Below are 57,671 nucleotides of genomic sequence, written 5' to 3'. Positions count from 1 at the left end.
TGGCGCAACTATGGCTAAAGCGAGCCGAATTATTGCTATAGATATTAACGAAAGTAAGTTTGAATTAGCAAAAAAACTAGGCGCTACCGACTTTATTAACCCTAAAGACTACGACAAACCAATTCAAGATGTAATTGTAGAGTTGACCGATGGCGGTGTTGATTACTCGTTTGAGTGTATTGGTAATGTTAACCTAATGCGCTCTGCGCTAGAGTGCTGCCATAAAGGCTGGGGTGAGTCTGTGGTTATTGGTGTTGCTGGTGCGGGGCAAGAAATTTCAACCCGTCCGTTCCAATTGGTAACGGGTAGAGTATGGAGAGGCTCAGCATTTGGTGGGGTTAAAGGTCGCAGCGAATTACCTGATTATGTAGAACGTTATTTAGCGGGTGAATTTAAGTTAAGTGACTTTATTACCCATACAATGGGACTTGAAGATATTAACGAATCGTTCGATTTAATGCGCAGAGGCGAAAGTATTCGCACTGTTATTCATTTCGATAAATAACGATAAACAGCAGCACTATGGTTTAATTAAACCATAGTGCTTTTTTTGTTTAATTTATAGTTACTAATCAACAATCCATCAGTTTTAAAAAAAGTAGATCCAGCCAAAAACACTTCAAAATATATAAGCATTGTTTTTAAATTTCTTTACCGCCGTGTGTTTCGGCTAAATCGTCAAGCTCTGCAACTGTGTAGTCAAAACCACTCTCGTCATAGTCATAATTAACCTTTACGCAATTGCCGCCATTAAATAATTTTGTTTTTACATCATTAATGGGCCAATTTTTAAGTAGATGTATAAATCGGTTGGCAACTTGAGAAGATTCAAAACGATAGCTAATTTCTGTTTTCATAAATAATAAGGCTCTGGCTAGTTTAACCCCCGTAGTTTGTGCATTTTTGCTAATTAGTCAAGTTTCGGTTACAAAAAATAAAGAGTAAGTATGTAATTTTTATGTTTCAATTGATGTGTTAATTGCAGTAAGCACTGTTGTGCTTTAATTAAAGGTGAGAACAAATTTACATGTACTATAGAACTTTTTTACTAGCAAGCTCTGCTTTGTTTGTCAGTGCTTGCGGTGGCTCTGGCTCAGATGAGACACCAGTTATAAGCACAAATAAAATCCCCTCCCTATCAATAACCAATATCAAAAACGATATAGTTAAAGGTCAAACTATTGATTTAAATGCAACAGTTGGCGATGCCGATGGCGTTATCAGTAGTGTTGTGTGGGAACAAACTGCGGGGCTTAAAGTACTTAATGCACCTGTAAATGCCAGTAGTATCACTATTACTTTACCAGATGCGCAAAGCCATGCAGCAATGGAGTACGCTTTTAGCGTAACGGCAACCGATAATGAAGGGGCTACCAACGTTAAAACTGTGAGTTTTGTTGCGCGTAATAGTATGGATGAAACTGCTGCCGCACGTATATTACAGCAAGGCAGTATGGGCCCCACATTAAGTGAAATACGCCAAGCTCAAGGGTTAAGCGAACAGCAGTGGCTTGAGCAACAAATGGCGTTACCAATTAACTACCATCGTGGTTATTTAGTGAAAAGCCCTGATGAAAACAAATTTCAGTATATTAATAGGATTGATGCGTGGTGGAAGGGGGTGTTGCATAGCGACGATCAACTACGCCAACGTGTTGCCTTTGCATTGAGTCAAATATTGGTTGTATCGGATGCAAGTAGTAATGTAGGTAATCAGCCCGAGGGCATGATCACTTACTACGATATTTTGCTTAAACATGCTTTTGGTAACTATAGAGAGCTACTAGAAGACGTAACGCTGTCGCCAATTATGGGTACTTTTTTAAGCCATTTAGGGAATGAAAAGGCAAATGATGAGCTTAATATTCGCCCAGATGAAAACTACGCCCGCGAAGTAATGCAGTTATTTACAATAGGCCTTGAAGAGTTAAATTTAGACGCTACTCCAAAGCTTGATGCGCAAGGTAATACAATTGCCACCTACGGTCAGGCTCAAATAGAAGGATTTGCGCGCGTTTTTACTGGGTGGACATTTGCAGCTAGTGAAACTTTTAAGAAAAAAAAACGTGATTATGTAAATCCAATGAAAGCGTTTAGCGAGTATCACTCTAGTAAACAAAAAACATTGTTAAATGGCGAAATTATCCCCGAGGGCTACGGACCAGAAGAAACACTGCAAATAGCGCTCGATAACCTATTTAATCACAATAATGTAGCGCCATTTATTAGTAAACAACTCATACAGCGTTTAATTACCTCAAACCCAACACCGCAATATGTTACCCGTGTTGCTCGTGTTTTTAATGATAACGGCGCTGGAGTACGAGGAGATTTAGCCGCGGTAATAAAGGCTATTTATTTAGATGATGAGGCACGCCATTTTGGCAGTGTTTTAAATTATCAAGGGAAACTAAAAGAGCCACTGATAACCACAATACAGTTTTGGCGAAATCTAGATGCTAAAACCGGTAACGGTTATTACAACACGTGGGGTTTATACAATACCTATGGACAGGGGCCAATGAAGTCGCCCTCAGTATTTAACTTTTACAGGCCCGATTACCAACCTGTTTATTTACGTAGTGATGGCTTAGTTGCTCCAGAGTTACAAATAGCAAATGACTCTACAATAATTGGCATAATGAATAAGCACTTTGCAGATTTAGTGTGGAATGCGGCTGAAGGAAAAACATCTTTAAGTCCAAAATTACTATACGTCTATATTAAAAACGATATGAACCATCTAAAAAATTATGGCATAGAGTCGTTACTTGATCAGTACAATGTGTTGTATTTTGCCGGTTCAATGAGCCACGAAACACGCCAGGCGTTACTCGATTTAAGTGCCTATTTTATTGATAATCAAGATCGTCAGCGGGTATCGTATTTACTTTATATGATTGCTATTTCACCTGAATTTAATTTGCAGTATTAGGAGAGGCATAATGAGCATAAATAGAAGGCAATTTTTGTCATTATGTTTAAAAGGCGGGGTGTCGGCAGCGGCGCTAACCAGCTTACAACTTCAAGCATTAACGGGTTCAACAAATGCTATTGAATTGGGTGATTATAAAGCCCTAGTATGTATATTTTTATATGGCGGTAACGACTCACTAAATATGCTAATGCCGTTAGAGGGCGAGCAACGAAATTTGTATGAAAAAAGCAGGCAAAACTTGGCGGTTGCTTCGCCTATTGCGCTTAATACTAATTCGTCGTTTGCTGGTGGTGTAGGGCTGCACCCAGCGCTTGCACCCATGCAAAGTGTGTTTGATTCGGCTAACTTGGCATTTGTTGGCGGAGTAGGTACTTTGCTTGCACCAACCACGCTTGACGATTATAAAAATAAAGCAGTACCGCTGCCTCAACACTTGTTTTCACATAACAATCAACAAGCAGCGTGGATGTATGGTCGTGAAAAGGAATCGCTAAATAATGGTTGGGGAGCGCGTTTGCTAGAGCGCTTAAATCAGCAAGATCAGTTTGCTGCAAACATATCGCTCGATGGCACCAATCTTTGGCAAACAGGCGCGCAAACTAAGGCATTTTCGCTTAATAAAAGCGGTATCAGTAAAGTAAACGCTTTTGGCGGTTATCAGCCAAGAACTGAGCATGTAACCAATATTATGAACCGTATAATGGGTAATACGAATCATCCATTAACGGGTGCTTACGCTAATAGTTTTAATTCAGCGATTAGAAATACCCAAACAATGAATAGTGCGCTTGAAGCCGCCCCTGAACTTATTACCTCATTTAGCGATACAGGGTTGTCGAAGCAACTAGCTGCGGTAGCTAAGGCGATTAGTGTGCAAGCAAAGTTAAGTACGCAGCGCCAAGTGTTTTTTGTTTCTATGGGAGGGTTTGATACACACGATAATCAATTGAATACTCACCCTGCATTGCTTAGCACACTAGCACAAGGACTTAACGAGTTTAATAGTGCGATGAATGAGCTGAATATGGCTGACAAAGTAACGTCGTTTACTATGTCGGACTTTGGCCGTACGCTAACATCTAATGGCGATGGCACGGATCATGGTTGGGCAGGAAACCAAATCGTTATGGGAGGCGCAGTTAAAGGCGCCAATATATATGGGGAGTTATTAACTCAACATTTAGGCGGACCACAAGATACCGGCCGAGGGCGATTAATACCAAGTGTTGCAAATGAGCAATATTTTGCCACACTAGCTAAGTGGTTTGGTGTTCCTGCATCAGAATTAGGTGATATATTTCCAAACTTAAGATACTTTAATCAGTCGACATTAGATTTTATGGTTTAATTCGTTATTAATGTAACCCAAATTCCATCGCAAACAGTATAAAACTGTTTGCGAATAAAAAATTCATGTAATGGAGTAAATTAATGAAAGTTTTAGTAAGTTTGGTGAGTTTAATCGCCTTTTTAATGGTTGTATTGCCCGGGCCATTATATAAATTTGGCGTTGTTGAATTAGGCACTGCATTTGCTGGATTTAGGTTTGGTGTTTACGTGGGGGGAGCTGCGCTTGTATTACTTTTAGTGCAGATCATATTTATGCGTAAAACAGCCACTGTAAGTAGTACTATAGTGGCTGTTATATTTGCGGGTATTGCTATTTTTATGCCACTTAATATGATGGATAAAGCGAAAAGTGTGCCGCCAATTCATGATATTTCGACAGATGTAGTTAATCCACCAAAGTTTGTAGCTATTGCACCACTGCGTGCCGATGCGCCAAACCCAGTGGCTTATGCCGGGGCAGAAACGGCTGCGCAACAGCTTAAAGCTTACCCAGAACTGACTACCCTTAATTATGCTTACCCAAAAAATGAGCTAGTAGTGGCTACAGTGCAAGCGATTAAAAATTTGGGTTGGGAGTTAGTTAATAGCGATGCCAGCCAAGGGATTGTTGAAGCAACCGAGACCACCACCTGGTTTGGTTTTAAAGACGATATAGTGGTGCGTATTAAAGATGAAGGCTCTCAGCGTTTTGTTGATATTCGTAGTAAGTCGCGTATTGGTCGCAGTGATTTAGGTAAAAATGCAGAGCGTATTCATACATTTGTAGATGAATTAAACGCGGTACTGGCAAAATAATTAGGGCAAACCTAAATGTTAAGTTACTAACAATTAAGTTACTAACAATCAAATGGAACCCAAGCGTACGGCTTGGGTTTTTTATCATCAGTTAGTGTTCACAGCTAAGCAAGTATACTTATTTGGTATTTATATTTTTAACATACTATGGAGTTATTATGAAAACAGTAGGATATGCAGCAAAAAGCCAAGGTTCAGAACTCACCGAGTTTTCTTTTGAGCGCCGCGATTTACGAGATAACGATGTAGAAATTGAAATATTATACTGTGGAGTTTGTCATTCAGACTTGCACGCGGTACGTAATGATTGGGGTGGTAGTCGCTACCCGTTAGTACCCGGACACGAAATTGTTGGTAAGGTTATGTCGGTAGGTAGCGACGTTACAAAATATAAGCAAGGCGATACGGTTGCTGTTGGCTGTATGGTCGACTCATGTAAAAGTTGCGATCAGTGCGATAATAACGAAGAGCAGTTTTGCCGTGAAGGCATGGTAGGCACATATGCAGGAACAGATCGTGTTAACGGCGATATGACCCAAGGTGGGTATGCTAAACATGTTGTAGTGCGTGAAGAGTTCGTACTCTCAGTACCTAAAAACTTAGAGCTGTCGCGTGTTGCACCGCTGTTGTGTGCAGGCATTACTACCTACTCGCCATTACATAAGTGGGGCGTTAAAAAAGACAGTCGTGTTGCTGTAGTTGGTTTAGGTGGTCTTGGCCATATGGCGGTTAAAAACGCTGTCGCTATGGGCGCAAGCGTTACGGTAGTTGGCCGTAGTGAGTCTAAAAAAGACGATGCGGTTAAACTAGGTGCCCAGCATTATTTAGTGTCGTCAAACGATGATGCAATGAAAAGTGCGCAGTCAGCCTTCGACGTTATTATTGATACTGTACCGGTAAAGCATGACCTATCTATTTACACACCACTGCTAGATATTGATGGTACGCTGGTTATTGTTGGTCAGGTTGGCCCGGTTGATGAGCTAAGCACAGTGCCATTATTAATGGGGCGTCGCCGTATTGCAGGCTCACTTATTGGTGGTATTGCACAAACGCAGCAAATGCTTGATTTTTGTGGCGAGCATAATGTCTTACCCGAATGTGAAATGATCAATATTGATGAAATAAATACAGCTTATGAGCGAATGGAAAAGTCTGACGTTCGTTATCGTTTTGTTATTGATATGGCATCGTTAAGTGTTTAATTACACTTAGTAATTAAAAATAAAAAGAGCCGCAAATTAGCGGCTCTTTTTAGTTAACTATTAAGCCTCTTTTGCTACAAACGATTTATTGCTCATTTGTAAGTAGCTAAGTAACCACATAATAAACCCACCAACAAAAAGAGCAGCGGCAACATAGCCTGTTTGATTTGGCGCGGCACCTTGCGCAATTGCAATGCCTCCAACCCAAGGGCCAATTGCATTAGCAACATTAAAAGCACACTGTACTAACGCGCCTATCATGGCATGCCCATTGGGAGACACATCCATTAGTAAGGTTTGTACTAGCGTTGCTAAACCTAAACTGCAGCCAATAAAAAATATAACCCCATAAAGCAGCCAAATGTTATAGCTTGCGGTTACATAAGCAAAGGCAAATACAATAGTGCAAACCAGTACTAAGCCAGTTGTTTTAATTGCAGATTTATCTGCCGCTTTACCTAATACATAATTACCTAATGTTGAGCCAATACCAAACATCACCATAGCAATCGAAATGGTGTAGGGCGCTGTTTCGGTTACTTCTAAAATAGTATCGGCAACATAGGTATAAATACAAAATACCCCACCAAAACCAATAATTACAATCCCCAAAATAGACCAAACCAGCTTGTTTTTTAATACTCCAAACTCATTAAGTAAATTAGATGGTTTAGTGTTTTCAATATTTGGCACAACTTTATATACAAAAATAAAAGCAATAAAAGCTAAAACACCTGCACCGGCTAAGCAGTAACGCCAGCTTAAGTTTTGCCCTACTAAAGTTACCACAGGTACGCCAACAATGGTGGCAATGGTCAAACCCATAAAAACTTTCGACATAAAGCTTGCACGCTTACCTGCAGGGGCAATTTCAGAGGCTAATAAAATAGCTGCACCAAAATAAGCACCATGGGGCAAGCCACTTAAAAAGCGAAACAATACCAATTGCTCAAGTGACGTTGCAAAAGCGCTTAAGCTATTAGAAATACACATTAAGCTTAAAAATATAAGCAACGCTTTGCGTTTTCTCATGTTTGCAGTAGTTAACATTAAAATGGGCGCACCAACAACAACACCTAAAGCATAAGCGCTTATAGCGTAGCCACTTTGCGAAGGCGTTGAGCCAAAAGTTTCACTGATCAGTGGCAGCATAGGCATCATCGAAAATTCAGATAACCCTAAAATAAAAGTACCGAGCGCAAGCACGATTAATATAGCTGTTCGGTTAAGTTGATTAGATGGCGGCGCTACATTAGCGGTCATAAAAATCCTTTGAGATTAATGTTTAATTCATAAAAACTAGGGCAACAAGCAAACTGTAAAGTGTTGTTGCTGCGAAAAAAGCAAAAGAAGTGTTGTTGTAAATGCTGGGAATAAATAGGCGGCCATTTTAAGCCAAATAACATAGGGCGTCATCTATTAGCTGGCCGTTAAAGGTAAATTAATTACTTTAATAAAATCTTAATGTCGTGTGGTTAATTTAGAGAGGCAAATAACCTAATATAAAAAGATAAGCTTGGCTAAAAATACTGATTATAGTTAATAAAGTGCGACATTATGTCGCGCATGCAAGTAAGGTGAATCCAGTATAATTACGTCATTAATAATAGCAGTCCAAAGAATAAAATAATGGCGCATAAAATAATATACCGTACACCTTACTTACTCTCACCTTTAGTGTTTTTAACAAGTGGGCTTTTATCACCTTTAGTATTTGCCGACGATACATCTTTAGAAGTGATTGAAGTACATGGGGATGCTCAAAATAAACATTTAGCACTTGGCTCTACAGAGTCGCTATTAAGTGATTTAGGTGTCGATTTTTCAGCTGCTGGTGGCGTATCTAATTTACCTATTTTAAATGGTTTAATGGGCGACAGAGTAAAAGTATTAGTTGATGGCGCAGAAATAACGGCGGCATGCGCTAATCAAATGAATCCGCCGTTGTCTTACATTTCGGCGAACCAAGTTACGTCTTATCATGTGGTTGCCGGTGTATCACCGGTAAGTGCAGGTGGCGATAATATAGCAGGTGTAATAAGTGTTAACTCTATTGCACCGCAATACACTCAAAATAGCGATTTAGCATGGCATTCTGGTTATGTATCGGCAAAGTACAGCACTGCTGACAATGGTCGTAATTTTGGAGTAGGTGCACGTTTAGCAAGTAATACACTTAGCGTTAATTATCAGGGCTCGTTTAGTGATGCAAACAGCTATGAAGACGGGAACGGCGATGTAGTGCTTGATACGTTGTATCGCGCCCAAAATCACAGTTTAACCGCAGCTATACGCGACGATAAACAGCAGGTTGTAGTTAAGCTTAGTCATCAAAAAATTCCGTATCAAGGCTTTGCTAATCAGTATATGGATATGACAGATAACACCAGTTACGGGGTTACAGCGCAATACAAACGAGCATTTGCGAGCAGCGAGTTTGCAGGACAAGTAAATTGGCATAGCGTAAAACACGATATGGGATTTTTTAGCGCAGAAAAAATCGGCATGATGCCAATGAAAACCGACGCAGAAGATATAAGCAGCCAGTTAAAATGGCGTATAAATTTAGATAACGATAGCAGCATATTGCTAGCTCAAGAATATTACCATTATAGTATTGATGATTGGTGGCCAAGTATTACAGGCTCGGCCATGATGGGGCCAAACGACTATAAAAATATTAATAATGGAAAGCGTGAACGCATTGCACTTGTTGCAGAATATGAAAGCCAAAATAGTAAAAAACTATGGTTAAACACGGGTGTGCGTATTGAAAATATAAATACCCAAGTAAGTGAAGTACAGGCATATAACACAGGTATGCACATGGGCGGTATGCATATAGGGCCAAGTGACGCTATAGCAGCAAATACGTTTAATGCAGGGAGTAGAAATAAAACCGATACTGTAGTTGATGCAAACGTATTAATTAATTACCAAATAACTAACGTTGATGAACTGCAACTTGGTATTGCTCGTAAAAATCGCGCGCCAAACTTATACGAGCGATACAGTTGGGGGGTTAGCAATATGGCAACCACCATGATTGGCTGGTACGGCGATGGTAATGGTTATATTGGCACCCCAGATCTTGGCGTTGAAACCGCACATACAATGAGTGCTACTTATACTAAATTGGCAAAAGACGACAGCTGGCGTGTAAGTACTAATATTTGGTATACCGATGTGAATGATTATATTGATGCTGACATAGTAAGAAACTTTAATAGTTCAGGTATTGACGGTAATAGTCGCAATATTTTGCAGTTTACTAATGTAGACGCCATTTTATATGGCGCTAAAGTAGATTTAAGTGCCAGTATTTATCAATCTGAACAGTTAGGTCAGTGGCAGTTAAAAGCAAATATAACTAACACCCGTGGCAAACGCGACGGTAACTCTAGCACTCAGCCGCTTTATCAAATTAAACCATTGCAAACCCAGCTTGGTATTAGCCAGCAAGTTGGTAATGTTGAAAACTCACTTTTATGGCAATGGGTCGATACTAAAACGAGAGTAGATAACAACCGCTTTGAAAACCAAACCGATAGCTATCATTTAGTTAATTTAAGTTCTAAAACAGTGTGGGATGCATTTACGCTAAGTGTTGAGGTAACAAATTTATTTGATCAGTATTACCAACTACCATTAGGTGGGGTTAGCATTGCGGGGTTTAAACAAGATAACGCAACCGGCTTTACACAATTAGCAGGACAAGGAAGATCATTAAATTTAGCATTAAGCTACGCGTTTTAAGGTTGAAACAGTAAATAGAAGGGCTATATAAATTTACTATGGCTTTTAAATTAATAGTTACCACTGTGGTAGTAGGTTATTGAGCGATACGCTACTTTTACCACAATAGATCCGTAAAAACTTAAAGCAATAAGCGCCTAAAAGCGCTTATTGTTGCTCAGCTTCAGGTTCAGCGGTTTGCTCAGTTGTTTGTTCTACTTTTTCGTCAGTAAGTTTTTCAAGTTTTTCGCGCTCAGCTTTTGATACATAACCTGGTTTTTTGCTTTTATGTAATTTGGCATTGGTGCGCTTATCTTTCTTTTGAAATTTAGTAACGATTTTTTTGCGACGGTTCATATTTAATACTCATAATTTTAAGGCGCGCATTATATAGCACCAAGTATAAAAGCAACTATATAAATATTTAACTAATTGCACTGGTTGTTATGTGACTTTACCGCAAAGCGCTGTTTGTGTGAGATGCACAAGGTTATAATTATGTTTCTTAGTGATTAATTAAATGGGAATTGTTTTGAAAAAGTTAGCGTTAGCCAGTGTTGCATTATTTGCGTTTAGTGCCCAAGCACAGTTAAATAAAAATATTGATAGTGTTGCCAATTATGCCGTAAATACCTACCAAAGCGCCCAGGTACATACACTAACCAATTTAGTATCATTTCCTACTGTGAATAAAAGCGATATTAGCGCACCACAAAATCCCGACTTTATTGGTTTTAAAGCCTTACTCAAAATGAAAGCGGCCGAGCTGGGTTTAGATTATCAGGATTTAGGCTACACAGTATTAATTGGACTTGGGGAACAAAGCGATAAAGTAACCGTAGTAACACACGGCGACGTGCAACCAGCTAATGCGAGTAAGTGGCAGCAAAGCCCATTTATTATTGATACAACATCAGAGCCTGGGCGCTTAATTGGCCGCGGTACCGAAGACGATAAAGGCGCAATAGCGACAGCGCTTTACGCCATGAAAGCCATTAAAGATAAAGGCATAACGCTTAATAACCGTATTGAGTTAATGATTTACCTTGCTGAGGAGTCTGATTGGGGCCCGCTTACTGAGTTTATGAAAACCTATGAGCAGCCAAAGTACGCAGTAACAATTGATGCGTCATACCCGGTAGTGGTGGCTGAAAAAGGGTGGAGTTTAATTGCGCCAACGTTCAATGCTACCTCGGCAAAAACAGGCGTTTATGTTAGTGATGTTGCAGGTGGTGCATTTGTAAGCCAAATACCAGAAGACGCCAGCCTAGTACTGCATAATGCCGATGCTAAGTTACTTACTCAATTAAAAGCCAAAGCCAGTACGCTTAAGCAAGTAGAGTTTAACTTTGCTCAGCAAAGCGATACTGCTGTCGCAATTAGTGTAAAAGGCGTATCGGCGCATTCATCAGAGCCAGAGTCGGGTGTTAACGCAATTGCTTATTTAGCCGAAATATTTAAAGGTCTAGTGCTTGAAAATAATAGCGATGGGCAGTTAATTAACTTTGTAAATCAGCTAATTGGTTTAGATATTCATGGCAAACAGTTTGGCGATATTGCCTATAAACATGATTTTATGGGGCCAATGACAGTGGCACCTACTGTGATTGAACGAGAGGGAAATGCCCTAACGCTTAGTGTAAATGCGCGCCGTCCTATGGGCAAAGAAGAGTTGGTGTTAAAGCAGCAAATAGACAGTGCCCTAGCAAAATGGCAAGCCACTAACAATGTAACACTAAATGATGTTAAAACTATTATTGGTACGCCTATGCTACTTGATGGCGCGCCGCATGCGCAAAAATTACTTGATATTTTTAAGCACTTTACGGGTGATCAACAAGCCGGCTTTGTCTCTATTGGCGGCGGTACTAACGCTAAGTTATTTGATAATGCGGTATCGTTTGGCCCATCAATGCCAGGTAAGCGTTACACCGGACACTCTGAGCATGAGTTTATTACCCTTGAGCAGCTAAAGCTTAACTTGCGCATGTACACCGCGATGATGATAGAGCTAGGTAATATGTAACTAAACGCATGTAATATAGCGCCGCAAATAAATGCGGCGTTTTAATAATGTATTTACAATAGTTAGTTCAGCTCAGCCTTGAGTGATATTTCAGCATTCATTAGTTTAGAAATAGGGCAGCCTTTTTTGGTTTGATCGCATAAAGCTTGAAACTGCTCGTTTGCAATATCAGCAATTTTAGCATTAACTTCAAGCGCAATGTGGGTAACAGCAAAACCATCGTCTACTTCATCTAAGCTAACTACCGCTTTGGTATCAATGTTGTCGGCGGTAAACCCTGCTTCACCTAATGCTAGCGATAATGCCATACTAAAGCATGCACTGTGCGCCGCAGCTACTAATTCTTCAGGGTTTGAGCCGGGTTTATCTTCAAAGCGGGTATTAAATCCGTAGGGTTGATTATTAAGCGCGCCACTTTGCGTAGAAATACTCCCTTTACCTGTTTTAATATCACCAGACCATTTTGAGTTTGCAGATTTTTTAATTGTCATCATCTTCTCCTTATTGCATTGGCGGTAAGCTTTTCATACTAGGTGAGTGTTATTTGCAAAAATAATCACAAAATAGCTAAAAAGCGTTGTATTTATAAGGTTAGTGCAAGATGAGCGCCAGCTATTATTGCTTATTGCACTTACAGCGCTTTGAGCAGTAAATAACATTGTCCCAGTCGCGTTGCCATTTTTTACGCCACGTAAAATGTTTATTGCAAATGGGGCATGTTTTTTGAGGTAAGCTTTGCTTTTTATGAGCCATCGTTAGTGGTTTTATTTTTTACTTGGCTTGTTTTTGCTGTAATTGCTACGTGCCTTCTAAGAATACTTCCTATGGCGCGTTTAACATCTGCTCGCTCGCGGTATTGCCATAAACGTTCGCGCGCTGCTTTTGAGGCTGCTGTTAAATCAAGCATGGGCTCGGGGTAATCTTCCCCTAGCTTAAAATCGTTAAATAGCGCTTCCATAGGAGTTTGTTGCCAAGGCTGGTGTAAATATTCAATAGGGAGTTTTTCAAGTTCGGGGCACCACTTTTTAATAAACGCGCCTGTTGGGTCTTGATCTTCCGACTGCTTTATTGGGTTGTAATGCCTAATGGTATTAATGCCAGTTACTGAGGCTTGCATTTGAATTTGCAGGTAGTGAATTCCTGGTTCAAAATCTAAAAAGTAATTAGCAAGAGGAAAGCTTGCTTGCTGCCAGCTTATATTTAAATGATGTGTTACAAAGCTTACAAGCATGGCGCGCATTCTAAAGTTTATATAACCTGTGGCTTTTAAACAGCGCATGCAAGCGTCAATAATTGGAATACCTGTTTGACCTTGCGCCCAGCGTTCAATATCGCTTTTTACATGTTCGTCATCACGATACGGAAATACGTGATAACCCGGATTAAGTGCTAAAAACTCCATAGAGCATTCGCTTTCAAACTTTTGCATAAAGTGGCAGTGCCAATGCAAGCGCGATACAAACGCAGCAAGTGGGCGCTTCCAGCCTTTTTTATCAGGATGTTTTGAATGATATTTGTCAAAGGCCATTTGGTACACTTGCCTAAGGCTAATGTTCCCCCAGGCTAAATACGGCGAGAGCCGAGAGCAATGTACTTGGCTCAAACTTGGGCTTGATATTCCTTTTTGATAACCTTTACCGCGCTCGGCAAAAAAGCTCTGTAATACAGTGCGTGCTTGCAGCGGGCCGCCTTGTTGAAAACTGTCGTGATTTTGGGTGTAAGCGCTTGGCAGCTCAGGTGCTTGGTAATTATTGAGGGTAATTGTTTTTATACTTTTCCAATTAGGAACCGCGATAGGTGCTTGCATTGTTTGCTGCCAGCGCTCGTTCCAATTATTACGATTTTTTTTGCCGCGAATTACTGCGCCTGTTTGCGACTCCTGCCAATTAATGCGGTTATGTTGGCACCACACTTTAATGGCTTTATCGCGCTCAAAGGTATTGTTTAAACCTATTTCTTGATGGCTAAAAATATTAACTATTTCAAACTGCGTCTTTAACGATTCAAGTAAGTCACCCATGTTTAAATTAAATATATAAACGCAGGCATTAAAGCGTGTTAGTTGATTATTTAACTCAACTATTGATTGATATACAAAGCGCCAATGCCGCTCATTGTAGTGTGCATCTTCAAGCATTAATGGCTCAAAGTTATAAAGTAGTAGGGTAGGTAAGCCGTTACTAAATGCATTTTTTAATGGTTGATGATCGCTAAGACGTAAATCGCGTTTAAACCACACTATGTTTATTTTCATATAATTTGTTTATTGCTTTAAATGGAGATAAAAATTAGTTTGTTATTTAGCTAAGTCAGCCAAGCCTATACGTAACTACTTTGAATTAAGATTTAGTTTTAATGTATTAAAGGGAAAAGTATGTTTTTAGATCTAACCGAAAACACCAGTCAAAATGTTTACTCCTACTTAGTAGGCGCAATAAGCCCTAGACCAATTGCATGGATAAGCACATTAAATAGTGAAGGTATTGCGAATATTGCGCCTTATTCATTTTTTACTGTGGCTAGCTGCAAACCACCTGTTTTAAGCGTTACGCAAGTAAACCCAAGTGATAAAACGGATAAAGATACGCTCAGTAATTTAATGGCAACTAAAGAATGTGTGGTTAATATAGTTAGCCAAGAGCTAGTTGAAAAAATGAATCAAAGTTGTGCAAATTATCCTAGTGATATAAGTGAATTTGATGCAGCTAACATCGCCCAAGCTCCAAGTCTGTTAGTTAACGCGCCAAGTGTTGCCGGTTCAAAAGTACGGTTTGAATGTAAGTTACGCGAGGTTATTAGCATTTCCAATGAGCCTGGCGTCGGAAAAATGATGTTATTGGATGTAGTGGGTATTTGTATAAACGATAGCGTGATGAGTAATGGCTATATTGATCCCAAATTATTAAATGCAGTGGGCAAAATGGGCGGCGATTACTTTAGTACAACCAAAGATAAATTTGTGCTCAAAAGGCCACAATTGTAATTTTAATGTAGATTCTTCCTTAGTTTGTGCACATTGTTTGCACTTTTACTTGTTAACTTTGTTTTATTAAACGTTAATGTAAAGGTTCAAACATTGAAAACGCACTCTAAAACAAAAACCTCGAATGTAGCTAAGTTATTCGCATTAAGTGCACTTTGCATCGCTTTAAGCGCATGTAATAGCGATTCAACAAGTGCAACTATTGAAGGCGAAATAGTCAGTAATGCAGCTCCAACAGTTAATGCGGGTATTGATCAAATAGTTAATGCGGGTGATACCGTTTATTTAAACGCTACGGTTGAAGATGATGGTGAAGTATCGGTTAGCTGGTCGCAAACATCGGGCACAACCGTTAGTTTATCTTTAAGTACTGCAACGTCAACAGAGTTTGTAGCACCTGAGGTATTAACCGACGAAGCACTGATATTTGAACTCAGTGCAGATGATGGCACTAATGATGTTGTTATAGATAGTGTAACAATTACTGTGCGTGCATCATCAGATTATACTAGCAATACCAGTGCAAAGCTTGCTAGTTGGCTAATTAACAAGGATACAACTTCTACTTATATACAAAATAATGGTGCAGTGGTTGAAGATGTGCAATCAGTTGAAGTTGTTAGCGTTGCACAAGATGATGCTGACGTTGAATACATGTACGTGCAAACCACAGATATTCCAAAATATGACGTAACGCTTACACAAGAGCAAGTAGACGCGCTAAATAACCGCCCACGTGCAGCCACCGATTTTTATAACGGTGTAACCTCAGCAGCAGTAGGGCAAACAATCTCTTTTGGTGAAGACATAGGTTATAACAGCAGCACTGAAAATTGTAATGATACAGGCGGTGCAGGCTATTGGCCTCCAGGACCTGGTTGTCCGACTGAACAAGCTGTAGAAGCGTACTTTCCAATAACACCCACCGATTTACCTGACACCGAAACCTGTGAAACTGGCCTAGGTACAGTTGGTTTAATGGTTAATGGCACCAGCATATTTAATTGGGGCGATGGTATGAGCTACGGTAATAATGTTTGGTATACGTTAGCGCCAATTGCCGAACAATACGATGTGGATGTATGTGGCGGACACGCTGCTAATGGAGAATATCATCATCATTTTTACACGAGCTGCTTAGCTGATTTACTTGAAGATGATGGCGATGCGCATTCACCAATTTATGGTTTTGCAGCTGATGGCTACCCACTTTATGGCCCTTATGAAAGTAACGGGCAACTTGCATTAAGCGGTTGGGAAATGCGCGATTATGGTGCATCAACAAGCGAGGGCGGTTGTGGTACGCAAGGTGAGCGAAGCTGTACTTTAGTCAATCAATACGATATTAGCCAAGGTACACAAATAAGCGATACAGGCCCAGCTATTGGCGCAGAAGTAACAACACTTTCAGGTAATACATTAAATGCCGACGACGGTTATTATTTTGAAGATTATTACTACGCCCAAAAAACAGTAGCAGGTGCACAACTTGATGAGCATAACGGCCACGATACCAACGATGGTAAAGGTTATCACTACCACATAACACTTTCGTTAGACAGCGATGGTAAATTACAGCCTTCGTTCCCTTATCAAATAGGGCCACGTTTTAAAGGTCAATTAGCTGATAATTCAATTGGTCGCTGTGATACGGGCGAAACAATGGGTCCACCACCAAGAAGGTAAGGAGTAACTATGCGTTATTTTAAATACGCATTGATCCTAACTACTGCTGTGCTATTGAGCTTTAAGCTCTTTGCGCAGCAGGAAATGATGGATCATAGCCATATGCCTATTGCAGTACCAAACGCTGCACCCACACCGGCACTGAGCCTTAAGTTATTAAAAGATAGTATGTCGGGTTATAACTTAATTCTAGATACACAGCGTTATGATTTATCAGTGCCTCCTGAGGGCGCCATGAACATGCAACAAATGATGAGCGCGACAACAAACGAAAATACCGGTTTTTTACAAGGCCACGCTCATTTATATATTAATGGCGTTAAAATACAGCGAATTTACGGACATGCATTGCATTTACCTGCTAACTTATTTAAAAGTGGTATAAATACCGTATCGGTTACTTTAAATAATCATGGTCACATGTATTGGACCGCTCAGGGCAAAAAAATAGTTGCTACGTTGTATGTTAATGATCAAACCAAAGAGTTTATAACATACCGATTTGAAAGCTTTCCTAGCAAGGTTAAAAATACGCATTAATGAAAATTCATAATAAACTTTTTTTAATACTATTTAGTTTTACCTTTAGTGTTATTGCAGGGATGGTAATACTTATACAGTGGAGTATAGGGCAAGGCGTTATTGATTTTGTTAATGCAAAAGAGATAAAAGCATTAGAACCACTTACGCTACAACTTGCAAAGCAGTATCAAAAAACGCCCTCGTGGGAGTTAGTTATTGGCGGCGACAAAAACTTTAGAATGCTTATAGAATCGCAACTAGAAAACAGCCAGTTTTTATCTAAGTTACCAAAAAGCCCTGATCCAAGAGGGCGAATGATGCGCCGGCCACCACCATCCGAGCATATTGTTTTAGGCGCGCGCCGACCACCTCCTGAAAATATTGCTCATTATGCTTTGCTTGACGAAAATAAACAGCGAATAGTGGGCAGGTATTTAAGTAATTTAAACTATATGACTACAGCCATTACAGTGAATAATAAAGCGGTTGGTTATTTAGCTGTATCCAAAAGAGATAGCTTAGTTGATGGCTACGAACTTGATTTTTTACAGCAGCAAACAAACTACTTATGGTTTATTGCTTTAGCGGCGGTACTGCTTACATTACTGGTTACCTTTTTATTATCTCGGCATTTAGTTAGCCCAGTAAAACAAATAGCTAACGGTATGCACCGCTTAACGCAAGGCAATTACGAGACTAAGCTGACCCTAGATCGAAAAGACGAACTAGGGCAGTTAAGCGAGGATTTTAATACGCTTGCATTTACGCTCGCCAAAGACGAGCAAGTACGTAAACGCTGGCTTGCCAATATTTCTCATGAGCTTAGAACGCCAATGAGCATTTTGCTTGGTGAGCTTGAAGCTATGCTACTTGGCATACGCGAGCCAAATGCAAAAAATATAAACTCGGCCAACGACGAAGCCCTGCATTTAAAGCGCTTAATAGACGATTTGCATATGCTCAATAGCGCAGAGTTAGGGGGCATGCATTACACTATGCAAGCTACTGATATGGCATTGTTATTAAATACTATTGAGCAAAAATATCAGGTTATACTTGAGCAACATAATATAAAGCTCTACCTGTTAAATGCTGCAAAAAATATAACCGTTCAAGCAGATAAAACACGCCTTTTACAGTTATTCGATAATATTTTAATGAACGCAGTGCATTACGCACAATGCTCTACTATTTCATTAACGGCGAGTAATATAAGTATTAAAGGGCAAATGTATTTACAGCTTATTATTGAAGATAATGGCGTGGGGGTTGAGCCGTCGCATTTATCGCACTTATTTGAGTATTTATACCGAGTAGATAGTTCGCGAAATCGCCAAGAGGGCGGTTCGGGTTTGGGGTTATCTATTTGTCAGCACATAGTTAAAGGTCATAAAGGCGAGATTAAAGCTGAAAAATCTAGTTTAGGCGGTCTTGCTATCATTATTAAATTACCCTTATTTAAAGCTTAGAGGACACTATGCAAGAGCAAATACTGATTGTAGAAGATGAGGTTAAGCTGGCTAACTTAATAAGCGATTTTTTAACAAGCCATCATTACATAACGCATCAAATACATCATGGTAATGAAGTACTACCTTGGCTTGAAATTAACAAGCCTAGTGTGATTTTGCTCGACATAATGCTACCTGGTCAAAGCGGAATTGAATTGTGTAAAGCAATTAGGCAGTTCTCTAATGTGCCTATCATTATGGTGTCGGCAAAGGTAGAGGAGATTGACCGATTACTTGGGCTTGAATTAGGAGCCGATGATTATATTTGTAAGCCTTTTAGTTATGCGGAGCTGGTGGCGCGTGTTAAAGCTATTTTAAGGCGCTTGAATAACGTTGAGCCAAAAACCAATGTTATGCAACTTGATGAAAGCACCTACAGTGTAAAATACAAAGCAGCAAGTATTGAGCTTACCAATGTTGAGTTTCAGTTATTTAAGCCCTTGTTTAACAACCCTAACCGTATTTATTCGCGCGATAGCTTAATGGATACTATGTACGCCGATCAACGTATTGTGAGCCAGCGTACTATTGATAGTCATATAAAAAAATTGCGTAAAAAGCTGGACGAATTAACCAAAACCGACAGCGTTATTCAATCGGTTTATGGTGTTGGTTATCGCTTTGTAAATCCACAGCAGTGTAATTAACAACAAAATGTTTGATTAATTAGCATAATACGATGCGTTAACGTAAGTAATTAATAACCACTTTAGCTTTTTACTCGCATTAGCATTTTGCTATCATTTTAAATTTATGCATTAGCGATATACATTATTTTGACTTCCTCATTATTTGCACATTATTTGCATTTTTACAGCGTAATCTTTTGTTATTAATTAAACAAAAGGTTACGAGCATGAAACACTTATCATCACTTACAATTATTACACTATTGTCGGTTGCTTTTTCAGTAAATGTTGCAGCAAGAGGCAGCGATAGCAAACCACCTAAACCTGATTTTTCAAGCATGGATACCAATGGCGATGGCGTAATTAGCTATGCAGAGTTTAGCGCTAAAAAACCACCACACGGCGAAGACGCACAAACAATTTTTGACGAAATAGATTCAGATGGTAATGGCGAAATTAGTGAGCAAGAAGTAAATGATCATAAACCACCTCGTCGTAAGCGTTGAAAGGATACTGTAATGATTAATAATATTAGCAGTAATTCTGCAAGCCTGGTGCTGCAACAAAGTAGCCAAACCGCAAAGTTAACAACAGCACAAAGTGACTTTGTAAAACAAACACTCGTTGAATTCGATGCCGAAAATTTAACGGCAGAAAACGCGCTAAGTATTCAAGCTGCACTTAAAGAGCAAGGTATAGCGCCAACAAAAGAGTTGGCTGAGCTAATGGACGAGTTGGAGTTTGACGCTAAAAGCATAGGTGATGATGCTCGACCTGAAGGTCAGCGCCCGCCACCACCGCCTAAAAATTCAATTGAGCAAGTAAATACTAAAGATGTAGTTAGTTATTTAGATGAGTTGTTAGCGCAGTATTCAAGCCAGTTAAATGACGAAGATAAAAGTTCTATTTTATCGGCGGTTCAAGAAAAGTTTGCTTTATCACAAGGTGATTCGATACTGAGTGTTAAAGCGTAATTATAAATAAGGCAACACCTAAACTAAAAAATCAGCTATTACAGCTGATTTTTTAGTTTACCAATAACAGCAAGGTTAAAAGTCACTACTACTGTGGCGCTCTGCTAGTTGCTCTTCTTCAGGTCCCCATGTGCGGTTAACGCGACGACCACGTTTTACGCCAGGGCGCTTTGAAACCTGTTTAGCCCAACGTACAACATGAGTGTATGAGGCAACATCTAAAAATTCAGCTGCATCATAAATGTCGCCAAGCACTAAAGAGCCATACCAAGGCCAAATTGCGATATCGGCAATTGAGTACTCATCTCCTGCCATGTATTCGTTTGCACTTAAATGGCGGTTTAGCACGTCAAGCTGGCGCTTGGTTTCCATGGTGAAACGATCAATAGGATATTGCATTTTAGTGGGTGCATAACTATAAAAGTGGCCAAAGCCACCACCTAAGTACGGCGCTGAGCCCATTTGCCAAAATAGCCAGTTACGACATTCAGTTTTAGCTTTTAAATCTTTAGGTATAAGCACATCAAACTTTTCTGCTAGGTATTGCAGTATAGAGCCCGATTCAAAAATACGCGTTGGCGGCGTGGTTGAATGATCCATTAACGCTGGAATTTTTGAATTTGGATTAATATCAACAAAGTCAGAACCAAACTGATCACCATCACCTATGCTGATTAAATATGCGTCGTATTCTGCATCGGTTAAGCCCAGCTCTAACAGCTCTTCAAACATAATAGCGGCTTTTTGACCATTTGGTGTAGCAAGCGAATAAAGCTGAAATGCGTGCTCGCCAATAGGTAAGGTTTTGTCATGAGTTGCGCCGGCAATGGGGCGATTAATGCTGGCAAATTTACCGCCACTCTCACTGTCCCATGTCCAAACTTTGGGTGGGGTGTATTGATTTTGATCACTCATAAAAATAACCTCTGTTTAAATGAAATACATATAAAAAATATATGTATTAATAAATGTGGCCATTAAAATAAATTAAAGGCGAGTTTTTTGACTTTTAAGTTTGTCGGATTTTGCTAATTTATAGCCTAAAAACAATCCGCTCAATGCTCCAAATAAGTGGCTTTCAAACGAAATATGCAAGTGCTGTGGTAGTACACCCCAAACAAATCCGCTGTAAAGTAGGGCAACGACAACAGCAATAACAATGGATTTAAATGAACGTCTAATTACGCCATAGCAAAGTATAAAACCCCACAACCCATATATAACGCCACTTAAACCAACATGAATATTACTACGACCAAGTGCCCATACTAAAAAACCACCTACTAATGCGGTAAAAATAAATACGTTATAAAAACGCTTAACGCTGTATTGGCAAATCAACCAACTTAAAACCATAAAAGGCAGCATGTTACTGGCAAAGTGCCACCAACTGCCATGTAAAAATGGCGCGCTCAGTATGCCAATTAAGCCATTAATGCTGCGCGGATAAATGCCAAAACCATTAAGATTAATGCCAGGTAAGCTATTAATTAGCTGTAAAACAAAGCAAATTGTAACAATACTAAAAATAGCGAAGCGTTTGCTTGTTAGTAATGACCGTGTGGTTGCCATATAATCGTCCTAGTTGAGCTTAATAGTTGCCAGTATAGGAATTGTATTTGCTAATGCAAAGCAATTAAAAAAGCACAGCATTAAATGCTGTGCTTTTTACTTATAAATCGTTATTAACCTAGTTTGGTTAGTAGCTTTTTAGCAGCAAGTTCTGAGCTTGCTGGGTTTTGACCGGTAATTACTAGGCCATCTTCGAGTACAAGTACACCCCAGTCATCCGTTTTTTGATAGTCGCCGCCTTTTTTAATCAGTTCGTCTTCTACTAAAAACGGCACTATGTCGGTAAGTTGTACTGCCGCTTCTTCACTGTTAGTAAAACCAGTTACTTTTTTACCAGCAACAAGTGCATTACCATCGGCATCTTTAGTATTCAAAAATACGGCACTGGCATGACAAACAGCCGCTACTGGCTTTTGCTCTTTAATAAAGCTTTCAATAAGTGCAATAGAGTCGGTGTTTTCTACTAAGTCCCATAGTGGGCCGTGGCCGCCTGGGTAAAATACCGCGTCAAAATCTGTCGAATTTACATCACTAAGCACTTTGGTATTGGCCATTAATGCTTGTGCGGCGCTGTCTGCGTCGTAGCGTTTAGTTGCATCAGTTTGAAAATCAGCAAGAGTACTTGTAGGGTCTATCGGGGGCTGGCCGCCATTTGGCGATGCAAGAGTGACTTCAACGGCTGCATCTCTAAATGCGTAATAAGGGGCTGCGAATTCTTCTACCCAAAAACCTGTTTTTTCACCTGTGTTGCCCAATTCTGCATGTGAGGTTAAAACCATAAGTATTTTTTTAGCCATTAGAATATTCCTTTTGATGATTTAAATTAGTTAACTTTGCTACCAACTACTATATGCACTAATAATGCTTTAAACAACGATGATAAATTTAACTTTATTGGTTCAATAATTGATACAATAATGCAGTGGATTTAGGAGATGTTATGAAAGTGTCGTTTGAGCAGTTAAAAAGTATGGTGGTGTTTGCACAAATTGTAGAGCAGGGTAGTTTAACCGCTGCGGCTAAGCATTTAGGTTTAACGCGTGCGGTGGCAAGTTACCATTTAAAAAAATTAGAAACCCAACTTGAAATTACCCTACTAAATCGCTCAACACGCACTATGGCATTAACAGAGGCGGGAGTGGCGTATTACGAGCGCTGCAGAATAATTACTGAGCAAGCCAATGCGGCAAATCAACAAATAGAAAATATAAAAAGTGAGCCTCAGGGGCTGCTCAAAATTAGTTGTCCGGTAAATGTAGGGATGCAATTAATAGTGCCTGCTATTAATAGCTTTAAACGCCAATACCCCAAAATTAACATAGACCTACAACTTAGCGATGATGTAGTTGATATTATAAAGCATGGTTTTGATTTTGCCATTCGTGGGGTGGCGCTAAGCGACTCTAATTTACAAGCAACGAAACTCACAACAATGAGTACCTGTATTTGTGGCTCGCCAGATTACTTTGCTCATTTTGGCAAACCTAAAAACCCTGTTGAGTTAGCTCAGCATCAATGGGTGGTGTATCAATTGGGCAGTAAAACGTTAACCCTTTCAAAAGAAGGTAAAAAACACGACATTACAATGCAAGGCGGTTTAAGTACCAATAACGCTGCTGCCCGTACTGCTTTTGTTGAAGCCGGGCATGGCATAGGCCGTATTCCACTGTACGATGCGTGGCCTAAAGTGCAAGCAGGGTTGCTAGAAATTATATTAGACGATTACAAAAGCAAAGATATTGAGCTTTATGGGGTGTTTCCGCCAGGCGCAGCAGGCTCTAAAAAATTGCGGCTATTTATAGATTATTTAAAAGCCTACTTTGTAAAACAACATACTGCTTTAGGCATGCTAAAAAATATTTAACATGAACGCTGGTTAAAAGATTTATTATCCAGCGTTTGGATTAATTTAAACATCTAATTTATAAAGTGCGGTTAAATAATGCCACAGCTTGTTGATACATACTTATTGCAAGCGCTGCATCGTATCGCTCACCTTCGTCGCGCATAAAGGCATGTTGTGCGTTTACTTCTTGCCATTGGTAATTTATACCCGTATTAACGCATTGCTGATAAATTTTAGTGCGGCCTTCTTGCGGCACATGTGGATCTTGTTTACCCCATACAAAGTGAATTTCGCCTTGTACATCAGCCATACGTTCAAATGAGTTATTACCTGGTTTTGCCGGTAATGTATTACTGTGAATATCGGTTGCGTATAAACAAAATGCAGCTTTAATTTCAGGGTTTAATGCGGCTCTATATGCTAAATGCCCACCAATACATACACCCATTACACCAAGCGTACCTGTGCAATAGTTTTGTTGTTTTACAAAGTCGATCATGGCTTGGGTGTCGCTATCGTGATGCTCTAAAGGTTTAGCCCATTTGTCGGCATTACCTTTGTCTTTACCTGCGTCGTCGTAAGCGAGCACAGTGCCAATAGGATTTAACTCATGAAATACTTCAGGTACTAATACTACAAAGCCATGGCTTGCTAAAATAGCGGCGCTGCGGGCAATAGGGGCGGTTTGCTGAAAAATTTCAGAGTAAAAAATAAGTGCAGGAAACAACCCTTGCGCCTGAGGGCGGTATATAGTGGTTCGCATCAACCCTGTAGGGGTAGGCAAGTCGGCGTTATGTTGTTCGATGATCATAATTGCGCTCAGTTATATAAATTTATATGGTAACTGAGCGCGATAAAATATACGACTAGTTAAAGACTAGCAGGCATTTTATTGCAACTTGCGTAGTAGCTTACGGTTGCTGGCCAGTCGGAAAATATAGCCATTACGCCAACATCTTGCGCAAGTACATCAACTACTTTTATCATATCGCCATCGTTATTTATTACATCAGCAATTGATTGATAATAATAGCCACCACCTTGGTTAAGTGGACCTGATCGCTCAAGGCTCCATGCAATAAGCTCTAAGCCTGCAGCTTTAGCGGCAATTGCGTATTGTGATGGCACAATATTGCTTTCTTTATCTATTTTTAACATCATCCAAATAGGTGGGGCTAAAATTTTCACCCCATTAGTAACCAGTTCATCCATGCTAGGTTGCCATGTTTGTGGATTACTTGGATCGAACCCAGCATCGCTATCGCGCCCGTCAAGATAGACACTTTGATCAGCAAAATCAGGATTGTTGTTTATCCAATATTTTACGTCATCAAGATTAAATGATTGCGGGTATACTCGCGATGCCGGTATACCCATTTGCATGTATTCATCTAACATTTTTTGCGCGTATTGCTCTTGTGTCATGCCTTTAAAAGGCATGCTAACTTCTGGTGATTTAAGCTCAGGAGTCATTTTTACCCCGAGTGCTTTAAATAACGCAATACTTTGTTTATGCGTCATTAATGTACCATTAGTTGCGTATAAGTCGGTGCGCCAATTGGGAGTGCCCTGCATATACTGCTTAGCAGTAGTTGCTTGCATGTTTGCACCATCCATTTTGCCTTTAAGCGTTAAAAACTCGCTCAAGCTAATGTCGCTAGTACAGCACTTTGCAGAGGCGGTTACTGCATTTTTAGCGTCGGCGGGGATAAATGGTTCGCTGCATTTAGCCGCTAATTTAGGAATGGCTAAAATATTGGTTGTGGTGTGTAAATCGCATTGTGAATGGCGACATACAAGCTCATTATCGTTTGTAAATGTAACATCGCACTCTACAACACCTGCGCCCATTCTTGCAGCAGCAGTGTAGGCTTCTTTGGTATGCTCAGGGTACTGCATAGACGCACCGCGATGCCCAATTGAAAAGTCGGTGCGATAAAAAGGGCCTTCACTACACGATTCTAATTGTGCCTTTAAATCACCAGCGTCCATATCGTTAATTAAATAATAAGGACGCGTACCCAGTTGAGCATTTTGTTTGTTAATTAGTGTATTGCTACAGCCAGTAATTATAAAAATAAAACAGGCGACTAAAATTATTTTATCGAGCATTTAAAACAACTTTAAATTATTAAGATAATGTAAGTGTAGCGCTATTTTATGGCACTTTTATTAAAGTATTGATTCACCAATAATGCAGCTAAAATAATTCCAGCACCAATAGCTAGCCTGAATAAATCGGCATCTCTGTTCCAAATAAGCACATTAACAATAATACCAGCAGGGATCAGTAAGTTATTCATTACCGCCAGCGCCCCCACATTTACTAAGGTAGCCCCTTTGTTCCAAACAAAATAACCAAACCCAGACGCTACGATTCCTAAATAAATAAGCACGCTCCATTGAGTTGTGGTTGTCGGTAGTTTATCGGTATTGCCAAACAGCAGGTAGCACACTAAAGCAACGCACAAAGCGCCGATAAAAAACCAACCGAACACCGATTTGTGCTCAAGGGTACTGTTACTCATTAAGCGTTTATAGGCCACTTGGCCAATGGCAAAGCACAGGTTAGCCGCTTGGACTAATAATAAGCCAAGCAAAAAGTCGCTACTTATGCCTTCATACCTAATGGCTACCGCGCCACCAATGGCAATAATAGCAACAATAAAAAAGCGAGGGTTAAAGTGTTTTTCTAAAGCATCGTTTAGTAGGGTGATATAAAGCGGGGTCATTACTGTAAATAGTAGTACTTCAGGCACGCTTAAATATAAAAAGGAGTGATAGTAAAAGCTGTACATAGCGCCAAGTTGTACTGCGCCAATAAGCATTAATTTTAACGCCAATGGTTTAGGAGTCTGTTTAACCTTTAAAAACGGTAAAAAGATTAATGCAGCCAGTGCAATGCGGATTAGCACACTAAACCATGCATCAACTTGGCCTGCTAAATACACACCAATTAAGCTAAACGAGAACGCCCATAATAGGGTGACGGCAAACAAGTAAGCCATGGTTTTTATAACTCCAAATAAAACAACGAGTTTAACCTAGATAATAAAAAAGGGTAATAGTCCACTTGATAAAACAAGTGGACTAAAAAGTAACTATTGTGAACTTACAAATTGCTTTGCTTGTAGTTTTAAATGCTCTAGCGCTTTTTTATTGTAGTAGCGGTTATGGCTAATAACGCCTTGTAATGATTGCGTGTTACTAATATCAACTAACGGATTGCGCGCTAAAATAATAATATCTGCCACTTTACCTACCTCTAAACTGGTAAATTGCTGCGTTTTACCTAAAAATTTAGGCCCAGCTATTGTGGCACTTTGTAGTGTTTGTAACGGGGTAAGCCCGTAATCACTAAAAATAGCGAGTTCTTGATGCAACGACAATCCCGGATAAATATAAGAATTTAAAAAACCGGCGTCGGTACCTGCAATAATTGATACGCCAGCTTGCTGCACCCAAGGGAGTAATTTTGCCGTTTTTATAAAGCGCTCTTTGCGTTGTGTTATTTGCTCAGGGGTATCTTTATTTGCGCGATCAACTCGCCATTGGTAGGTGGCTTTTAATCCTTTGCCTAAATAATTTAGGTACTCGTCTTGCTGATGGTCGTTTTCATCAATGTAGGCCGTAATTTGGCCGCCAATTAAGGTAGGCACAACAGCGGTATTATTTTTTGCGAGTACGCGATATTTTTTCATTGCTGTGGCTTTGTCAACATGCTCAGTAATAATTGGCAGCGCACTGGAGTAGCTCAGTATACCTGATTTTACCTTAGCAGAAATTTCTTGTTCGTTATCGGCGGCGGCTTTTAACATGTAGGTCATATGCTCAATCGCATCAAGCCCTGCGTTTGACACATCGGTTACCGAAAGCGAAAAAGGAATATGCCCCGAAATTTGATAACCGCGCTTTTTAACTTCTTTTACTGCTTGTAAGTATAACTGTGGCGTTAAAGCGCTGTCGGTAATTTTAATAAAATCGACATTCATGGCCTCAAGTTTATCAATGGCGGCGTGCATTTCTGCGCTGGTTTCTACTTCTAAGTCGCCAGGCCAAATTGAGTCTTTACCTTCTAGCTTTGGCCCTGAGGTATAAATAGTAGGGCCTATTAATGTGCCTTGATTAATTTGCTCGCGCCATTGTAATACCGATTCACTTAAATCAGCGGCTGCATCGCGCACTGTGGTTATGCCATAGGCTAAATATAACGGCAGTAACTGTTTGTTTTCTGTTATTAGTTGCTCACCGCCGCCAAAGTGTACATGCATATCCCAAAGCCCAGGCATTACATATTGACCACTGGCATCAATTTGACTCGTAGCGCTGTAACGTAAATTTAGCTCATTGCCGCCGCGGGCTACAATAGTAGAGTTTTTGATAACAATGGATTGATTAGCCGTAATTTGCCCTGTCATCATATTAATTACATTGGCGTGGTTAATAATAATGTCGGCTTGTTGTTTTTGAGTCACTTGGTTACAAGCAGCTAAAATAAGCGTGATGGGGAGTATTAATATGAGTTTCATAGCGGCACCTGAATTTTTATTCAGATTAACATAGTTGTTTAAAGTGGTATTTTCTTTGAGTTAAAAGGTTATAAAAGTGGGTTAAGTTAATGGCAATAAAAAAGCCCGCAAGCGGGCTTTTTAAAAGGTGTAAATTAGTTAACTAATTAGTCTACTAAACCACGGCGCTTAAGAAGTGCGTCGGTAGTTGGTTTTTGACCTCTAAATTCAATGTAGCTTTGCATTAAGTCGCGGCTATTGCCTTTAGATAGGATTTCTTTACGGAACTTATCGCCATTTTTGCGTGTTAAGCCACCGTTTTTTTCCATATGGGCAAAGGCGTCGGCTGCAAATACTTCAGTCCAAAGGTACGCGTAGTAACCTGCAGAGTAACCACCGGCAAAAGTGTGGCTAAAGTAGTTTGATTTATAACGCGGTGGTACAGGGTAGTAAGCAATACCATGTTTTTCTAGCGCGCTTTGCTCAAACTCTTCTACATCAGCTATTTTTTTATCAGAACCAAATGAATGCCATTCCATATCAAGCAATGCCGCAGCTAAGTACTCAGTAGTACCAAAGCCTTGGTTGAATTTTTGTGATTCTAACATTTTGTTAAGCAAGTCTTGTGGAATTGGCTCACCAGTTTTGTAGTGCTTAGCGTAGTTAGCTAATACAGTCGGTTCAATCATCCAGTCTTCATTTGCTTGAGAAGGAAACTCAACAAAGTCACGCGCTGTTGCTGTGCCCGCTAGGCTTGGGTACTTAACATCTGAGAATAAACCATGCGCCGCATGACCAAACTCATGGAACAAAGTAGATACTTCATCAAACGTTAATAATGTAGGCTGACCTGCTGCTGGTTTTGGAATGTTTTGCGCGTTGTAGATAACAGGTTTAGTGTTTTTTAAACCACTTTGTCCTACGTATGCACTCATCCAAGCACCGCCACGCTTACCTTCACGTGCGTATGGGTCCATGTAAAATAAACCAATTGCACTGCCATCAGCATTAAATACTTCAAAGGTAGTTACATCTTCGTGGTAAACCGGCAGATCTTTACGTTCTTTAAAGGTAATACCGTATAGTTTTTCCATAGCGAAGAATAAACCATTATGAATTACCGATTGTAATTCAAAGTAAGGTTTAACTAGGGCTGGGTCTAGGTTGTACTTTTCAGCACGTACTTTTTCAGCGTAAAAAGCCCAATCCCACGGTTTAAGTTCAAAACTTTCGCCAGAATCGTTAATTACTTTTTGAATTGCTGCAGCTTCAATTTTTGCTTTTTCAACTGCTTTAGGTGCAAGGTCATCTAAAATGCCGTAAACATTTTCAGTGGTTTGCGCCATACGCGAAGTCATTACATAAGAAGCCCAATCTTTATAGCCTAAAAGCTCTGCTTTTTGAGCGCGTAGGTTGGTTTCTTTAATAATAATAGGGCCGTTAGTTTTAGCCGCACGCTTAGTTGAAGCTGTAAACACTTGCTCGCGTAAGTCGCGGTTTTCTAGGCTACTTAAAATTGGCTGCTGCGTGGTGTTTACTAAAGTGATCATGTAACCGGTTTTGCCTGCTTTTTTAGCTGCATCGGCTAGACTTGCAATTTCGCCTTCAGAAAGACCGGCTAATTTACTTCTATCGGTAACAACAATTACGTCTTCTTTAAACGATTTTAAAACGTTTTGTGAAAATGCCGTTGAAAGCTTAGCAAGCTCAGAGTTAATTTCACGCATTTTTGCTTTTTCAGCGTCGTTTAATTTGGCACCCGCTTTAACAAACTGTTTGTAGTAAAAATCAACAAGACGCTGATCTTCTGCATTTAGTTTGCTTTTATTGTCGTAAATAGTTTGTACGCGTTTAAATAATGCGCCATTTAAGTAAATGTCGTCTGAGTGCGCTGAAAGTACAGGCGCCATTTTCTCATCGATACGTTGATATTCACTGTCAGAAATTAATCCTGATAAGTTATAAAACGCAGTAGATACGCGATTTAATAACTCACCCGAAAGCTCCATTTCAACTAACGTATTTTTAAATGTAGCTGGGGCAGGGTTGTTAGCAATTGCTAATACTTGTGCTTTATGCTGAGCAATACCGGCATCGAAAGCAGCTTCGTAATCTTTAGTAGAGAACTTATTAAATTCTGGTGCCATATATTGTAATGGGCTTGATTTGAACAATACATTGTTTGCGTTAATGTTTTGCACTTGTGTAGCGCTCTCTTTTGCCATGTTGTTTGAATCGTTTGATGTACAGGCAGATAATACTAAAACACTAGCAATAGTAGTGGCGATCAATGTTTTACGCATAGTAACTCCATAAAAATATTAGCCGAAATAGGCTGTGCGAGTCGAAAAACACAGTTAACTTATCAAATTTAGAGTTATATACAATCATGTTTATCGGTATTAAGCGGGATTTAAACGCAAATTAGCGAATAATAGAGGAAAAGGTGGGTAAAAGTAGCTCTAAATATAAACGTTTGAGCTACTTAGTTAAGTAAATAAGCAAAAAAAGTATCCAAATTTTAATTGTAACCTAGTACAAACTTTTTATCAGAGCTAAAGTTTACCGGTTGCTGCTGGCCAAATTCTTGATTAATAGTTGCCAGTGCTTGTTCTTGTTGAGCGAGTAAAGATAAAATTTTATTACGGTATTCGAGGCTAGTTTCAAATAAATTAAGGTCAACCTGCGGCTGCAAGGTTGCTAGTTTTTGAGCTAAAGTTAGTTGCGTCATAATGTTATCTCCAGTGCAAGTACACTATTTATATAGCACTAAGCACCATAAAAGGTTAGTTGATTGTATAAATTGATTTTATTCCCCTAATATTATGACGTGCTAAACTTAGCGAACCCTGAACCAGTTTTACTTTTATTTTAGACACACGTTTATAGAGCGGTATCTTCTTACTTATTTGGATAATAAATGACACTAGAACAATTAAATCAAATGCTTGCTTTTGTACTTTTTAGTTACAACGATGTGCAAATTACAGTGGTAAAAGTAATTCAGATCCCATTGATATTATTTACTATGTGGTTTGTGGTTACTCGTATTGGTAAGTTAATAAAAAAATCATTACTTAAACGTAAAATGAACCCTGATGCGGTGCTATTGTTTACGCGAATTTATTTTATTTTAAGTATCGCAATTTTAATTTTCACTTCTTTAGAGGTGTTAAATATACCGCTTACCGCTTTTGCTTTTGTATCGGGTGCTATTGCGATAGGTGTTGGTTTTGGTGCGCAAAATATCATTAATAACTTTATTAGTGGCTGGATATTAATGTGGGAGCGACCAATTCGTATTGGTGATTTTTTAGAGGTGGGTAATGCCAAGGGCGTAGTTGAAACGATAAACACTCGCTCAACCCGTATTCGCCGTAACGATGGCGTACATATGCTTGTACCAAACAGCCAATTATTAGAAAATACAGTAACTAACTGGACGCTAATTGATCGTAATGCACGTACCTCGGTTAATGTGGGTGTAATGTATGGCTCAGATGTTGAATTGGTTGAAAAACTGATGCAACAAGTGCTTGCAGATCATCCGGCAATATTACCCACCTTACCAAAAGCGGTGTTGTTAGATGACTTTGCTGAAAGCGCGATGATGTTTAGTGCTTATTTTTGGGTGTATGCAGAGTCTGAAACGATGTTGCGCCAAGTTCGCAGCGATATTCGTTTTAGTCTTTATAAGCAGTTTAAGTTAAATAATATTAAAATTGCCTTGCCACAACGTATTATTCATATTGATGATAAAAAATTCAATACGCCACTGTAATTAGCACCCATTAAATATAAAGAAAAGTGGCTTAGCATTTTGGTGCTAAGCCAACTGAATTAGCGGCTTTGATTTAATTTTTTTAATTTAAGCGCTAAACCAACTATAAGCGCGCCAAATACTATAGCGTATGCAGCAACTAACCAAAGCAAGGTTAAAATGCCTGCACCTGGGTTAAATACTAAGTACAGTCCAAATATTATAGAAATAAAACCACTAATAATTAAAATCCATTCGTTACTAATTTCATTACGTAACTTTTGGGCTAAAAATATTTCTACTACACCAATTGCAATCGCCCACGCAGCAACATAATAAAGTAACAATAAGGCGGTAAGGTTTGGTGCAAGTAAAGTGACAAAAGCGGCAATAATACTCAGTAAGCCACCAATTAATAATAGCATCCAAAAGGGATTTGATTTTTTTGATGTTATGGCAACCCAAACTCTTAATATGCCATCAAATAAAAAGTAGCCAGCAAAAACTAATAACATAACTTGCAACGACGCCTCAGGTGCAAACCAGGTTATTAAACCAAACAGCATGGCTATAACACCACGAAGTAAAAGTAACGACCAGTTTTTGGTGAGTGTATTCGTAAGATTCATTTTAATCCTTAAGTAAATAGTATGAGCGCCCAAATAAGGTAGCTATTGTTATTAGCAGGGTCAAACAAGTTTAACACCAAGTCTATATAGCATAATTTTAATTTCAAACAGGTCAAATGTCCGCTATTTTTGTTTTTTAAAGGGTTTATTTTTAATTATTTTAAGAGATGTATTTTTTTGCACAAATTGTTTTTTTTATGTTTCTTTTATGCAGTAAAAGAGCGTCAGGGTGTTATAATATTAACCACTCATTCAGCCTCTTTAATTCGTTTTGCACTCTCGAGAAAGAGGTCCGCGTAGCGTATCGCGAAAAATTGCCTGAGTCCGCTATTGTAAGTGGCGCAACACATCAACCGTTGAACAAGAGTGCACTAAAAAGGTTAATCCCCGACATGAAAGCAATGAAAAGATCTACGTTAGCAACCCTAGTAAATGCAGCGTTACTCTCTGCCGTAGCAGGCACTTCATTTTCTACTATTGCTGCTGAGCAAGCGCCAGCGGTAAAGAAAAATCAATTAGAAGTTATTCAAGTTACTGCTCGTAAACGTGTAGAAAATGCACAAGAAGTACCAGTAGCTGTTTCTGCACTGCAAGGCGATAGCTTGGATGCTTACAGCTCTGCTGGTATGGATATTCGTTTTATGAATGCGAAAATCCCAAGTTTATCAATTGAGTCTTCATTTGGTCGTTCATTCCCACGCTTTTATGTACGTGGTTTAGGTAATACAGATTTCGATTTAAACGCATCACAACCGGTATCATTGGTTGTAGATGAAGTAGTACAAGAAAACGCTATTTTAAAAGGCTTTCCAGTATTTGACGTTTCACGTGTAGAAGTACTACGTGGACCACAAGGTACTTTGTTTGGTCGTAACACGCCTGCGGGCCTTGTTAAATTTGATTCAGTAAAACCAAGCCAAGAATTTGAAGGTTACGGCTCGGTATCTTACGGTAGCCGCGGCGCTGTAGATTTTGAAGGTGCTGTGGGCGGTGGTTTAACTGACCGTTTATCAACGCGTGTATCAGTGCTTTGGCAAGATAAAGACGATTACATTGATAGTCGTGCTCCAGGGTTTGAACAAAAAGACGCGCTAGGCGGCTACACAGATAAAGCAGCCCGTATTCAGTTTTTATACGAAGGCGATGACTTCACTGGTTTATTTAACTACCACGTGCGTGATATGGACGGTAAACCAATTGCCTTCTTTGGTAATTCTATCAAGCCAGGTACTAACGATTTAGTTGATGGCTTTGAAAATGACGTGGTTTACCACGATGCGGCATCACGTGCGACGCAGCAAGTTGAGTCAGAAGGTGCGAGCTTAAAGCTTGAGTGGGATTTTAATAATCACACATTAACCTCTATTTCGGCGTGGGAAAGTGCAGAAATATATTCTCGTGCAGACATTGACGGCGCTTATGAGACAGGTTTTAGCTCAGCAGAAAGTGCTGATGGTATTCCAGATCATGATCAGTATACCCAAGAGTTACGCTTATCAAGCAACTTTGCTGGCGATATAAACTACCAAGTAGGTGTGTTTTACTTTGATGAAGCGCTGACAATTGAAAATTTCAGCTATGATACGTTTTCATCACCTGCAGGTAATGAAACCGGTTATGTAATACAGCAACAAGATACAAAAGCATGGGCGGTATTTGGCTCAGTTGATTACACGATTAGCGATGATTTAAAAGTAACTGCAGGTCTGCGTTATTCAGACGATGAAAAAGAATTTTCTGCAAACCGTACTCAAAGCCCAATTGGTGCTGGTCCGCTATCTAGTGGACTCATCAATGTAAGTGATGACCATATTAGCTGGGATATTTCAACAAGCTATAAAGTAAATGATGACGTAAACTGGTACACACGTATTGCTAATAGCTTCCGTGCACCTAGCTTACAAGGGCGTATTTTATATGGTAATGATGTAACTACCGCAGAAACAGAAACGGTAACCTCATATGAAACAGGTATTAAGTCAGACGTACTAGACGGTCAAGGCCGTGTTAACGCCACTGTTTTTTACTACACAATGAATGACCAACAGTTAACAGCTGTAGGTGGTGGTGCTAACTTTAACCGTTTGTTAAATGTTGATAAAACCACAGGTTATGGTTTTGAGCTAGATTCTGAGTGGGTGTTAAGTGATGAGCTAAATGCTACATTCAACTTAAGTTATAACAAAACTGAGCTTAAAGATGACACGCTTAGCATAGCAGCTCCAAGCCGCCCAACGTTGACAATTACTAACCCAGTAGTAAATGGTAAAGTATTACTCGATGGTAACAGCTTACCGCATGCTCCAGAGTGGATTTCTAACTTCACATTACGTTATACCAAAGAGCTAGCTGATGGTGAATTCTTTGCTTATGGCGATGTTTCTTATCGTAGCAAAATTAACTTTTTCTTATATGAATCAGTTGAGTTTGAAGGTAAGCCGCTTGTTGAAACTGGCTTACGTGCCGGTTACGCATGGGCAGATGGCGACTATGAATACCAAGTGTCAGCATTTGTGCGTAACTTATTTGACGAGCAACAATCTATTGGTGGCGTAGACTTCAACAATAATACTGTAATGGTTAATGAAGAGCGTTACGTTGGTGTAGAGTTTAAAGTTAACTTCTTTTAAGCTTAAACACTAATAGTAAAAATACTACAGAGCCCGCTTTTATAGCGGGCTTTTTCGTTTATATTCATTAATATTACTGCTAAAGTAGCGTTAATTGATTTGCAAAATAAAGAGATGAAAAATGGCTGGATTTTGGAACTACCGAGTGATTTTTTGTGAAGCCACAAAAGATGAAGCAGCGCAGTATCAAATACATGAAGTAGAATATAACCTTAATGGTAAAGTAACTAATTGGTCTGAAACCGGAGCAGCTCCTTTTGGTACATCGCTTGATGAATTAAAAGCTGATTCTGAGCGATTAAAAACAGCGTTTGAAAAACCTGTTTTAAAAGTGGCGCGTAAAGCGCGTGGTTATGAGTTGGTTGATGTTGAAACAGGTGAAGAGGCCACTGGTGAGCCACCGGCGGGTTTAACGGAGTAATTTATAAACATATTAAAGGCGCTTAGGCGTCTTTTTTAGCGCTGTGATAAGGAATAAAAATGACTTTAAAAGCAGTATTATTTGATATGGATGGCACGTTAGTCGACTCTGAAAGCATGCACTTTGCATGTTGGAGCCAGGTACTTGCGCCATTTAATGTAAACTACGAAGAGGGTGAGTTTTGTCAGCGTTTTTCGGGGCGGCCAACGCTCGAAGCTGCAAGTGAAATAAAGCAACAGCATAACTTATCGGTTAGCAGTGACTATTTAGCCGATGAAAAATACCGTTTATTTGCACAATATGTAAAAACCAATTTACCAGCACTAATGCCTTTTGCAGAACAAGCATTAATAGCGGTTAAAAGCAGCGGCTTAAAAATGGCGTTAGTAACAGGCAGCGCTCGCCACGAAGCAGAACCAATATTAAACGGGCTTGGCTTTTATGATCTATTTGACGCAGTAGTCACTAAAGATGATGTTATTAATCCAAAGCCAGCCGGAGATCCTTACTTATTAGCACTCAAGCAGATAAATGTAGCTGCTAAAGATGCCATTGCAGTAGAAGATACCTTTACCGGAGTAACTGCAGCAAACAACGCCGCTGTAAGTGTTGTGGCGATTGCTAATAGCCATACGCAAAACCATGACTTTAGCCAAGCCAGTTACCGTATGGATGATCTGCAAGAGTTTTGGCAATGGCTGCAATCTCAACTATAGTTTAAGCCACATTACCTTGCTTGGACGCGCTGATGTTTTATATAAAATTAATTACTTTAATCACAGCAGTACTTTTTAGCTCTATTGTGAATGCAACATTGCCCAAGGTGCTGCTTGCTAAAGTGTATGATGAAACTAAGCACAGCGATGTAAGTAACTATTTAGTTAGTGAAAAGTTTGATGGTGTAAGGGCTATTTGGACAGGCAAACAGTTTGTTACCCGACAAGGTAATGTAATAAACGCGCCTGAATGGTTTACAGCACCCTTACCTAAAGTATGGCTTGATGGTGAACTGTGGACTAAACATCAGCACTTTGCGGTGCTCAGTGGCATTGTGCGCACTAAAACTCCCAATAATCATGATTGGCAAAGTATTACGTATCAAGTATTTGATATGCCTGATGCAAACGTGCCTTTTAGCCAGCGCTACAGCAATTACAGCCACCTTGTTGCTGGTTTAAATTCACCTCATATAAAGGCTATAAAGCAGCATCAGTTTACTAATAACCAATTATTAACTAACTATTTTAAAAATATAACAGCGCAAGGTGGCGAAGGCGTTATGCTGCATTTAGCAAGCGCAAAACATGCCGATGGGCGCAGCGATGCGCTATTAAAATTAAAGCCCTACTTAGATGCTGAAGCAATAGTGATTGCATACCTACCGGGTAAAGGTAAATACCAAGGCATGTTAGGAGCGTTAAGAGTAAAAACAGCGCAAGGGCAACTGTTTTCAATTGGCACCGGATTTAGCGATGCCGAGCGCGAAAGCCCGCCAGCATTGGGTAGCACCATTACTTATCGATTCCATGGTTTAACAAAAAATGGCTTACCTCGTTTTGCTAGTTTTTTACGCGTGAGAGAGTCACTCTAACAGTTATTCAGCCCTATATGAGTATATATTTATTGCTAGGTATGCTAAATTGCGCGGCCTTTTTAGTGATGTATGGTGATATATGTTTGTTGGTTTTGATTATGGTAGTTCTAATTGTGCTATGGGTGTAATGAACGAGGGTAACGTTCAATTAGTGCCGTTAGAGCAAGGAAAACATTACCTACCTTCAACACTTTATACCCACCATAGTGCGTTGGTAGTTGACTATGTTGCCAAGCATTTACAAGGTAGCAGCGATGAGCTTGCGTTTAAAACCCAGCGCCAAGCATTGCTAAATTCATTACCACGAATTAAATCTGACTTAGATTTACACCCCACAGACGAAACCTTATTTGTTGGTCGCGAAGCAATTAGCGAGTATGTGCAATTTCCTGAAGAGGGTTATTTTGTTAAATCACCAAAATCATTTTTTGGCGCTACAGGTTTAAAACAAGGACAAATTAACTTTTTTGAAGACATTGCCACCGCAATGATTTTAAAAATAAAACAACGTGCTGAGCAATCACTAAGCAAAACGTTAACCCAAACCGTTATTGGTCGTCCGGTTAACTTTCAGGCGGTAGGCGGTGAGGAGTCAAATCAGCAAGCAATTGGTATTTTAGAGCGCGCTGCAAAACGTGCCGGCTTTAAAGATGTAGCATTTTTATACGAGCCACTGGCGGCCGGTATTGATTACGAGAGCAACTTAACACAAAACCAAAAAGTACTGGTTATTGATATTGGTGGCGGTACCAGCGATTGCTCGTTTGTGCAAATGGGGCCAAGCTTTCGGGATAAAAGTGACCGTGACGCTGACTTTTTAGCTCACAGCGGTAAGCGTATTGGTGGAAACGATTTAGACATAGCTTTAAGTTACTATGGCTTGATGCCGCTTTTAGGCTTAGGCAGTACGTTTAAATCAGGGCTACCTTTGCCTAATCAAGCTTTTTGGCAAGCCTGTAAAATTAACGATGTAAACTTACAAAGCCAATTTTATAGTGCTAACCATCATAGAGAACTTAGCGCACAATTGCGTGATGTGAGCGCGCCAGAGCTATTTAAACGATTAATACATTTGCAGCAAAATAGGCAAGGGCATCAATTAGTACAACAAGCTGAGGCTGCTAAAATAGCATTAACTTCAGCCACTAATTATAACTGCGATCTTAGCTTTTTAGATGCGTCATTAAGTAAAGATGTTTCAGTCAGTGATTTAGCATTAGCGGTAGATGACAGCATTAGCCAAATAGTCACTTTAGCGAAGCAAGCTATAAATGATGCAGATACTACGCCCGATGTTATTTATTTAACCGGAGGTAGTGCACAGTCGCCCCTTATTAAAGCAGCGCTTAGCCAACATTTAGGTGATATTAAAATGGTTAATGGCGATCACTTTGGTAGTGTAACCGCCGGTTTAACTAAATGGGCTAGCATGCTTTACAGCTAAGCCATTAAATATTAAATATCTATTTGTCGGGTTGCTAAATACTTTTCGTAATCTGGCAAGGTGCGCTCAAGCTCAACATTCATTAATGGCGAGCTTAGGAGCATGTCAGCACTTACTTCATTACAGGCTACTGGTATGTTCCACACTGCCGCTAAGCGTAGTAGTGCTTTTACATCTGGGTCGTGGGGTTGCGATGCCAGCGGGTCCCAAAAAAACACCAGCATATGTATTTCATGCTCAGCAATTTTAGCCCCTAATTGCTGATCGCCACCCATTGGGCCGCTAAGCAATTGAATTACATCTAGCCCTGTGGTTTTATTGATTAAATGCCCTGTGGTGCCAGTGGCATATAATGTATGCTCGCTCAGTGCGTTTAGGTGTTTTATACACCATAATTTTAAAGCCGCTTTTTTACCATCGTGCGCTACTAGTGCAATATTTTTTTTAGCCGGTAGCGATTGTATTTTTTGGTCCATAAAAAATTCTTTTTATTGTTAAAGTAATAAGTTAATAGCAAGGGCAATGAAAACAATGCCGGTGATCCTATCTATCCAAGTTTGGCTATTTGGGTTATCTCTAAAAAAGCGCGCAATTTTATCGCCAAAATAAATATAAGCGCAATCAATCGGAAAAGCAAAAAGCGGATACAGCAAACCAAAAAAGGCGAGCTGAAAAGTAGCCGAAGAAAGTGCTGGATCAACAAATTGTGGAATAAACGCGATAAAAAATAATGCCACTTTAGGGTTAAGTACTTCGGTCATCATAGCTTGAAACATTACATTTTTACTTTTCTTCGTAGTTATATGTGGTTTGTCTGATTGCTCAATAGGCTCTTTTATAAAAGTGCTTTTAAGCATCATTATCCCTAAGTAGCACAAATAAGCAGCGCCTGCATATTGCACTGCACTATAAGCTACCTCAGAGGCTTTAAGTATGGCGGTTAAGCCAACAACAGCAAAAAATGTATGTACTACTCCACCGAGAGCAAAACCAAACGCACTTTGCATTCCTGCCGTACGGCCATTAGCAAAGGTTTGTGCCATTAAAAAGGCATTAGAAGGCCCAGGGGCCACCGCAATTAAAAAGCTAGCCAGTAAAAAAGAAACTAAAAAATCAGGGTTTATCATGATCAGCCTTGAGTTGGGTGTAAAGTATGTCCTTTTTTACTTATTAAAATAAGCCAAAGAGGAAGTAACAATAGTAAATGAAAGGCTATTAGCCATGGTGTAGTTAACCCTAAAAACTGTGTTGCAAACACTAATATACTCGCACCACTCATTTGCATTGCGCCAAGTAGCGCTGAAGCGGTTCCGGCTTGTTTTGCAAAGCGAGAAAGTGCCATACCAGCTGCTGAGCCTAAACTTAAAGCAAAACCAAGTGCAGCAATAAGCATAGGTAACATAAGTGCCAGCGCGGTTTGTATGGTGCTAAGCGCAAGCATTAATAACCCCGAAAAAATCAATAAACCAACCCCAAGACGCAAAGCACGCTGGCTATTATTTTTAATATACATAGGCGCTATAAAACTCGCCACAATGCTACATACCGCATTGAGTGTAAACCAAAAAGTAAAGTCAGCAACCGTACCGCCTAAGTGAGTAATTAACCAACCCGGCGCAAGTGTTACGTACACCAGTATTGCCGACATTGCGACCATACAAAGTAAGCTATTAAATAAAAATATAGGAGTGCTAATAATGGGCATAAAACGGCGTAAATCTAAAATATGGCCTTGATAGTAGCTGTCTGCTGGGCGTGTTTCTTTAAAAAATAATAAGGTTATAACTAAGCCAAAAATGGCAAAAAAAGTTAAAAATAAAAAATTCATCCGCCAGCCAAACTGCACGGTTAACCATGCCCCTAAAATGGGCGCTAATGCTGGAATAAAACAAATAATACCATTTAAATAAGTGATCATTTGCCCACTTCGCTGTGCACCGTATTTATCACGTACTATGGCAAAAGCAACCACAAAAGTGGCACATGCTCCTAATCCTTGCAAAGCACGCGCGAGCAGCAATATATTAAATGAAGGAGCATAATAGGCTAACAAGGCAGAGCCCGCATACAGGCTAATACCAATGACAGCGACCGGTTTACGACCAAACTTATCGGCAAGGGGGCCTGCAATTAATTGCCCTAAGCCTACAGTGAGCATAAAAATAGCAACACTTTGTTGTACTTGCTGCTCTGAAACAGCAAATTGCTCAGCAATAGTTGGAAATGCAGGTAGGTAAATATCAATAGCCATAGGGCAAAAAATAACGAGTAACGCTAATATAAGTAATAAAGTTAAGTTTGGTTTAGCGGGCTGTGTTTGCATTAGTTCTCCTTTTGTCGCGTATTTTAGGGGGGGACTAATAAAAAAGAAAGGGCTTATGACCCTTAGTATCGTCGACATTGATATTTTTTAATTTAAATAACATGAACTCTGGGTAATAAATCTATCTCAAGCAGATATTTTCAGCGCTAACTGCACTGAATTTACTTGCAATAGATCAGCAGTTGACGCGTAAATTCGCCTTATTGTCACTGAAAATCACTGGTTAGAAAAAATAAATTTAAATATAACTATGATTCAATACGTTAGTAAATCTCTTCACCAAAGTTAAGGTTAAATAGCTAAAAGGGACTTTTAAAGACACTACCTCAAACTGGTCTGATGTGTTACTTTTACAAAAGAATGAACGATGGAAAATAATAATGAGCAATAAATCTTCAGTTTTAACAGCATGGCGCATTGTTAAAAAGCTACCCTTTGGGCACTGGCTATTTACTAAAATAGTCTGTTTTAAAGCGCCATACTTTGGCTCGATGAAGCCTTACATACTTAATTTAAAAGCAGGACATTGTAGTGCGCGGGTTAAAAACCGGCGTAGGGTTCATAATCACATAGGTACAATACATGCAATAGCGCAGTGTAATTTGGCCGAGTTATGTGCTGGAGTGATGGTGGATGCCACGGTACCGGTTAAAACTCACCGTTGGATCCCAAAAGGTATGACGGTACAGTATTTAGCTAAAGTAGATACCGATGTAACCGCTATTGCAGAGATTGATTTACCGCACCAGTGGCTAGATAAAGAAGACTTAGTGGTGCCAGTGAAATTATATAATACCCGCAATGAACTAGTATTCACTGCAGATATTACTATGTACATTACAGCTAAAAAGTAACTAGCTTTTATTAGAGGCTTGTTTATTTACGAATGACAAGCCGATATCGTCCTCGTTAATTAATGGTTTTACATCGCTCACCGGCTTTGACTCATCATTAATGAGTGTTAAGTTTTCTTTTTCAAAGCGCTGTTTTAAATTACCTTCAATAATTGCACCAGCTTCTATACTAAGCGTATCGTGAAAAATATCACCATGCACATGAGCGTTATTTTTAATGTTAACTTCACTGGCATTTAATGAACCAATTATTTTGCCCTTAACAATCACGCTTGTCGCTTCAACAATACCCTCAACTACACCTGTAGTGCCAATTACTAAATGAGTAGCTTTAATGTCGCCATCAATGCGGCCATCAAGTTGCACTTCACCTTGGCTTATTATTGACCCGGTAAGGCGCATATCTTCTGAAATAATAGAAGGAGCGTGATTAACGCGTTTTAATGAAGCGTTATTTGTTACTTGCTTTTTTTTACCAAACACGAGAGAGCGCCTTTGTTATTTTAAGAGGATTGACATGCTTGCCATCAATAAGGACTTCATAATGTAAGTGAGTGCTGGTACTTCTGCCGGTGCTGCCCATTAAGCCTATTACATCGTGCTTAGTGACTGCTTGGCCTTTTTTTACTTTAACTTTATTTAAATGACCAAAGCGAGTGACTAAGCCATTTTTATGTTCAAGTTCTATAAAGTTACCATAACCGCCATTGCGCCCAGCGCGCAGTACAGTACCGTCGGCAGGAGCAAATATTTCAGTTTTATGCCAGCCGGCTAAATCAACGCCCTTATGAAAGGCGCGGCGACTGTTCATTGGATCTTTTCGCAATCCAAAGTTGCTAGAAATATAATACTTTGCAGCTGGCAGCGGTAAGGTATTAGGCAGTTCATTTAAAAAGTTTTCTAAATTATTTAGTAGTAATAATTTATCGGCAATAGCTAAAAATGTGCCAGGAATTTTTGCTTCATCGAATACATCTAACGGACCACCTTGAGCGGTTGTTTGCTCGCTTAATGCTAAATGTTGCGCTAATGCAGACTCTAGCCCTGCACCTTTAAGCATGGCTAAAATGGCGTTATGACGTTGGGTAATTTGACTTTCAAGCGATAAAAAATTTTGCTCGTAGTATTGATTTAGCTGTGCATAGCGAGCAGCGAATGTACTAGGGAGCGTATTTTGCACCTGTTTACTTTGAGCGCTGTCATCGACTAAAGGTTCATGAAACTCGCTTTGCTCTTCTTCAATAGGAGATTCAAGTTCGTCACCCAGCTTTATAACATCTTTACTAAGAGAAGCAGGAAGAGATTCGATCATGCTTTGGAGTAAAGCTTGTTTTTGTTCAAGCTCAGCTAATTGTGCTATTTGTTCGTCATGGCGTGTTTTTTGCTCGCTGACTTGCTGTTGCCATTGTTTTTGCTCATCGAGTTGAGTTTGCTCAATATCTGATATTTTTGTAGTTTGTGAGTAAACCCGAAAGCTCGAAATACTTACCCAACTAAGAGTAACTAATACAAGTAATACGATAAAAACTTGCAGCCAAGGCGCCAAAACTACATGCTTAACTTCACCATTTTGGCGAATAAGTAGTTGACGAGAGGGAAAAAACTGTTCAAAAAAAGACTTTATAAATATAGGCATGACACATAAATACTGGCTATTAACCAAGCTAAGATAGCAATTTGAGTTTAAAAAGCTAGAAAAAAATTGTAACTATGACTGAATTAATAAAAAAGGACGGCAATAAATGCCATCCTTTTTAGCAAAACAATTTATTCTTTAAATTATTTTGCAGCGAGTACAGTACTCTCCACACAGCCAAAACCAATGCGTGCGTAACCTTCTTTTTCACACCAGCCACGCATAATAACGTTATCGCCGTCTTCTAAAAAGCTACGTTGTTGGCCATTGCTCAGCGTGATTTTTTCTTTACCACCACGAGAAAGCTCAAGTAACGAACCCGCTTCTTCATGGGTTGGGCCAGATTGCGTACCCGAGCCCAGCATATCACCTGGCATAAAGTTACAACCATTCACAGTATGGTGCGTTACCATTTGCGCAACTGTCCAGTATGAGTGCTTAAAGCTTGAGGTTGATACACGCGTTGGTGTATGACCTTCATCACGCATTTGCTGAGTTTGAATTTTTACATCCATTTGAATATCAAACGCGCCTTGTTCACGGTTCGCTTTAGATTCTAAATAATCCAATGGTTGTGGATCGTTTTCATCTCGTGTCCAGCTTGTTCTAAATGGTGCTAGCGCTTCAGTTGTCACTATCCAAGGAGATACCGTTGATGCAAAGTTTTTAGCTAAAAACGGCCCTAACGGCTGATATTCCCACGCTTGTAAATCACGTGCTGACCAATCGTTAAATACACAAAAGCCAAATACATGGTTTTCAGCATTTTCAATCGCTATAGCATCACCTAACGCGTTACCTTTACCTAAGTAAATACCTACTTCTAGTTCATAATCAAGGCGTTTACACGGGCCAAACGATGGTACTTCAGCATCTGGCGCTTTGGTTTGGCCTTTAGGGCGATGAAATTGTTGGCCCGATACACCAATAGATGATGAGCGACCATGATAACCAATAGGTACCCATTTATAGTTAGGTAGTAGTGGGTTGTCTGGGCGAAACAAGCTACCCACAGCAGTTGCATGGTAAATAGAGGTGTAAAAGTCGGTGTAATCACCAATGCGACACGGCAATGCAAACTCAATATCAGCCTGTGCAATAAGCGCTTCGCTTAATTTAGCCTGATGCTCAGAGCCTTCACGCAGCGCTTTAGATAATGCTAAACGCAGTGCTGACCAATATTGCTGCCCAAGGCTCATAAATTCATTTAATGTTGTGTTACTTGCAGCAGCAATGGCTGTTTGCGCATCACCACTAAAAATAGCGAGTTCATTTAGTTTTGCTAAATCGATAACCTGATCGCCAATAGCGACAGCGCCACGAAAAGCTTCGTTGCTATTTTTACGACGAACTTCAGCAAAAGGTAGATTTTGAATAGGGAAGTCGCAATCTGCAACGTTTGCAGAGGCTACCCAGCTTGTTAAATTTATATCATGGGTTTCGTTAATTAAACTCATTACATTTCCTTTGGTTTAGTTGGTCGTGCTAATCAGTATAAATATCAATTTATTAAATAAGCATATAAAGATTAAAAGCATCTATTATTAACAGCTTATATGGTGATGAATAGCACGATTTAAACAGACAGAGTAGAATTGTTACTCAATATCAGCGTAAAACGACAAAAAGCAGCGAGTTACGCTGCTTTTAAAATATAAATGCTAACTACTTATAAAACGCCACGGCGCTCTTGGTCGCGTTCAATTGATTCAAATAGTGCTTGGAAGTTACCTTCACCAAAGCCACCATCGTCAACTCGCTGAATCATTTCAATAAAAATAGGACCAAATAGGTTTTTAGAGAAAATTTGTAGTAAGTAACAGTTTTCACTTTGGCTATCTACTAGAATTTGATGCTCACGAATTTTTTCTTTATCTTCAGCAACCCAAGGTACACGGTCAAAAATAGTATCGTAGTACTCAGGAATAATATCTAAAGTTGCAATAGTCGATTTATCAAGCTTATCAAGTGAGCTTACTAAGTCGTCAGTTAAAAATGCTAAATGCTGTACGCCAGGGCCATTGTATTCACCAAGGTATTCATCGATTTGGTTATTATCGTTGCCTTTACCTTCGTTAATAGGAATAGAGAAAGTGCCACAAGGCGATTTAAGCGCATACGAAATTAACGCTGTTTTTTGGCCTTTAATGTCGAAGTAGCGAACTTCTGTAAAACCAAATACATCTTTATAAAAGTTAGCCCATTTTTCCATGGTGCCTTTATAAACATTATTAGTTAAATGGTCGATGCGAATAAAGCCTTTATCGTCAACCACGTTTTGCTCGGCTAGATCTTCAAAGTCTTGTGCGTAAATAGAGCCTTTTTCGCCAAATTGCTCAATAAAGTAAATTAAGCTGTCGCCAATGCCATAAATTGCAGGGTAAGGTAAATCTTTATTTGCCGAGTCGGTTGCTGGTTTTGCACCGCGCTCTACCGCTGCTTCAAATGCTTTTTGTGCATTCTCTACTCGCCAACCCATAGAACAAATAGCCGGGCCATGATCTTTAGCAAACTGTGCCGAAAAGCCATCACGCTCGTTATTTAATAAAAAATGAATATCGTTTTGATTGTAATAAACAATGTCTTTACCTTTGAATTTTTTTAGCTTTGAAAAGCCAAAGTCGGTAAATACTTTATCCATGTAATCTGCATCAGGTGTCGCATACTCGGTAAATTCGATACCAACTAAACCTAAAGGGTTATTTACTTCACTCATTATCATTACTCCCGCAATTAAGCACTGCGATTATTTGTTGTCGTATTGCTGTAGATGATTAACTAAATTTGTACTTTGGGGAAGGGGGCGTTGTTATTTAGTAAACAGCGCGTGTGTAAATTTTATAGGACGGTTAGCAGTAAGTTACTTTTTTGCTGAGTGCTTTAAATACGCGTATGTATGAAAACGTTTGAATAAGTGCGGCATTTTAAGTTTTAGCTATTGATTTTGTTGTTGTTTATTTTTTATAAAGAGATTTAAGCTAACTTAAATCTCTTTTTTTACGGTAGTAAAAACAAGGTTTTTTGTATTTAATTGTTTACGGTTTGCTATTGTTAAAGAACTTGCTACGTTGCTCTAACCATAAATTAGGTTTTATTGCGGGTGCAAGTTGGTAATGGCGTTCAACACTTTGATTGAGCTCTCGGGTTGTTTGCTTAAAAGTCAGCTTTTGTTGCGCGTTACCCATACTTTTTATTTCACTGCGAGTCATTGCGCGACCAGCATAAAGCAGTGCGTTTAAATAACCCGGTTCGGTTTCGTAGTTATTATCAGTTAATAATAATACGGCTTGATCGAGTGCCCAGCGTTTACCTATTTCACCGTCTCTTTTAACACCCGCAAATTCACCATCAATATACACTTCAAATACGCCATTGCTTGGTGCGGTATAAAATACAAAAGCTATACGGTGCCAGGTATCAGGCTCAGATGTGCCAAAATAACCACTGTCGCTGGTTGATGCACCTAACCCACCAATAGGATTAATAAATATGTCGGCGTCGTTATTCAAATCATTTGTTGCATCGGTTTGAACTAGTGCTCTGTATATTTCTTTTGCTGCAAAAGGCCAATAAATGTCCATCACTAAAGTGTAGTCAGACACCATTCCTTGGTTTGCAAAATCCCCATTTGGCGCGGTATTTAACTCAATCTTTAGCCCTTCGTTAGGAGAGTGATCGGTAAATGCCATTACAGTTGATGCGCCATCAGCTAAATCACTAATATTAAATGCGCTAGTACTAGCAAAGGTGGTCTTTTTAGGACCCCAGCCTTTATTGTCAGGATCGAAGTAACTAAGAATTGATGGGCCTAAGTCGGCTTTAAGCGGATCGCTAACATCATCAAAGTTCCAAATAGTGATATTAGCAATGTCTTGGCAGGCATTGAGTGGCGTATTTGTATCAATATGCAAGCATTGAGTGGTTCTATGACGTGCGTATTGATCCAGAAGCCACCAAGCTTCGGCTATCGGTGCTACATCATTAAAAGTAACCCCATTAAAAAATAAATCAGGATTAAGAGCTACCCCTTTAAAAAGTGCGACACTGTAGTTATTTGATGCTTGAATATTTTCAGGCGCTAGTAAAAACCAATCAGCTTGATTGGCTAACATAGCATTTAAATCATTGCCGCTAACTGTAACTTTATATAAAGAGTTAAAGCCTGGAGTGTTAGATGGCTGCCTTTCTACGTAGTAAGCTTTATGAAAGTCCTCTTGTGTTAGGGTGCCAGGGGTCCAACGTTTTTGCACTAACTCAGGGTTGAGTAAAGCTGCTGAAATAGTGCTGCTTGAGTGCTGAGCGGCTGCAGCGGTTACTGCTGCTAATTGCATTGCATTTAAGTAGTTTTCTGATATTGCAATTTCAGTTTGTGCATCGGGAGCATAACGGCCCATAATTGTGTCGATGGCTTGTTGTGTGGTTGTGTCTCGCTCAGTAATGGTGTCGGTTTTTACTGTTTTGTAGTCAACATTTTTGAGCGTTTTATTACTAGTGTCGAACGTTAAGTTTAAGTCGGTTATGCCCTTAGCGTAAAAGTTAGGTTGAATAACAATAGCGCCATTATCAAGGGTATTAAAGCTCTCACCGCCATGGGTATGACCGCCTAAAATCAAATCAATACCACTCACACTTTGTGCGATTTTAGTATCAAGGCCTTCACCTAAATGACTTAACATCAGCATATAATCTACTTCATCACTGTACTGACTAACAATATTTTGTGCTATTTGTTGCCATTGCCAGCTCATTTTAAATTGTTTGATAAAATCAGGAATAGGGTCATCTTGTAGTGGTCTATCTAGCTCGTTCCACGGGACCGATGTCATACCAAATACGCCGAGTGTAATGCAGCCTACTTGTACTTTAGCAAAACCTACTGCTGCAAAATCTTGTGTTTGTTCGCCTTCGTAGCGTGTATTACTGGCAAGTACAATGGCATTATCATCCTTTGAGAAGCCTAATAATTTTTCAGGCCCCCAAGCATAGTCATGGTTACCTATTACACGAAGGTCGAACTTCATTGCTTTTACGGCTTCATCGGTCGCTAAACCTTGTGATATTTGCTCAGCTACAGTGCCTTTTTCGTAATCATCTCCACCATCGGTAAATAAAGTATAAGGTGATTCGCTCAAAGCCTTTTTATGATATGCCTTAATTCGGCTAAAAAATTGCTCTTGATAACCAAATCGAGCATGTAAGTCGGCAATATGTACAAAGCGAATAGATTGCTCAGTGCTGTTTACATCACAGGTAGGGCCTATACTGGCAGTGCGTTCTTTACGCTGCATTTTTATGGCATATGTGCCTAACTGATTAACTTGAGCTGTAACAAAACCATTTAAAACACGAGAGTTCTCTATAGTTTCCCAAGTTGTAGCGTTTAAACGGGCAATATAAAGTTGGCCGCCTAATGCGTAATCGTCAGGGATTTTTAAGGAAATTGTAAAAGGATTACTTAGTGAAAGCCCTGCGGGAGTTAAGCTATGTAGATTAGAAATAATATTTTGCGTTTGTGGCGTTTCGTCTTGCACAATACTAATATAAGTGAGCTCAGTATCAGAGTTAACACTATTGGCAGGAATTTCAATTTTAAAGTTATCGTTAATAGTGGCAGATAAACCTGCACCAGTAATAAGTAATACGTTAGCTTGGGGAGTGGAAGGGTTATTAGGATTAGGAGTAACTTGATCGCCAGCGCCACCACAAGCAGATAAAAAACTAATGAAAAAAACAACTAAAATTACTTTATATAAAGTGAACAATTGCATCTACCCGCTATCCCTAAAAATCTAATCAGTAATCAATTGGCTATATAATACCAGTTAACAACTAAGCAATAAAAGATTATCAAGAGGAAACTTCCCCATACTGCTATGGGGAAGTAATTAAAAGTTGGGTAATAGGTATTTAATTAACAAATATTTTAATTAAATACTTTAACTATTAGGCTTCCTCGCTTAGTCCCTGTCTTTCCCACACTTTAGATTTAAAGGTCATTAGTACTAAAATAACACCAACACCAATACTAAATAATGCTATTTGTAGGTATAAGTTAGGTATTTCATCAACATTATTTGGATCGAAGTTACCAGCAAGTAATCCTGCAATGATATTACCGATAGAATAAGTTAATACAAATACGCCCATCATTTGGCCTGTGTAGCGACGAGGCGATAACTTACTTACAGCACTTAATGCCACAGGGCTCAAACAAAGCTCACCCACAGTGTGTAAAAAGTAGGTAGTAACAAGCCAGTAAGGTGCTACTTTTAGGCCTTCAGCCGCATAATGCGCTGCCATAAACATTACTAAGAAACCTGTTGCCATTATAATTAAACCAACAGCACATTTTGCACTATAAGATGGTGAAACAAGGCGCTTTGACATATTAATCCAAAGCGCTGCAAAAAATGGTGATAGCGCAATAATAAACAGCGAGTTTAATGACTGAAACCAAGTTGTAGGGATTTCAAAAGTCCCAATAAGACGGTCAGTATAATCACGTGCAAATAAGTTTAATGATGAACCTGCTTGCTCAAAGCCAGACCAAAAACAGGCAGAAGCTATACATACTAAAAACAGTGCCCACATTCTTTGTTTCTCAGCATCGGTTAACTTACCTTTAAAGTAGATAAGACCAAAATAAACAAAGAAAATAATAGTGAATGCAATCGCAGTATAACCTGCAACTACCGTTGGATTAATAATTATAGCGCCAGTCATAGCGGCGGTAGTGATAGCAGCCGCTATAATGATAAATATAGCAATACTGCCCCATGCGCGAGCAGTACCCTTAGGACCTAATGGATTAGCTGGTAGAGCACTATGCTCAGGTAAGTTTTTAAGTGAGCGCTTGTATTGCACTAAGCCAATAGCCATACCAACAGCTGCAGCACCAAACGCCCAGTGCCAACCTAGATTTTCCATAAAGTAACCACAAACGTAATAACCAATTAATGAACCTAAGTTAATACCCATGTAGTAAATAGCATACCCGCCATCACGACGTTCATCAGCATCACTGTATAGTTGTCCAACCATAGCGCTGATATTTGGTTTTAGTAAGCCGGTACCCGTTGCTACAAAAATTAAACCAATAAAAAATGAGTAATCATGTGGAATAGCCAAAATAATGTGGCCACACATAATAATAATACCGCCATACCAAACCGCTTTTTGACCGCCGAATAATCTATCAGCTAGCCAACCACCAGGTAAGCCTAAAAAGTATACTGCGCCTGTGTACAAACCGTAAATAGCAGCAGCTGAAGCAACGGTGAAGGCTAAGCCTTCTTGTTGTAAACTTGCTGTCATGAATAATACGAGCATAGCTCGCATACCGTAATAACTCATTCGTTCCCACATTTCGGTGAAGAACAAGGTTGAAAGTCCTTTAGGGTGGCCAAACCAACCACTATCTGGAGCTGAACTCATATTTACTTCCTAACTTTAAGTATTGTTGTAATGGCCTTATATATTTTTGCTTTAGCTATTTAGCGCCATGTATTACACGCTAAATGCTCGACCATCAGTATTGTTTAATGCAGCTAAGGTAATGGTTTGCCGTTAAGGTAGTAAAGCTGTAGGTAAGAGTCACACCCTTATCCTAGCTACAATTGCGCATTAGTATACATAGACCTTAGTGCGAGGGGAAGTGTTAAGCTTTATGGTTTAAACACAATAAACCTTGTTAAAAGTCAGCATAAGGTATTATAGGTTTGCCTGGGAATGCTAATGTGCCGTAAACAGGATTGAAATAGTAACGTACATAAAGTTGTCCAAAGTTAGGCTCATAAAAGTCAGAGCGGTCAATTGCTAAGTAGCCTCCAAAAAACCAATGCGGGGTTACTCGGTACTCAAAACTGCCTTCTAAGTTATACGAAACACCGGCGCTAGTATCACCCTTAAAAGCAGGAACGACGCCTGTTTCAAGCTGGCTTACGAATGCTTGGGCTTGTAAGTTGAGATCGTTTGGGAAAAAGTCAATCGCGTTCGATTTAGTTTGTGAGTAAGAAATACCGGTTTTAATTCGATAAACAAAATCATCTCCCCAACGTGCGTCATAACTTAATGGTAATGAAATACCTATATAGTTTTGCGGGCTGTAATATCCGCCATGACCATAGGTTTCTTCGCTTAAATTAAACTTATAAGACCAATGCAATAAACTGACACCTGCGGTAAATTCACGCTCTTGGTTACTAATAACGCGATAGTAACTGCCACCCATTAGCCGATAGCGTTGATTGTCTTTTACGTTTTGACCTTTATATAATTGAAAGTCGGCACTTGACCAAAACCCCCAATTACCACCCAAGTCGTGCGATAAATTGGCGGTTAGGCCAGTTGAGCGCACGCCACCCCAAACTTTACCTGAGTATATATCGGTTAAACCAGCATAGGAGAGTACCGAGCTGGTAACAGGGCGTTTTTCAAATTCGAGGCTGTATCCAAAGTCGCCAAAATCGTCTGCGTAGTTTATGCCCCACACTATGTCTTCAATTAAAAAACCAAGTGGGGTAGTACCAATATCAACACGCCAGTTTTCATTTTGCCAACCTATACCAATATCAACGCCACTTTCCTCAGGGCTTACTTCATCTAATGAACAGGTAAAAATACACAATGCACCTTGTCCATAGCGGCTACCTGCAAATTGCTCATCAAATCGTGTTGTTTGTGCGCTTATAGTTGTAGGGTCGACTTTAATAAATCCATGGCCTTGCCAAAGCGGAAAATAAGCTTCCATAGGCATTAAGCTAGCTCCCAGCGTTGCTTCGCTTTGGGTACTTGTTTGACCACTAAAGTTAACCCCAATGGCAATATAAGCTTGGTTTTTATTTTGTTGATTTATTAATTCACGTTTTGCACCATTAATATACCAAGGGTCAGTATCGTTAATACGCGCTAGGCTGCTGTATAGCTGTTCATCATTGAGAGCTTGGTTAGGCGACAGTGTTTGCTGATACCAGGTATTTGCTTGCTCGACATTGTTAAACTTATCGGCAACTTGAGCTCCTAAGTACCGAAGTTCTTGATCGTTTGGCGATTTATCAACTAATTGCTTCGCAAGATACAGCGCATCACCCGCGTAGTTAAACTCATTAAGGGATGCCATTATTTGTCGTTGTAAGTACTCCTCTTGAGATGAACTTTGATTTATAGCCTGTTGCGTAACCTGCTTTGCCTGATAGTCATCACCAAGCTCTCTATAAGCGGTGGCAATAGCCATTAAAGCTTGGGGCTCAAGAGTTTGTTTATTTTTTATTTTTTGCTGATATAAAATAATTGCCGCTTCACGTTGCTCAAGTGCTAAGTTAGCATTTATAAGAGCGGTAGTTATTGCCGGCGTATTTTTATATTTTTGGTCAAGCTGGTTTAGCTTAGCGATTAAATCGCTACCGCTGTAATATTGATTTATATAATTATTATGTAATTGCACATATTGAGTGATTTCGTTTTCAGTTGCGCTCTCTGGCAATGTGTAACTTGTAAACCAGTTATGTGTTTTCTCTTCAATGCCTTGCTCTAAAAGCCATTCACCATAAAGCATATGCCAATATGGGGCGAGAGTTGGCGCGCTTGTTAAAGCTTTATTAAGTGAGTTAAGTGCGTATTGTTGCTCTGCAATTTTATACCAACTACTTGCTAGTTTTGCTTGCATTAAAGGTGTTAAATCTTGCGCTTCTAAACTACTTAAATGGTAAACCGCGACTGCTTTATTGTTAGTATTTAAGAGTTGCTCGCTTTGATTAAGCGACTCATTAATATGTAACTGTTGTTCGAGCACTAAAATATCGGCATCTCTATCTTTAACCGGAATATACTTTAACGTCGCTTGTGCACCTTTATAGTCATCTATAGAGCGCAGAAAAAGTGCATGGCTATAACGCAGTGAAGAGTTAAGTGGAAATTGCCATAACACATTGTTAAATAAAGATCGGGCTTGCTGAGTTAAACCTTGTTGCTGATAAATTAAAGCAAGATCATAGTATAACCAGGGTTGTTGAGGAGTTAACTCAATGGCATATTCTAAGGTTTTTCTAGCGGTGTTTAATTCGCCAGCATCATAAAATCGAGTCGCTTTTTCTCTTAGTTGCTTGCTAACAGCGGCCGCGTAAGCTGACTTTACTTGCTGTTTTTGCAAAGAACTAAGGTTATTATAAAAAGCATTTAACGCTTTTTCACTTTGCTCAAGTTCGGCTATTTTAAGTAAGCTTAATAATGCACTTGAGTTAAGCGGTTCATTTTTTAAAACACTTTGATAAAAAGTAGCAGCTTGAGAGTACTGCCCTTGAGCAAATAAAAGCTCGCCCTTATAAAATAAAATGGTGTTAGGGTTTTCTTGTAATGCAGCTGCTAAATTTAGTTTGAGTGCTGCCGTTCTGAACTCTGCGTTATTTATGGCTTCTTTAGTCTGGCGAATATACAGCCAAAAATTGGCAGTTTTGGCTAAGCCTTTGAGTATTTCACGCTCATTAAACTCTGAGGTGTATTTTAATGCGCGAGTAAAGTAGTTATCTGCTTTTTGATGCTCACCTGAGCGTAAGTAGAGCACACCTAAACTACGCATAACTTGAGAATCAGCTGGGCGGCCTTTTAACGCTCGTAATAAAAGAGGTTCAGCGGCATTTAACTTATTGTTTTCAAGTAGTTCATCACCTTTTTGCCAAAGTTGATAAGCAGGATCACCTAGCAAGGCTTGACGAGCGCTAAACTTCTTTTTGAAATCTTGATATTGTAATTCCCCTTTACTGCTAAAGGGATACACAAGAAAGTAACGCTGATACTGTTGCTCAGTACTACTCTCAATAGGCATAAATGCCAATGTTCTTAGCCAAGCATCCTCAATTTGGTTGCTAAAACGTCCAGTTACGCCATATTTACTAAAAACATCAGTCGCATGTTTATCGAGCGCAGAGCGTTTAAACAGGTGCGTCGCATAAGCTATTTCGATTAGGGCTACATCAGGGTATTGCTCTATTAAGCGCAAATAGCCTTTATTAACCTGCTGCCATTGGGCACTGTCTTGTGCATACCAGTTTAAATGTTCAAGCTCATAACTAAGCTCGGGGTAGGCTGTATCAAAAAGGGTGTTATAAATTTGCCGGGCTTGAACATATTGGCCAGCTCTTGCTAGTAATTTTGCTTGTTGTACTAATGGTTTGTCGGTTGTTTCAATACGGGCAATAACTCGAAGTTGCTCAATACATGGGTGTTGTTTTGCTGCGCCATTATCAAGCTGGTTTAGTAATAAGGTTGCTTCATTAGTTGCGCCGGTAGCAAAGTAATTACGTGCTAAAGCACATTGGGTTTCAATGCGCAGTGGGGCTATAGCAACGAGCTTACGTAAGCTATCTTCAACGAGCTTTTTATTTTCTTGCCCTTTGCCAATATTTATCTGCTTTAATAGCCATGCGACAGACTGAGTGTCTATATCGTCGACTGTTTTAGCACTTAACGTTGAGCACGCTACTAAGGCATAAACTAAGCTAAACCTTAACGACATTCATCGCTCCAGTTAGGTTGCAGCGTCCCGTCTGCTAAAATTGCAAAGCGTTTATCTAAGGTACTGCTACCAAATAAATTTAATACACTATCGTAATAACGCGATTTGCTAAATGATTTATCAACCATTAACTTTTGTTGAATCGACATTGTTACAGCGTCATTGTCATTATTTGCTGTTGCTAGTAAAGGCAGTAATGCGGCATTAAAGCCAACAGGTCCTCTTTTATCTGAGTTCCCCGTTTGTGCATAGGTATTTAAAGGCACATAACCACGCTTATTTATCGTTTTAATGAAAGGAGCAAACTGCGTAACTAATTGCTTTTTGTAAGGTGCATCCTCTGCCATCATACTTGCCCACAAATAGACTCTAATTGCATTATAGCTTCCCAAGTCGGTTACTTTTTTATCAAAGTAAAAGCCCTTGTTAGTATCAAACATAATCCAATCAGGGCTAACACCTTGCTTACTTGTTTCAAGAATTAGGTTGGCAGAACCGTCATGCAGCTCTTGCCATGGTGAATGAGGATAAAGTTTGCTAAATTGCTGATAAATAAACAGCGGCGAATAGCTTGGATTTAATTTATAGCGCTTGTTATCAAACTCAAAGCCGCTAGGTGCGGGTAATAAAGATAAACCAAGTCCTTTAATATACGCTGTTTCTTCGCGCATTATACGCTGTGCGAGCACAGCTGCTAAAATACGGTAACGGCGGTCATCCCAAAGTATAGCTGCTTGCGATAAGCTATAAGCAATCCATAAATCAGAGTCAGATGCTGGGTTTGAGTCAAGAATATTACCTACGTTGTTTTTATTAACTCCCCATAGCCATGCAGGTAGGCGAGTACTTAAATCGCCTTCGGCTAAATGCTCTTCAGTCCAGTTTAATACTTTATCAAAAGCGGTTTTATCATTGGCAATTAGCGCAAAAAATAGCGCATAGGATTGCCCTTCAGAAGTGGTAATATTTTGCTCGCTGCCTAAGTCGATTATTCGGCCATCATCACTCATAAAGTGTGTTTTAAACGTTTGCCATTGCTGCCAAGGCGCACATTGTTGTGCGTGGCTTAAAGGAGTAAATAAAATCAGCATAATAAATGCTTTAGTTATAAATAATTTCATTATTTATCTCCTTCAGCTAAACGTTTGTAGGTAAGGGCCTGTAGTAAGCGCCAAATTATAAATGAAATAAGTAACAGGGTTAAAATAGATAAAAAAGCTAGCCAAAATGGATGATCAGATAAATGAAACCAAATTAAAGTATACACAGGTACATACCCCACAAAATACGTATCATCTGCCTTAACAGAGCTCACGCCTTGGCTAGTAATAACGGCAGCGCTGCCTTTAATTTGCGATAACCATTGCGACTCGTTAAATGCAGTATCTAGTAGTGTGTACGCTTTATTAGTACTGGCGGTTAACGACACGATTGAGCGCTCAGAGTCAAATGGCGATTGAAACCCTGCAATAACGGCTAAGTCTCCGCTACTAACTAAGCTTACCTGTACATCTTCTGTTGTATCAGCATCATAGGCGCCATTATAAAAAGCTTGCTTTATAATTCTGTGGTTATTTTTTAAAAGCTTACTGGTGGGCGCGTTCTCATCAATGTCACTCACCGCTGTATTTGCGGCGGTAATAATCATAATATCTTTGTCATCATAATTACTATTATCGTCACTGACTGATTGTATTTCTAAACGGTGTCCAGGGTAGCCTGTGATAGCACCAAAGCGACCGGTTAAATTGAGTAGTAAAGTGATTGCTTCAGGTGTTGGATTATCATCTAAAATAACCAAGGTTTGATGTAAGTCGGCATATTTAGTAAATGGGAAACCGCTATTAGCAAATACATTTAAATCGGGTAGGGCAATGTAATGATGAAACCCACTAACATCAATATTTGAATTACCATCTATTACGCCATACTCCCCTCCTGCAGGTACAACAGAGCATTCTCCCTTTTTAAGTACACCAAAGCGAAAGTCAAAGTTAAGCTCATTTCTAATTGCTAAGTTAATCCCATTTAAGGAAAAATCTTCTGCGTTTTTTGTGGTATCTGTATTACCAATTAAAGGCATAATTGTTTTGGTTTTACTTAGTAATGAATCATTTTTACTGAGTAAAAAACCACTAATAAACTCTTGATTAATTAGCATGTTTAGGCGTGAGTCAAGCATGCTGCTCTCAGGCGTATTTCTATATTGCAGCGTAATTGGGATGCCTTTTTCGCGCCAAGTAAATAAATCGGGTGCAAGGCGTACGTTTAATTTTACCGGGCCATTATTTAAGCCCTGAGCTTGTAATTGTTTTGGGTAGTCAATTAACTCATCAAAATGTACGGGGCGATCGCCTCTTAACCAGCGAGGAGCATCATATGCTTCTCTTAGCGGGAGCTGATTAATAGCCTCTATACTAGCGGTGCGACCAGTCATCAGTTTATGACCAAATGCTAAACCCGTTACTGCAGTTTTTAAATCAGCAGTGTCTTTGCCCACTATAAGTAACATTTTTTTATAGCGATGGAGTGGGTTAGAAATAATTTCAATTGTTGGTTTATCAACATCAGGGTAGTCACGTAAAAAATCA

General features: G+C 39.5%; 50 protein-coding genes and 1 other annotated feature (1 of these 51 running past the window's edge). Of the genes, 22 read left to right on the top strand and 28 right to left on the bottom strand.

Translation table 11 applies throughout. The features are described 5' to 3' along the window. A protein-coding gene (locus H5079_RS15010) for an S-(hydroxymethyl)glutathione dehydrogenase/class III alcohol dehydrogenase (protein ID WP_011328870.1) crosses the window boundary here: on the top strand, positions 1-505 show its end. The gene continues 626 nt to the left of window position 1, outside the view; the window shows 505 of its 1,131 coding nt (coding positions 627-1,131); the start codon falls outside the window, past its left edge; it ends in the stop codon at positions 503-505. A gap of 136 nt (positions 506-641) precedes the next feature. Here the strand turns inward: H5079_RS15010 and H5079_RS15005 are convergent, their stop codons facing one another. After that, positions 642-857, bottom strand: a complete 216-nt coding sequence (locus H5079_RS15005; RefSeq protein ID WP_011328869.1) for a hypothetical protein — start codon at positions 855-857, stop codon at positions 642-644. A gap of 170 nt (positions 858-1,027) precedes the next feature. On the opposite strand from H5079_RS15005, the gene H5079_RS15000 reads away from it, so the two are divergent. The 4 genes from H5079_RS15000 (at position 1,028) to H5079_RS14985 (ending at position 6,288) form a co-directional block, all read left to right on the top strand. Beyond that, positions 1,028-2,935 carry a DUF1800 family protein gene (locus H5079_RS15000; protein ID WP_182684395.1) on the top strand — a complete coding sequence of 636 codons (1,908 nt, stop codon included), beginning with the start codon at positions 1,028-1,030 and terminating at the stop codon, positions 2,933-2,935. Positions 2,936-2,945: 10 nt separating this feature from the next. Then, positions 2,946-4,286 carry a DUF1501 domain-containing protein gene (locus H5079_RS14995; protein WP_089368631.1) on the top strand — a complete coding sequence of 447 codons (1,341 nt, stop codon included), beginning with the start codon at positions 2,946-2,948 and terminating at the stop codon, positions 4,284-4,286. Positions 4,287-4,369: 83 nt separating this feature from the next. Beyond that, a complete protein-coding gene (locus tag H5079_RS14990) occupies positions 4,370-5,083 on the top strand; it encodes a DUF1499 domain-containing protein (RefSeq protein ID WP_182684394.1) in 714 nt (237 codons plus the stop codon). A gap of 158 nt (positions 5,084-5,241) precedes the next feature. Continuing rightward, positions 5,242-6,288, top strand: coding sequence for an NAD(P)-dependent alcohol dehydrogenase (locus H5079_RS14985; protein WP_182684393.1), 1,047 nt, complete (start codon positions 5,242-5,244; stop codon positions 6,286-6,288). Between the two features lie 60 nt (positions 6,289-6,348). Here H5079_RS14985 and H5079_RS14980 read toward each other — a convergent pair whose 3' ends face one another. Then, positions 6,349-7,551, bottom strand: a complete 1,203-nt coding sequence (locus tag H5079_RS14980) for an MFS transporter (RefSeq protein WP_011328864.1) — start codon at positions 7,549-7,551, stop codon at positions 6,349-6,351. 366 nt (positions 7,552-7,917) lie between these two features. On the opposite strand from H5079_RS14980, the gene H5079_RS14975 reads away from it, so the two are divergent. Beyond that, positions 7,918-10,044, top strand: a complete 2,127-nt coding sequence (locus H5079_RS14975) for a TonB-dependent siderophore receptor (protein WP_182684392.1) — start codon at positions 7,918-7,920, stop codon at positions 10,042-10,044. Positions 10,045-10,191: 147 nt separating this feature from the next. On the opposite strand, the gene H5079_RS14970 is transcribed toward H5079_RS14975, so the two are convergent. Then, entirely contained in the window at positions 10,192-10,380 is a 189-nt protein-coding gene (locus H5079_RS14970; RefSeq protein ID WP_011328862.1) for a DUF2986 domain-containing protein, read from the bottom strand. A 175-nt stretch (positions 10,381-10,555) separates the two neighbouring features. On the opposite strand from H5079_RS14970, the gene H5079_RS14965 reads away from it, so the two are divergent. Further along, positions 10,556-12,049, top strand: a complete 1,494-nt coding sequence (locus H5079_RS14965; RefSeq protein ID WP_182684391.1) for a dipeptidase — start codon at positions 10,556-10,558, stop codon at positions 12,047-12,049. Positions 12,050-12,111: 62 nt separating this feature from the next. On the opposite strand, the gene H5079_RS14960 is transcribed toward H5079_RS14965, so the two are convergent. From H5079_RS14960 to H5079_RS14950, 3 genes are all read right to left on the bottom strand, one after another. Further along, positions 12,112-12,540 carry an OsmC family protein gene (locus H5079_RS14960; protein WP_089368627.1) on the bottom strand — a complete coding sequence of 143 codons (429 nt, stop codon included), beginning with the start codon at positions 12,538-12,540 and terminating at the stop codon, positions 12,112-12,114. A gap of 124 nt (positions 12,541-12,664) precedes the next feature. Continuing rightward, the gene (locus H5079_RS14955) at positions 12,665-12,802 is read right to left on the bottom strand and encodes a DUF2256 domain-containing protein (RefSeq protein ID WP_182678345.1); all 138 of its coding nucleotides are present in this window, start codon (positions 12,800-12,802) and stop codon (positions 12,665-12,667) included. Next, complete coding sequence (locus H5079_RS14950) at positions 12,792-14,303, bottom strand: cryptochrome/deoxyribodipyrimidine photo-lyase family protein (protein ID WP_182684390.1); 1,512 nt, start codon at positions 14,301-14,303, stop codon at positions 12,792-12,794. The genes H5079_RS14955 and H5079_RS14950 overlap by 11 nt, the downstream gene beginning before the upstream one ends. 120 nt (positions 14,304-14,423) lie before the next feature. Between H5079_RS14950 and H5079_RS14945 the strand changes: the two genes are divergently transcribed. The 7 genes from H5079_RS14945 (at position 14,424) to H5079_RS14915 (ending at position 20,354) form a co-directional block, all read left to right on the top strand. After that, positions 14,424-15,032: a flavin reductase family protein gene (locus H5079_RS14945; RefSeq protein WP_182684389.1), complete on the top strand. Its 609-nt coding sequence runs from the start codon at positions 14,424-14,426 to the stop codon at positions 15,030-15,032. Between the two features lie 33 nt (positions 15,033-15,065). After that, complete coding sequence (locus tag H5079_RS14940; protein WP_182684388.1) at positions 15,066-16,718, top strand: YHYH protein; 1,653 nt, start codon at positions 15,066-15,068, stop codon at positions 16,716-16,718. A gap of 9 nt (positions 16,719-16,727) precedes the next feature. Beyond that, complete coding sequence (locus H5079_RS14935; RefSeq protein ID WP_011328854.1) at positions 16,728-17,258, top strand: hypothetical protein; 531 nt, start codon at positions 16,728-16,730, stop codon at positions 17,256-17,258. Next, positions 17,258-18,709, top strand: coding sequence for an ATP-binding protein (locus tag H5079_RS14930; RefSeq protein WP_011328853.1), 1,452 nt, complete (start codon positions 17,258-17,260; stop codon positions 18,707-18,709). The genes H5079_RS14935 and H5079_RS14930 overlap by 1 nt, the downstream gene beginning before the upstream one ends. Positions 18,710-18,717: 8 nt before the next feature. Next, positions 18,718-19,398, top strand: coding sequence for a response regulator (locus tag H5079_RS14925; protein WP_089368620.1), 681 nt, complete (start codon positions 18,718-18,720; stop codon positions 19,396-19,398). Positions 19,399-19,607: 209 nt separating this feature from the next. Then, complete coding sequence (locus H5079_RS14920; RefSeq protein ID WP_011328851.1) at positions 19,608-19,886, top strand: EF-hand domain-containing protein; 279 nt, start codon at positions 19,608-19,610, stop codon at positions 19,884-19,886. Positions 19,887-19,898: 12 nt separating this feature from the next. Continuing rightward, complete coding sequence (locus tag H5079_RS14915) at positions 19,899-20,354, top strand: hypothetical protein (RefSeq protein WP_182684387.1); 456 nt, start codon at positions 19,899-19,901, stop codon at positions 20,352-20,354. Positions 20,355-20,429: 75 nt separating this feature from the next. Here H5079_RS14915 and yghU read toward each other — a convergent pair whose 3' ends face one another. The 3 genes from yghU to H5079_RS14900 all read right to left on the bottom strand — a co-directional run bounded on the left by yghU (position 20,430) and on the right by H5079_RS14900 (position 22,723). Next, entirely contained in the window at positions 20,430-21,269 is an 840-nt protein-coding gene (gene yghU, locus H5079_RS14910; RefSeq protein ID WP_011328849.1) for a glutathione-dependent disulfide-bond oxidoreductase, read from the bottom strand. Positions 21,270-21,341: 72 nt separating this feature from the next. After that, the gene (locus H5079_RS14905) at positions 21,342-21,926 is read right to left on the bottom strand and encodes a rhomboid family intramembrane serine protease (protein WP_182684386.1); all 585 of its coding nucleotides are present in this window, start codon (positions 21,924-21,926) and stop codon (positions 21,342-21,344) included. 113 nt (positions 21,927-22,039) lie between these two features. Then, complete coding sequence (locus H5079_RS14900) at positions 22,040-22,723, bottom strand: type 1 glutamine amidotransferase domain-containing protein (protein ID WP_182684385.1); 684 nt, start codon at positions 22,721-22,723, stop codon at positions 22,040-22,042. Between the two features lie 143 nt (positions 22,724-22,866). On the opposite strand from H5079_RS14900, the gene H5079_RS14895 reads away from it, so the two are divergent. Next, positions 22,867-23,790, top strand: coding sequence for a LysR family transcriptional regulator (locus tag H5079_RS14895; RefSeq protein WP_011328846.1), 924 nt, complete (start codon positions 22,867-22,869; stop codon positions 23,788-23,790). A 58-nt stretch (positions 23,791-23,848) separates the two neighbouring features. Here the strand turns inward: H5079_RS14895 and H5079_RS14890 are convergent, their stop codons facing one another. The 6 genes from H5079_RS14890 to H5079_RS14865 form a co-directional block, all read right to left on the bottom strand. After that, positions 23,849-24,583, bottom strand: a complete 735-nt coding sequence (locus tag H5079_RS14890; RefSeq protein ID WP_182684384.1) for a dienelactone hydrolase family protein — start codon at positions 24,581-24,583, stop codon at positions 23,849-23,851. Between the two features lie 59 nt (positions 24,584-24,642). Then, entirely contained in the window at positions 24,643-25,884 is a 1,242-nt protein-coding gene (locus H5079_RS14885) for a glycerophosphodiester phosphodiesterase family protein (RefSeq protein WP_182684383.1), read from the bottom strand. A gap of 41 nt (positions 25,885-25,925) precedes the next feature. Continuing rightward, entirely contained in the window at positions 25,926-26,780 is an 855-nt protein-coding gene (locus H5079_RS14880) for a carboxylate/amino acid/amine transporter (RefSeq protein WP_011328843.1), read from the bottom strand. A 93-nt stretch (positions 26,781-26,873) separates the two neighbouring features. Continuing rightward, positions 26,874-28,301, bottom strand: a complete 1,428-nt coding sequence (locus tag H5079_RS14875) for an amidohydrolase family protein (protein WP_011328842.1) — start codon at positions 28,299-28,301, stop codon at positions 26,874-26,876. 146 nt (positions 28,302-28,447) lie between these two features. Beyond that, positions 28,448-30,583: a M3 family metallopeptidase gene (locus tag H5079_RS14870; RefSeq protein WP_182684382.1), complete on the bottom strand. Its 2,136-nt coding sequence runs from the start codon at positions 30,581-30,583 to the stop codon at positions 28,448-28,450. Positions 30,584-30,801: 218 nt separating this feature from the next. Next, complete coding sequence (locus H5079_RS14865) at positions 30,802-31,011, bottom strand: hypothetical protein (RefSeq protein ID WP_011328840.1); 210 nt, start codon at positions 31,009-31,011, stop codon at positions 30,802-30,804. Positions 31,012-31,200: 189 nt separating this feature from the next. Here H5079_RS14865 and H5079_RS14860 point away from each other — a divergent pair, with 189 nt between their 5' ends. After that, positions 31,201-32,061, top strand: coding sequence for a mechanosensitive ion channel family protein (locus H5079_RS14860; RefSeq protein ID WP_011328839.1), 861 nt, complete (start codon positions 31,201-31,203; stop codon positions 32,059-32,061). Between the two features lie 59 nt (positions 32,062-32,120). On the opposite strand, the gene H5079_RS14855 is transcribed toward H5079_RS14860, so the two are convergent. After that, positions 32,121-32,669 carry an HdeD family acid-resistance protein gene (locus H5079_RS14855; protein ID WP_182684381.1) on the bottom strand — a complete coding sequence of 183 codons (549 nt, stop codon included), beginning with the start codon at positions 32,667-32,669 and terminating at the stop codon, positions 32,121-32,123. Between the two features lie 392 nt (positions 32,670-33,061). Between H5079_RS14855 and H5079_RS14850 the strand changes: the two genes are divergently transcribed. The 5 genes from H5079_RS14850 (at position 33,062) to yegD (ending at position 38,758) form a co-directional block, all read left to right on the top strand. Further along, positions 33,062-35,299, top strand: coding sequence for a TonB-dependent receptor (locus H5079_RS14850; protein ID WP_041454519.1), 2,238 nt, complete (start codon positions 33,062-33,064; stop codon positions 35,297-35,299). Continuing rightward, positions 35,263-35,357: a sequence feature (Trp leader region), on the top strand. Its footprint overlaps the gene before it by 37 nt. Positions 35,358-35,420: 63 nt before the next feature. Then, on the top strand, positions 35,421-35,720 hold the full coding sequence (locus H5079_RS14845; protein ID WP_011328836.1) for a hypothetical protein: 300 nt from the start codon (positions 35,421-35,423) through the stop codon (positions 35,718-35,720). Between the two features lie 59 nt (positions 35,721-35,779). Then, the gene (locus H5079_RS14840) at positions 35,780-36,436 is read left to right on the top strand and encodes an HAD family phosphatase (protein WP_182684380.1); all 657 of its coding nucleotides are present in this window, start codon (positions 35,780-35,782) and stop codon (positions 36,434-36,436) included. Positions 36,437-36,468: 32 nt separating this feature from the next. Then, positions 36,469-37,311, top strand: coding sequence for a DNA ligase (locus H5079_RS14835; RefSeq protein WP_011328834.1), 843 nt, complete (start codon positions 36,469-36,471; stop codon positions 37,309-37,311). A gap of 82 nt (positions 37,312-37,393) precedes the next feature. Beyond that, positions 37,394-38,758, top strand: a complete 1,365-nt coding sequence (gene yegD / locus H5079_RS14830; protein WP_011328833.1) for a molecular chaperone — start codon at positions 37,394-37,396, stop codon at positions 38,756-38,758. Positions 38,759-38,769: 11 nt separating this feature from the next. Here yegD and H5079_RS14825 read toward each other — a convergent pair whose 3' ends face one another. The 3 genes from H5079_RS14825 to H5079_RS14815 are packed head-to-tail and all read right to left on the bottom strand — an operon-like array spanning position 38,770 to position 41,081. Then, positions 38,770-39,234 (bottom strand): methylglyoxal synthase, encoded by a 465-nt coding sequence (locus H5079_RS14825; RefSeq protein WP_011328832.1) that lies wholly within the window; start codon positions 39,232-39,234, stop codon positions 38,770-38,772. Between the two features lie 18 nt (positions 39,235-39,252). Next, positions 39,253-39,885 carry a LysE family translocator gene (locus H5079_RS14820; protein ID WP_011328831.1) on the bottom strand — a complete coding sequence of 211 codons (633 nt, stop codon included), beginning with the start codon at positions 39,883-39,885 and terminating at the stop codon, positions 39,253-39,255. 2 nt (positions 39,886-39,887) lie between these two features. Next, positions 39,888-41,081, bottom strand: coding sequence for a multidrug effflux MFS transporter (locus H5079_RS14815; protein WP_182684379.1), 1,194 nt, complete (start codon positions 41,079-41,081; stop codon positions 39,888-39,890). A 380-nt stretch (positions 41,082-41,461) separates the two neighbouring features. Between H5079_RS14815 and H5079_RS14810 the strand changes: the two genes are divergently transcribed. Next, on the top strand, positions 41,462-41,935 hold the full coding sequence (locus H5079_RS14810; protein ID WP_089368608.1) for a hotdog fold domain-containing protein: 474 nt from the start codon (positions 41,462-41,464) through the stop codon (positions 41,933-41,935). On the opposite strand, the gene H5079_RS14805 is transcribed toward H5079_RS14810, so the two are convergent. From H5079_RS14805 to H5079_RS14765, 9 genes are all read right to left on the bottom strand, one after another. After that, a complete protein-coding gene (locus H5079_RS14805; protein WP_011328828.1) occupies positions 41,936-42,418 on the bottom strand; it encodes a polymer-forming cytoskeletal protein in 483 nt (160 codons plus the stop codon). Beyond that, positions 42,408-43,571, bottom strand: a complete 1,164-nt coding sequence (locus tag H5079_RS14800) for a M23 family metallopeptidase (protein WP_182678374.1) — start codon at positions 43,569-43,571, stop codon at positions 42,408-42,410. The genes H5079_RS14805 and H5079_RS14800 overlap by 11 nt, the downstream gene beginning before the upstream one ends. Positions 43,572-43,714: 143 nt before the next feature. Further along, a complete protein-coding gene (fahA, locus tag H5079_RS14795) occupies positions 43,715-45,028 on the bottom strand; it encodes a fumarylacetoacetase (RefSeq protein ID WP_086998865.1) in 1,314 nt (437 codons plus the stop codon). Positions 45,029-45,240: 212 nt separating this feature from the next. Further along, positions 45,241-46,287 carry a 4-hydroxyphenylpyruvate dioxygenase gene (gene hppD, locus H5079_RS14790; RefSeq protein WP_011328825.1) on the bottom strand — a complete coding sequence of 349 codons (1,047 nt, stop codon included), beginning with the start codon at positions 46,285-46,287 and terminating at the stop codon, positions 45,241-45,243. Between the two features lie 319 nt (positions 46,288-46,606). Continuing rightward, positions 46,607-49,339, bottom strand: a complete 2,733-nt coding sequence (locus tag H5079_RS14785; RefSeq protein ID WP_182684378.1) for a metallophosphoesterase — start codon at positions 49,337-49,339, stop codon at positions 46,607-46,609. Between the two features lie 175 nt (positions 49,340-49,514). Then, positions 49,515-51,005 carry a peptide MFS transporter gene (locus H5079_RS14780; protein WP_011328823.1) on the bottom strand — a complete coding sequence of 497 codons (1,491 nt, stop codon included), beginning with the start codon at positions 51,003-51,005 and terminating at the stop codon, positions 49,515-49,517. A 256-nt stretch (positions 51,006-51,261) separates the two neighbouring features. Continuing rightward, positions 51,262-55,080, bottom strand: coding sequence for a cellulose biosynthesis protein BcsC (locus H5079_RS14775; protein ID WP_182684377.1), 3,819 nt, complete (start codon positions 55,078-55,080; stop codon positions 51,262-51,264). Further along, positions 55,071-56,201 carry a cellulose synthase complex periplasmic endoglucanase BcsZ gene (gene bcsZ, locus H5079_RS14770; RefSeq protein WP_011328821.1) on the bottom strand — a complete coding sequence of 377 codons (1,131 nt, stop codon included), beginning with the start codon at positions 56,199-56,201 and terminating at the stop codon, positions 55,071-55,073. Before bcsZ ends, H5079_RS14775 begins: the two co-directional genes overlap by 10 nt. Next, a partial coding sequence (locus H5079_RS14765) for a cellulose biosynthesis cyclic di-GMP-binding regulatory protein BcsB (RefSeq protein ID WP_182684376.1) occupies positions 56,201-57,671 on the bottom strand: 1,471 nt, incomplete at its 5' end. The genes bcsZ and H5079_RS14765, both read right to left, overlap by 1 nt.

It is taken from the genome of Pseudoalteromonas sp. SG44-5 (assembly GCF_014164175.1).
GTDB classification, from domain to species: Bacteria; Pseudomonadota; Gammaproteobacteria; order Enterobacterales; family Alteromonadaceae; genus Pseudoalteromonas; species Pseudoalteromonas nigrifaciens.
Note: the sequence above shows the minus strand (reverse complement) of the source record. Positions and strands in the feature narration are given on the sequence as shown.

Bases quoted from the DNA above. Each gene is read 5' to 3' on its own strand.
- H5079_RS14840 (WP_182684380.1), top strand. From the start codon at position 35,780: ATGACTTTAAAAGCAGTATTATTTGATATGGATGGCACGTTAGTCGAC.
- H5079_RS14810 (WP_089368608.1), top strand. From the start codon at position 41,462: ATGAGCAATAAATCTTCAGTTTTAACAGCATGGCGCATTGTTAAAAAG.
- H5079_RS14865 (WP_011328840.1), bottom strand. From the start codon at position 31,011: ATGACGCAACTAACTTTAGCTCAAAAACTAGCAACCTTGCAGCCGCAG.
- H5079_RS14985 (WP_182684393.1), top strand. From the start codon at position 5,242: ATGAAAACAGTAGGATATGCAGCAAAAAGCCAAGGTTCAGAACTCACC.
- yghU (WP_011328849.1), bottom strand. From the start codon at position 21,269: ATGAGTGATCAAAATCAATACACCCCACCCAAAGTTTGGACATGGGAC.
- H5079_RS14980 (WP_011328864.1), bottom strand. From the start codon at position 7,551: ATGACCGCTAATGTAGCGCCGCCATCTAATCAACTTAACCGAACAGCT.
- H5079_RS14960 (WP_089368627.1), bottom strand. From the start codon at position 12,540: ATGACAATTAAAAAATCTGCAAACTCAAAATGGTCTGGTGATATTAAA.
- H5079_RS14950 (WP_182684390.1), bottom strand. From the start codon at position 14,303: ATGAAAATAAACATAGTGTGGTTTAAACGCGATTTACGTCTTAGCGAT.
- H5079_RS14835 (WP_011328834.1), top strand. From the start codon at position 36,469: ATGTTTTATATAAAATTAATTACTTTAATCACAGCAGTACTTTTTAGC.
- H5079_RS14845 (WP_011328836.1), top strand. From the start codon at position 35,421: ATGGCTGGATTTTGGAACTACCGAGTGATTTTTTGTGAAGCCACAAAA.
- H5079_RS14890 (WP_182684384.1), bottom strand. From the start codon at position 24,583: ATGATCATCGAACAACATAACGCCGACTTGCCTACCCCTACAGGGTTG.
- H5079_RS14820 (WP_011328831.1), bottom strand. From the start codon at position 39,885: ATGATAAACCCTGATTTTTTAGTTTCTTTTTTACTGGCTAGCTTTTTA.
- H5079_RS14785 (WP_182684378.1), bottom strand. From the start codon at position 49,339: ATGCAATTGTTCACTTTATATAAAGTAATTTTAGTTGTTTTTTTCATT.
- yegD (WP_011328833.1), top strand. From the start codon at position 37,394: ATGTTTGTTGGTTTTGATTATGGTAGTTCTAATTGTGCTATGGGTGTA.
- H5079_RS14860 (WP_011328839.1), top strand. From the start codon at position 31,201: ATGACACTAGAACAATTAAATCAAATGCTTGCTTTTGTACTTTTTAGT.
- H5079_RS14885 (WP_182684383.1), bottom strand. From the start codon at position 25,884: ATGCTCGATAAAATAATTTTAGTCGCCTGTTTTATTTTTATAATTACT.
- hppD (WP_011328825.1), bottom strand. From the start codon at position 46,287: ATGAGTGAAGTAAATAACCCTTTAGGTTTAGTTGGTATCGAATTTACC.
- fahA (WP_086998865.1), bottom strand. From the start codon at position 45,028: ATGAGTTTAATTAACGAAACCCATGATATAAATTTAACAAGCTGGGTA.
- H5079_RS14955 (WP_182678345.1), bottom strand. From the start codon at position 12,802: ATGGCTCATAAAAAGCAAAGCTTACCTCAAAAAACATGCCCCATTTGC.
- H5079_RS14880 (WP_011328843.1), bottom strand. From the start codon at position 26,780: ATGGCTTACTTGTTTGCCGTCACCCTATTATGGGCGTTCTCGTTTAGC.
- H5079_RS14925 (WP_089368620.1), top strand. From the start codon at position 18,718: ATGCAAGAGCAAATACTGATTGTAGAAGATGAGGTTAAGCTGGCTAAC.
- H5079_RS14975 (WP_182684392.1), top strand. From the start codon at position 7,918: ATGGCGCATAAAATAATATACCGTACACCTTACTTACTCTCACCTTTA.
- H5079_RS14905 (WP_182684386.1), bottom strand. From the start codon at position 21,926: ATGGCAACCACACGGTCATTACTAACAAGCAAACGCTTCGCTATTTTT.
- H5079_RS14875 (WP_011328842.1), bottom strand. From the start codon at position 28,301: ATGAAACTCATATTAATACTCCCCATCACGCTTATTTTAGCTGCTTGT.
- bcsZ (WP_011328821.1), bottom strand. From the start codon at position 56,201: ATGAAATTATTTATAACTAAAGCATTTATTATGCTGATTTTATTTACT.
- H5079_RS14995 (WP_089368631.1), top strand. From the start codon at position 2,946: ATGAGCATAAATAGAAGGCAATTTTTGTCATTATGTTTAAAAGGCGGG.
- H5079_RS14930 (WP_011328853.1), top strand. From the start codon at position 17,258: ATGAAAATTCATAATAAACTTTTTTTAATACTATTTAGTTTTACCTTT.
- H5079_RS14870 (WP_182684382.1), bottom strand. From the start codon at position 30,583: ATGCGTAAAACATTGATCGCCACTACTATTGCTAGTGTTTTAGTATTA.
- H5079_RS14780 (WP_011328823.1), bottom strand. From the start codon at position 51,005: ATGAGTTCAGCTCCAGATAGTGGTTGGTTTGGCCACCCTAAAGGACTT.
- H5079_RS14815 (WP_182684379.1), bottom strand. From the start codon at position 41,081: ATGCAAACACAGCCCGCTAAACCAAACTTAACTTTATTACTTATATTA.
- H5079_RS14895 (WP_011328846.1), top strand. From the start codon at position 22,867: ATGAAAGTGTCGTTTGAGCAGTTAAAAAGTATGGTGGTGTTTGCACAA.
- H5079_RS14990 (WP_182684394.1), top strand. From the start codon at position 4,370: ATGAAAGTTTTAGTAAGTTTGGTGAGTTTAATCGCCTTTTTAATGGTT.
- H5079_RS14915 (WP_182684387.1), top strand. From the start codon at position 19,899: ATGATTAATAATATTAGCAGTAATTCTGCAAGCCTGGTGCTGCAACAA.
- H5079_RS14825 (WP_011328832.1), bottom strand. From the start codon at position 39,234: ATGGACCAAAAAATACAATCGCTACCGGCTAAAAAAAATATTGCACTA.
- H5079_RS14970 (WP_011328862.1), bottom strand. From the start codon at position 10,380: ATGAACCGTCGCAAAAAAATCGTTACTAAATTTCAAAAGAAAGATAAG.
- H5079_RS14800 (WP_182678374.1), bottom strand. From the start codon at position 43,571: ATGCCTATATTTATAAAGTCTTTTTTTGAACAGTTTTTTCCCTCTCGT.
- H5079_RS14945 (WP_182684389.1), top strand. From the start codon at position 14,424: ATGTTTTTAGATCTAACCGAAAACACCAGTCAAAATGTTTACTCCTAC.
- H5079_RS14920 (WP_011328851.1), top strand. From the start codon at position 19,608: ATGAAACACTTATCATCACTTACAATTATTACACTATTGTCGGTTGCT.
- H5079_RS14850 (WP_041454519.1), top strand. From the start codon at position 33,062: ATGAAAGCAATGAAAAGATCTACGTTAGCAACCCTAGTAAATGCAGCG.
- H5079_RS14900 (WP_182684385.1), bottom strand. From the start codon at position 22,723: ATGGCTAAAAAAATACTTATGGTTTTAACCTCACATGCAGAATTGGGC.
- H5079_RS14935 (WP_011328854.1), top strand. From the start codon at position 16,728: ATGCGTTATTTTAAATACGCATTGATCCTAACTACTGCTGTGCTATTG.
- H5079_RS15005 (WP_011328869.1), bottom strand. From the start codon at position 857: ATGAAAACAGAAATTAGCTATCGTTTTGAATCTTCTCAAGTTGCCAAC.
- H5079_RS14775 (WP_182684377.1), bottom strand. From the start codon at position 55,080: ATGTCGTTAAGGTTTAGCTTAGTTTATGCCTTAGTAGCGTGCTCAACG.
- H5079_RS14855 (WP_182684381.1), bottom strand. From the start codon at position 32,669: ATGAATCTTACGAATACACTCACCAAAAACTGGTCGTTACTTTTACTT.
- H5079_RS15000 (WP_182684395.1), top strand. From the start codon at position 1,028: ATGTACTATAGAACTTTTTTACTAGCAAGCTCTGCTTTGTTTGTCAGT.